Raw genomic sequence first — 57,135 nt, forward strand, 5'->3', positions numbered from 1 at the left:
TGGCGACGAGCGGACGCTTCAGGCGCACCGCCACCCCGTACAGCGCCGGTTCGGAGATGCCCGCCAAAATGGCGGAGGCGGCCGCCGCCAGCGCGGTCTGGCGCAGCTCCGGGTTTTTGGTTTTCCACGCCACCGCCAGCGACGAGCCGCCCAGCGACAGGTTCGCGCCAATCTCGGAGGGCATTACCATCCCCTCTTTGCCGGTTTCGGCGATGGTCTGGATGATAGTCGGCGTAAAGACGCGGTGCATCCCGGTCATTACCAGCAGCGGCCACAGCGCCCCCATAATGGCCACCGACAGCCAGCCGAGATAGCCGTGAATGGTATAGACCAGCGTGGAGATGGCGCTACCGATCCAGATCCCCAGCGGGCCAATCAGCAGGATGGCGAGCGGGGCGGCAATCAGCACGATCAGCATCGGTTTAAGGAAGTTTTTGGTCACCGCTGGGGTAATGCGATCCACCCAGCGCTCGATATAGGAGAGGCACCAGGTCATTACCAGTGCCGGGATCACCGTGTAGGTATATTTCACTGCCGTCACCGGGATCATGGCGAACGTCACCTGCTCCCCCTGCGCCGCTTTCGCCATCAGCTCGATAAAGCCCGGATGGACCAGCACCCCGGCGATGGCAATCGCCAGCGACATGTTGGTTTTGAATTTTACGGCGGCGGAGGCGGCCACCATCAGCGGCAGGAAGAAGAACGCGCCGTCGCCGATCACCGTCAGAATAGTCAGCGTGGGCGCGCCTTTCTCCAGCACGCCGGTCATCTCCAGGATCATCGCCAGCAGTTTAACCATCGATCCGCCGATGATCGCCGGGATCAGCGGCGACATGGTGCCGATCAGCGCGTCAAGGATCCCGCTGCCGATGCGTTTAAACGTCAGCTTTTGCGGCCCTTGGGGGGCAGCGGGCTGCAGCCCGGCAGGAAGCAGGCTCACCACTTCGCGGTAAGCCTGGGAAACGGTGTTGCCGATAATCACCTGGCACTGGTTTTCGCTGCGCACCACGCCGAGTACGCCATTAAGGCGCTTGAGCGTGGCGCTATCGATCAGGCTGTCATCCTGCACCACGAAGCGCAGGCGCGTCATGCAGTGGGTAACGGCGACAATATTCTCTTTACCGCCGAGCGCGCTTATGACCTCTTTTGCCAGCGCTGCGTAGTTTTTGGCCATCGGATCTGTTCCTGTTTTTGTTGTAGGGGACGGATAGGAAACCGGTTTCACAAAAGCATGATGAGTTTCCTTGCGCTAAACAAGAGTGCTTTTTGTACATTTTTTCGATTCGTGATGCAGATCACCAGGCGTGAGGAAAAGCGTGAACGGGACGCTGCGACATTTCTGCGAGGGTGCAGTACACTGCGCCAGAGCGGTTCTGGAGGAATAAAAAAATGACCACGATGCTGGAAGTGGCGAAGCGGGCAGGGGTTTCGAAGGCGACGGTTTCCCGGGTGCTTTCGGGCAATGGCTACGTGAGCCAGGAGACCAAAGATCGCGTATTTCAGGCCATCGCGGAGAGCGGCTACCGCCCCAATCTGCTGGCGCGCAATCTGGCGACAAAACGTACCCAGACCCTCGGGCTGGTGGTGACTAACACCCTCTATCACGGCGTCTATTTTAGCGAGCTGCTGTTTAACGCCGCGCGCATGACCGAAGAGAAGGGGCGTCAGCTGATTCTCGCGGACGGCAAACACAGCGCAGAAGAGGAGCGGGAAGCGATCCAGTATCTGCTGGATATGCGCTGCGACGCGATCATCATCTATCCCCGTTTTTTAAGCGTGGAGGAGATGGATGAGATTATCGACCGGCACGAGCAGCCGATCGTGGTGCTTAACCGCCGCCTGCGCCGCAACGCCAGCCACAGCGTCTGGTCCGATCATAAGGCGTCAAGCCAGGCGGCCGTCAGCCGTTTGATTGAGATGGGCCACCGGGAGATCGCCTTTATCACCGGTTCGCTCGATTCGCCCACCGGCGGCGAGCGGCTTTCCGGCTATCGGGCCGCCCTCGCGCAACATAATATTCCCCTGCGCGATGAGTTCGTGGTGGAAGGGCGCTGGACGCCCGCCAGCGGCGCGGCGGCAGTCTCGACGTTACTGACGCGGCAGGTCACCTTCAGCGCGCTGGTCGCCAGTAATGACGATATGGCGATAGGGGCGATCAAACAACTTCACGAGAGCAACATCGCCGCGCCGCAGGCGGTGTCGGTGATCGGCTTTGACGATGTCGCCATCGCCCCGTTTATTGTTCCCTCGCTCTCCAGCGTGCGCATTCCGGTGACGGAGATGATCCAGGAGACCATCAGCCGCCTCATTTTTATGCTCGACGGCGGCGATTTTACCTTCCGGCAAAGCTTCCCCGGTGAGCTTATTCTGCGCGGCTCGGTCGTCCCTGGCCCTTACGCCTGACGTCGACACCTGTCATCGTCACTTCTGACGATGACAGAGGCGATAGCCTTATAAAATCAATATAAAACAGTAAGATGTAAAACTGGCACGGTTTGTGAATGCTTCGGCGCACCTGATTATGCTGGAGAAGCAGATGAACCGTTTTATTATGGCGGATGCCAGTAAATGTATTGGCTGCCGTACCTGCGAAGTCGCTTGTGTGGTATCGCACCAGGCGCAGCAGGATTGCGCCTCTCTTACCCCCGATACCTTCCTGCCGCGCATTCACGTGATCAAAGGGGTGGATATCTCCACCGCCGCGATCTGTCGCCAGTGTGAAGATGCCCCCTGCGCCCGCGTCTGCCCGAACGGCGCCATCAGCCGTGACAAAGGCTTTGTTCACGTTATGCAGGAGCGCTGCATTGGCTGTAAAACCTGCGTGGTCGCCTGTCCGTATGGCGCCATGGAGGTGGTGGTAAGGCCAGTGGTGCGCAACAGCGGCGCGGGTCTGAGCGTGCGCGCCGATAAAGCCGAAGCGAACAAATGCGATCTCTGTCATCACCGCGCCGCAGGTCCGGCCTGCATCGAGGCGTGCCCCACCCACGCGCTGGTCTGCATCGATCGCGACAGGCTGGAGCAGATGAGCGCTGAAAAGCGCCGCCGCGCCGCGTTCGACACCTCCGCCTCCCTGCTCTCCTGAGGCGATAATGGGTAACGGTGGCGTACAAATCCGGGTACGGGGCAAAGTGCAGGGGGTCGGTTTTCGCCCCTTCGTCTGGCAGCTGGCTCACCAGCTCCAGCTGCGCGGCGACGTCTGTAACGACGGCGCGGGGGTGCTGGTGCGCCTGACGGGGGAGGCGCAGGCGTTCACCGACGCGCTGTTGCGCCACTGCCCGCCGCTGGCGAGAATCGACGAGGTACAGACGCACCCTTTTGAATGGGCGCAGCCACCGGCTGACTTCACCATTCGCCAAAGCGCGGGCGGAACGATGGCGACGCAGATTGTGCCGGATGCCGCCACCTGTCCCGCCTGCCTGGCGGAGATGCGCGATCCGCAGGAGCGCCGTTACCGTTACCCCTTTATCAACTGCACCCACTGCGGCCCGCGTTTTACCATTATTCGCGCCATGCCCTACGATCGTCCGGCCACCTCGATGGCCGGTTTTCCCCTCTGCGCCCCCTGCGAGGCGGAGTACCGCAACCCGGCGGATCGCCGCTTCCACGCCCAGCCGGTGGCCTGTCCGGCTTGCGGGCCGCAGCTTTCATGGTATACGCCGGAAAATCATGCCACCCGGGAGCAGGCGCTGGCGGCGGCGGTAAGCGTGCTGAAAGAGGGCGGTATCGTCGCGGTAAAAGGGCTGGGCGGCTTTCATCTGGCCTGCGACGCGCAAAACCCGCAGACGGTGGCGCGCCTGCGCGCCCGCAAGCAGCGCCCCGCGAAACCGCTGGCGGTAATGCTCCCGGACGATAGCGGCCTGCCGCAGGCGGCCCGCGAGCGGCTAAGCTCGGCGGCGGCCCGCAGGCGGCCCGCGAGCGGCTAAGCTCGGCGGCGGCGCCCATCGTGCTGGTGGCCAAACGCCACCTGCCGCCGCTGGCGGAAGGGATCGCGCCGGGACTTAATGCGGCGGGCGTTATGCTGCCTGCCAGCCCGCTTCAGCATCTCCTGAGCCAGGACTGCGGGCGTCCGCTGGTGATGACCTCCGGCAACCTCAGCGGCAGGCCTCCCGCGCTTGATAACAACCAGGCGCGGGAGGATCTACGGGAGATTGCCGACGGTTTTTTGCTGCACGACCGCGACATCCTTCAGCGGATGGACGACTCGGTGGTGGACGAAGAGGGGGCGATGCTGCGCCGGGCACGCGGCTATGTACCGGACTCGCTTCCGCTTCCGGCGGGCTTCCACGACGTGGAGCCAATGCTCTGCCTGGGGGCGGAGATGAAAAATACCTTCTGTCTGGTGCGTGGCGACGGAGCGGTGGTGAGCCAGCACTTCGGCGATCTCAGCGACGACGGCGTGGAGCGGCAGTGGCGCGAGGCGCTGGCGATGATGCAGCAGATCTACAACTTCCGGGCGCAGCGGGTGGTGTGCGACGCCCATCCGGGCTACCGGTCGGCGCAGTGGGCCGACGCGCTGGGGCTGCCCAAAGAGACGGTCCTGCACCATCATGCCCACGCTGCCGCCTGCATGGCTGAAAACGGCTGGCCGCTGGAGGGCGGTGACCTTATCGCCCTTACGCTGGACGGTATCGGCATGGGCGAAGCAGGGGCGCTGTGGGGCGGCGAGTGCCTGCGGGTGAACTATCGCGAATGCGAGCACCTGGGCGGGCTGCCCGCGGTGGCGCTTCCCGGCGGCGATCTGGCGGCGGTGCAGCCGTGGCGCAACCTGCTGGCCCACTGCCTGGCCTTTGTTCCCGACTGGCTCTCCCGCCCGGAAACGCATCAGGTGCAACAGCAAAACTGGCCGCTGCTGGCGGCGGCCATCGGTCGCGGGATTAACGCGCCGCGCGCCTCCTCCTGCGGACGGCTTTTCGATGCGGTGGCCTGCGCGCTGGGCATTGCGCCGCAGGTGCAGAGCTACGAAGGGGAGGCCGCCTGCCTGCTGGAGGCGCTGGCCGCGCGCTGCGCAGGGGTGGAACACCCCGTCACGCTGCCTCTGGTTGAAGGCGTGCCGGACATGGCGGCCTTCTGGCGCGGCTGGCTCGACTGGCAGGCAGCGCCGCAGGAGCGGGCGTGGGCTTTTCATGACGCCCTGGCGAAGGGGCTGGCGGCGCTGATGCGCCATCACGCCCGCCGGCTCAACCTTTCGACCCTCTGCTTTAGCGGCGGGGTGCTGCATAACCGCCTGCTGCGCGCGCGCCTGCGGGCTGCGCTCTCCGATTTTACGCTTCTTTTTCCCTCTCGCCTGCCTGCAGGCGACGGAGCGATCTCTTTCGGGCAGGCGGTGGTCGCCGCCGCCCGTTTATCTTCACAAAGGATTTAATATGTTACGACTTTTACGCAATCAACCTCGTGCGGCGCTGCTGATAGTGGCGCTGGTCGCCGCTAATCTGCTGGCCTGGGGCTGGGCATGGCGGGCATTCAGCGGCAGTACGGCGCTGATGGCGGCCAGCCTGCTGGCCTGGTGCTATGGCCTGCGTCACGCGGTGGATGCGGACCATATCGCCGCCATTGATACCGTGACGCGTAAGATGATGCAGCAGGGCAAACGTCCGGCTGGGGTGGGGGCGTGGTTCTCCCTCGGCCACTCCACCATTGTGGTGCTGGCCTCCATCGCCATTGCCGCCACCGCCACCGCGTTTCAGAAAAATATGGCCTGGTTCCATGAGACTGGCGGGCTGATTGGCACCGCCGTCTCCGCCACCTTCCTGCTGGCGATGGCGCTGGTCAATATGGTGATCCTGCGCGGCGTCTGGCGCAGCTTCCGTGCGCTTAAGCAGGGGCGCGCCACCCGCCTGGATGTCGAGCTGCCCTCTGCCGGGGGGCTGATGAGCAAACTCTTTGGCGCCACCTTCCGTCTGGTGAATAAGAGCTGGCAGATGTACCTGGTCGGATTTTTGTTTGGCCTTGGCTTTGATACCGCCACTGAGATTGGCGTACTTGGCATCTCCGCCGCCAGCGCCTCCAGCGGGATGTCGGTCTGGTCGATTATGGTCTTTCCGGCGCTGTTCGCCAGCGGCATGGCGCTGGTGGATACGCTCGATAATCTGCTGATGGTCGGCGCTTACGGCTGGGCCTTTAATAAGCCGCAGCGCAAGCTCTATTACAACATGACGATCACCGGCACCTCCGTGGTGGTGGCGCTCTTTATCGGCGGTCTGGAAGCGCTGGGCCTGCTGATGGATAAGTTCGACCTGCACGGCGGCCTCTGGGACGCGGTGGCGGCGGTGAACGATAATCTCGGCGATGCGGGGTTTGTGGTGGTGGGGCTGTTTGCCGCTTGCTGGCTTATCTCCATGGTCAACTACCGCTGGCGGGGCTACGACGCGCTGGTGGTGCGATCCTGAACCACTCAGCCCTGTTTTTGCCCGGCGGCGCTACGCTTGCGCGGGCCTACAAGGTTTGCCGTTATGGTGTTTAGTAAGCCGGGTAAGCGGAGCGCCGCCCGACATTACGAGGGTTAAGTACTGTAGGCCGGGTAAGCGAAGCGTCACCCGGCATTACGAGGGTTAAGTACTGTAGGCCGGGTAAGCGAAGCGCCACCCGGCATTACGAGGGTTAAGCAGGTAACGATTTCAGCAGCGCGAAGGCCTCCTTCATTCTGTCTTCGCTGACCACAAAGGCGCGCATCTGGCCGTCAGTATCGGTACCGCGCGCCACCATCCCCTGAGGCGAAAGGGCAATCTCCCAGTTCAGATCCTGACGCTGCGTTTCGCCTGCGAGATGTAGCGGCAGTTCTGGCGTTTTTACTTTCACCAGCATGGCGGGTAATTTCACCGGGGCGCTGCCGCCAAGCAGGTTTTTCGCAAGGAACATGGCGCTTAACTGAATTGGTTGCAGGAACGGCAGCATCTGGCCGTTAATTTCCGCGCAATCCCCCAGGGCATAAATGTCCGGCTGCGTGGTTTGCAGGTAGCTGTCTACCTTCACGCCGCGGTTTATTTCGGCGCCTGCGCGGTGCGCCAGCGCGGTTTCCGGGCGCAAACCTGTCGCCGCGATCGCCACATCCACGTCGACACTGCGGTTGCGGTCGAGCGTCGCACGAATGCCGTTTTCGGTTCTGCTCAGGCTCTGCAACTGCGATTTCAGCAACAGATGCACGCCCATGTCGGTCAGACGATGCTGTAAGCGACTGCTTACTTCCGCCGGCATCAGCGCTGACAGAATGCTGGCCGCGTGGTCAACCAGAGTGACGGATTTGCCCGCCCGACAGAAATCCATCGCCAGTTCGGTGCCAATCAGCCCGCCGCCGACAATCATTACGCGTTGCGCGTCACGCAGCAGCGTTTCGCTGGCCCGATACTCCTGCTGGCTATTGAGCGTGACCATCAGCTCGCGGCCCTCAACCGGCGGTACAAAGGCAGATGCCCCCGTCGCCAGCACCAGCTTGTCGTAGTGCCAGGTTTTATCTTTCGCTTTCACCACGTGGGCGTCGGCGTCGATATCTGTGACCCAAGTGTACGGAAACAGACGCAGGTTAAACTGTTCGGCAAACTCCCCCGCCGTCTGGCGGGTGAGATCGTCGGCGCGCTGATTCTGGCTAATGACATGGCTTAAATCAGGCTTGTTGTACTCATCCATGCTGTCGGCGGCAATCACCGTCAACGGCACGTTAGCATCCTGTTTGCGGATATTTTTCACCAGCTGGCGGGCGGCAAAGCCCGAGCCGATGATGACGATACCGTGGCTCATTTTGCCTCCGTCGCCAGTTCATCAAAGACATCTTTCCCGAGGGAACATTCCGGGCAGAGGAAGTTGTCCGGGACCTCGCTCCACGGCGTACCCGGCGCGACATCCTGCAACGGCTCGCCCAGTTCAGGGTCGTAAATCCACTGGCAGACGCTGCACTGCATGCAAGGGCCGAGGTCGGCAGTGGCAGGGGCGGCTTCTGCTACGGTTTCCTGCGCAACCGTCGCGACGGGGGCGGTTTCCGGCAGCGGTGCGAGCGCCCACTGACGTGCAATGTCACGTCCGTGCTGACGGCAGAGTTCCAGCGCGTCCAGATCCGGACGCCATTTCGCCTTCAGGCTCAGGGACATCTCAAAGCCGGCGTCCTGCAGGCGGGTAGAGAGGCGATCCACCGCGCCGCCGCTCCAGCCGTGGGAGCCGAAGGCGCTGGCGCGTTTGTTGCGAAAACGCAGGCCGGTCATCTCTTCCACCAGGCCGGCGATTTTCGGCATCATCACATTATTCATGGTGGAGGTGCCGACAAGCACCCCTTTGGAGCGGAAGACGTTGGTCAGGATCTCGTTTTTATCACTGCGGGCGACGTTAAAGATTTTCACCGCCACGTTCGGGTCAACTTCGTTGATGCCCTGGGCAATCGCATCCGCCATCATGCGGGTATTGTTGGACATGGTGTCATAGAAGATGGTGATCCGGTCTTCCTGATAGTCCGCCGCCCACTTCAGGTAGAGCTCGACAATCTGCGTCGGGTTGTCGCGCCAGACCACGCCGTGGGAAGTGGCGATCATATCCACCGGCAGGTTAAAGCCGAGAATTTCATTAATTTTCGGCGTCACCAGACGGCTGAACGGCGTCAGAATGTTGGCGTAGTAGCGCTGGCATTGCTCGAACAGCTCGGTCTGATCCACTTCATCGTTAAAGAGACGTTCGTCGCAGTAGTGCTGGCCGAAGGCGTCGTTACTGAACAGCACCGCGTCGCCGGTCATGTAGGTCATCATACTGTCCGGCCAGTGCAGCATCGGGGTTTCAACGAAAATCAGCTGCTTGCCGTTGCCGATATCCAGCGTGTCGCCGGTTTTCACCACGTTAAAGTTCCATTCCGGATGGTGGTGGTGGCCGGTAATCGAGTCGATAGCGTTGGCGGTGCAGTAGATCGGCGTGTCCGGGATCTGGGTCATCAGCTCGGTCAGCGCGCCAGCGTGATCCTCTTCGGCATGGTTGATGATGATATAGTCGATATCCGCCAGATCGATCTCGTTGCGCAGGTTCTGCACGAACTCACGGCTGAACTTATGATCGACGGTGTCGATCAGCACATTTTTTTCTTCACGGATGAGATAGCTGTTGTAGCTGCTGCCGCGCAGCGTTTTATATTCGGTGCCGTGGAAATCACGGACTTCCCAGTCACGTTGGCCAACCCAATGAATGTTATTTTTAACCAGAATAGACATAGCAACCTCAATTAAATACCACGTTTAAATACGATGGTTTAGCTATATCAATTAGCGTGCCAATTTTTTAATGTGCTGTTTTTAAATGATTTTTATTGATTTTCACCTTGCCTTGATTGTCAAAATGACAGTACGTAGAATAGTCATTATGACAATACAAATAGTCAAAATGACAACGAGGTGCCAATGAGCTTTTCCGTAGATGTGCTGGCGAAGATCGCCATTGAGCTACAGACCGGTATCGGCCATCAGGACCGCTTTCAGCGGCTCATCTCTACTCTGCGTCACGTGCTGGCGTGCGATGCCTCGGCGCTGCTGCGCTACGAGGGGCGGCAGTTTATTCCCCTGGCTATCGACGGGCTGGCGCAGGATGTCCTCGGGCGGCGGTTTACCCTGGAGGGGCACCCGCGCCTGGAGACCATCGCCCGTGCGGGGGATGTGGTGCGTTTTCCCGCCGACAGCGATCTGCCCGATCCCTACGACGGGCTGATCCCCGGTCAGGAGAGCCTGAAGGTGCACGCCTGCATCGGCCTGCCGCTTTTTGCCGGACAGCGCCTTATTGGCGCGCTGACCCTCGACGGCATGTCGCCGGATCGGTTCGATAACTTCAGCGATGAAGAGCTACGGCTAATCGCCGCGCTGGCGGCGGGTGCGCTCAACAATGCTTTGCTGATTGAGCAGCTGGAGCGCCAGAACATCCTGCCGGGCAGCCCGGCACCGTTTGAGCAGGTGCGCCATACCGGGATGATCGGCCTTTCGCCGGGCATGGTGCAGCTTAAAAAAGAGATTGAGATTGTCGCGGCCTCCGATCTTAACGTACTGATTAGCGGCGAAACGGGAACCGGGAAGGAGCTGGTGGCGAAGGCGATCCACGAGGCGTCGCCGCGCGCCGTCAATCCGCTGGTCTACCTTAACTGCGCCGCGCTGCCGGAGAGCGTGGCGGAGAGCGAGCTGTTCGGCCACGTCAAAGGCGCTTTTACCGGCGCCATCAGCAACCGCAGCGGCAAGTTTGAGATGGCCGATAACGGCACGCTGTTTCTGGATGAGATTGGCGAACTCTCGCTGGCGCTGCAGGCCAAGCTGCTGCGCGTGCTGCAGTATGGGGATATTCAGCGCGTCGGCGACGATCGCAGCCTGCGGGTGGATGTGCGGGTTCTGGCGGCCACCAACCGCGATCTGCGCGAGGAGGTGCTGGCCGGAAACTTTCGCGCCGATCTCTTTCACCGCCTGAGCGTCTTTCCGCTCCAGGTGCCGCCGCTGCGCGAGCGCGGCGAGGATGTAGTGCTGCTGGCAGGCTATTTCTGCGAGCAGTGCCGCCTGCGGATGGGGCTTTCCCGGGTGGTGTTAAGCCCTGACGCGCGCCGCTATCTGCTGAGCTACAGCTGGCCGGGTAACGTGCGCGAACTGGAACACGCCATTCACCGCGCGGTGGTACTGGCGCGGGCGACGCGATCCGATGACGAGGTGGTGCTGCACGCCAGCCATTTCACCCGGCACGATGAGAGCATGCCGGTGACGGCTCCGGAAAAACCGCTCGCCCCCCGTCTGAACCTGCGTGAGGCGACGGAGACATTTCAGCGGGAGACCATTGCCCGCACGCTGGAACAGAACAACCATAGCTGGGCGGCCTGCGCGCGGGCGCTGGAGATGGACGTCGCCAACCTGCACCGGCTGGCGAAGCGTCTCGGGTTGAAGGGCTAGATAATGCCCGCCTGATAGAAATCCTGCAGGTTGATGGCACCGCACAGCTTACCGTCGCCATCCACCACCGGGGCGGCGGTGATTTTGCGCTTCATCAACACCTCTTTAGCTTCGACGGCGCGGCTGTCGGCATTAAGCGTCAGCCCGCCTTTAGTCATCGCTTGTGAAACCGGCGACTCCAGCGTGCCGCCGCCCACCAGCCAGCGGCGCAGGTCGCCGTCGGTAAAGACGCCCTGAACAAGGCTGTTAGTGTCGCACACCGCCACCAGCCCAAGCCCCGTGCGGCTGAGCTCCAGCATCGCATCCATGACGCTGGTATCCAGGATGACCTGCGGAACGGCATCGTCGGTGCGCATCAGGTGATGAACCTTGTTGAGCAGGCGTGCGCCGAGCGCCCCCGCCGGATGGGAACGGGCAAAATCCTCTTCGTTAAAGCCGCGCGCCTGCATTACCGCCATCGCCAGCGCGTCGCCCATCATCAGGGTGTTGACCGTGCTGGAGGTCGGAGCCAGATGCATCGGGCAGGCTTCGCGCTCCACGGAAATATCCAGCACCGCTTTTGCCGCCAGCCCCAGCGGGGAGCGGGGTTTGCCGGTCATCGCCAGCAGCGCCACCGACTTCTCCTGCAGGCGGGGAATAATCAGATCCAGCTCTTTCGCCGAGCCGGAGTAGGAGATAAAGAGCAGCACGTCGCGGCTCTCAATCATCCCCAGATCGCCATGCAGCGCCTCCGCCGGATGGACAAAGAAGGCGGGGGTGCCGGTGCTGGCGAGGGTGGCGGCAATCTTCCTGCCGATATGGCCCGATTTGCCGATGCCGGAGACAATCACTTTACCTTCGCACTGGATAACCACGTTCGCCGCGCGCACGAAATCATCGCCAAGGCGGTCGGGCAGGCGGCTTGCCTCCTGCATTTCGAGCATCAGAGCCTGACGCCCGGCGTTTAACAGAAAATCACTCATTTCTCTCTCCGGTGACAATCACGTCGATCCCTTTCGCTTCCAGCGCCTTTCTGAACGCCGGGTCGATACCGGCGTCGGTGATGAGTTTATCGACGCTTTCAAGCGTGCAGACAATGTTAGGGCTTTTGCGGCCAAACTTCGAGGAGTCAGCCATCAGAATCACCTCCCGCGCGGCGTTGCACATCGCTTTACTGACGCTGAACACCTCGTTAAAGGTGGTCACCCCCGCGTTGAGGTCGATGCCGTCGGTGCCCATAAAGAGTTTGTCGAAGCTGAAATGGTCGAAGGCGTTTTCAGCAAGCTGGCCGTGGAACGAGGCTGACTTTTTGCGAAAAGTACCGCCTGGCATCAGGATGGTCTGCTCGTTATCAAACTCGGAGAGGGCGTTGACGATATGCAGGCTGTTGGTCATCACCGTGATGTTATTAAAGCGGCTTAAGAGCGGCACCATCTGCAACACCGTACTGCCCGCATCCAGAATGATGGAGTCGCCGTCGTGGATCAATTTCACCGCCGCCTCGGCGATTTTCGCCTTCTGATGGGTGTTGATCAGCGTTTTATGATCGATAGGCGGATCGGCCTCATCTTTATTGAGCATCACGCCGCCATAGGTGCGTATTACCGCGCCGGCGTTTTCCAGCAGCACCAGATCCTTACGTATCGTGGTGCCGGTGGTCTTAAAGTGCAGGGCCAGTTCTTCAACCGCGCATTTTCCCTGCTTTTGCAGATATTCGAGAATGGCCGCCTGTCGCTGACGTGGTTTCATAGGCGTTAACTTCCTTAGTTGCGAAATGATAATTTCGCAAGCTTATAACGTTCACAACGAAATTATCCATGTTTCAGTTTAAGCGCTAATGATAGTGCATTCTGACAGAGCGGATCATGGGGGAAGATCACATCAGGCTGTAATTCCAGAAGATGTTTACCCTGCATGGCGGGAATTTTTTGGGGGCTGGCGAATACCGTAAGCCCTTTCATAAAGAGCGTATCGGTAACCCGCTGATCTTCATCAAGCGCGACGGCGACCACCACGCGGGGCTTAAAACGTCCGCCGGAACGCCCCACACCGACCCGCCCCTGCAGGCAGAGCTGATCAAAGGCGCGGTTAAAGCGGGAGATCTGCCAGCCGCCCAGCGCCAGTTGGGCGCACCAGGCGATAACGGCGACGGTGATAAGTGCGGAAACCATATTTTGCTCCTTGAGTTTGTGCCGGGGCACGCGGCATGCCGGGATGTAAATGCCGGATGGCGGCTGCGCCTTATCCGGCCCGTCTGGCGCTGCCCGAAAATGTAGGCCCGGTAAGCGCAGCGCCACCGGGCAGTAACAACCTCAGAACATCACCTGCCCGCCGGTCACATTAATCGACTGTCCGGTGCAATACGAGGCTTTCGGGCTGGCGTAAAACAGCAGCATGTTCAGCACGTCCTGATAGTCGCAGCCGCGCTTCAGCGGCACTTTATCGATGTAATACTGCTCCACCTCTTCCGGCTTAATGCCAAGCTTGGTGGCGTACTGCGGCAGCAGGGACTGGAACATCGGTGACTTCAGCAGGTTGCCGAGCATCAGCGAGTGGACGGTGATGCCATATTCCGCCAGATCCAGCGCCAGCGACTGGGTCAGCCCCACGCCGCCGAACTTCGCCGCGCTGTAGCCGGAGTTGTGCTTGCTGCCCACCTTGCCCGATTTGGAGTTGATCTGAATGATACGACCCCGGACATTGTCGCGGATCATCAGGCGGGAGAACTCCCGGGCGCAGAGGAAATAGCCCACCAGGTTCACCTGCAAAGAGCGGTCGAAATCGCCCAGCTCAAAATCGCTGATAAAAGCCGCTTTGGCGATCCCGGCGCTGTAGACCAGCAGGTCGGTGCGCCCGAAGATCTCATCCACGCCGCGGGAGAGGGCGATAACGCTCTGCTCGCTGGTGGCGTCGGCGCCAAAGCCGTAGGCCGTCCCTTCGCCATGCTCCTGATTAATCTCTGCGGCGACTTTCGCCGCCTTTTCACTCTGGATATCGACAACCGCCACGCGGTAGCCTTCTGCGGCCAGCCCACGGCAGAGAAACTCCCCTAAGGTTTGTCCCCCACCAATGACAACGGCAACCTGATTCATATTTTTCTCCTTATTAAGCGACAAATTTTAAAACGCAGCCGGTATGAATCGCCTGCGGCACGGGGCCGGCGACATGCACGGTGCCGGGATATTCCGCCGCCTGCTGACCGTCAAAACGCAGGGTGATATGCCCCAGTTCGCGCAGGTTTTGTTCCGCGACATCGCCAACGGCGGTGACGGGATAGCTGGCTTCCCCCAGCGTCAGCTGGCTGCCCGGGCGCAGCGAGCCGTTCAGCTCCCCGTGGCAGTGGATGAAACAGAACGCTTCGATATCCGCCGGCGCCCCTTCGCGGAAGGTAATCAGCATAGAATCGCTAAGGGCCTCGGCGGCGCTCTCGCCGATGCGGGTGATAGTGGTCTGGTAAATCACGGTCATAGCAAAAACCTCTTATTGATAGATAAAGCCGGAGACAAACCAGGCGATCAGCACCGTCGGCGCGCCGGTCAGGAAGCGGCTCACCAGCACGGAGGGCACGCCGACGCGCACCGTCTCCTGCCGCGCCTCGGCAAGAGAAAGCCCCACGGGGATAAAGTCGCACGCCGCCTGAGCGTTGATAGCGAACAGGGCGGGGAGGGCGAGATGGGGAGGAATATTGCCAAGGCCAATCTGCACGCCAATCAGGACGCCAATCACCTGCGCGATGACCGCGCCGGGGCCGAGAAAGGGGGAGAGCAGCGGGAAGGAGCAGATCAGCGCCAGCGTCACCAGTCCCAGCGGATGGCTGGCCAGCGGCGCCAGGCCATGCGCGATCCAGTCGCCAAGCCCGGAGGCCATAATGATGCCGATGAGCGCCGAGACGAAGGCCATAAACGGCAGAATGGTTTTCAGCACCGTGTCGATGGTGTCGCGCCCGGACTGGAACAGCACGGCGACGGCGGAGCCCATCCCCATACCGACCTTCGCCAGCAGTCCGTCGCTCTGTTCGGTGATCTTTTTGCTGGTGTCGTAATCACGCGAGGGAGCCTTTTGTGCCGATGGTGCTGGCGCCGCGTTACCCTCCGCGAGGCGGATATTCTCCTCTTTCACGCCGGAAACGTAGATATCCTCCACGATATACTGCGCCAGCGGGCCCGATTTGCCGGTCGCGTGGATATTGATCGTCGGAATGCGCCGCTTGGGGTAGATGCCGCAGCGCAGAGTGCCGCCGCAGTCGATCACCGCCACGCCAATCTCCTCTTCTGGAGGTTCGCCCTCTTTAAAGCCATCCACCGCCTCCCAGCCGGTTAACACGCGCAGCCTGTCGACAATCGCCGGGCGGGTGCCTGCGGTGATATAGACGATCTTTTTGCCGTCGATAACGTCGAGCTCCAGCGGGCCGCCCCAGCCGCCGGTGCCTTTTTCAATACGGATACGGTTCATGCTGCGGCTCCTGAAAGGTGAACTTTCTGTTCAAGCTGGATACCCATCTTCTTCTCGAAAATGGCGGTGGTGAGGTCGGTAACCCAGCCGCGGAAGAAATTGGTGACCAGACCGACCAGCAGATAGCTGACGGCCAGCGGCCCCAGCGGCAGGCCAAGCGTGGTGAGGCCGCTGGCGATGCCGAGGTAAACAAACAGCTCCCCCGGGTTGATATGCGGGAACAGCCCGTTCATGGAGTGGCAGCTGTAAGAGGCGGCGGCGTAGTAGCTCGGCTTATACTTCTCCGGCATGAAGCGGCCCAGGCTTAAGGTCATGGGATTACAGAATACAAAGGTGCCGATGCAGGGCAGCAGCAGGTAACGGGATACGGGATTCCCGGCGCAGCGCTGGGCGAAACGTTCGATCCGCTGCTGGCCGATAAAGTTAATCAGCGCGTTCATGATCACCAGCAGGCTAATCAGCAGCGGCAGGATACCGGTCACCATGCCGGTAAAGACTTCTCCGCCTTTCTGAAACAGCCCGATGAACCACTCGGCGCCATGGGTGATGGTCTCTATCATTCTTCTCTTCTCCTCGGGTCTCTTTATGATCTAACCGTGACTAATAATAATCACTTTGAAAGGTTTTAAAGCGTTAACTGGATCTCACAATGAAAGAAAAAATGATCATTATGAAAGAAAAGTGGCGAGGTGAACCTTTTAACCCCTCCGGCAGAGGCTAAAAAAGTAGGGTGGCCGAAAGATTTTTTGACGAATCGCGTGTGCCGCTTCCTTGAGGCATTGCGGATGCTTTACCATAATTGCCTCTTCCCGAATTGTTAAATGGATGTCCCATGTTCAAGCGTCGTTATGCAGCTCTATTACCTGCGCTGATCCTGCTCTCCGCCTGTAGCAGCAAACCGAAAACCGATACCGCTCCCCAAGTCGCAGGCGCCCCCTCTGGCGGCCTTCTGCTGGAGCCGCAGCACAATGTGATGCTGATGGGGGGCGACTTCGCCAATAACCCGGCGGCGGAACAGTTCGTCGACATGATGGTGAGCAAGCATGGCTTCGACAAACAGCAGCTGCAGGAGATCCTCTCTCAGGCGAAACGGCTGGATTACGTGCTGCGTCTGATGGATCGCCAGGCGCCGACGACGCAGCCCCCTGCGGGGCCAAACGGCGCATGGCTGCGCTATCGCAAGCAGTTCATTACGCCTGATAACGTGCAAAACGGGGTGGTGTTCTGGAATCAGTACGAAGATGCGCTCAACCGCGCGTGGCAGGTGTACGGCGTGCCGCCGGAAATTATCGTCGGCATTATCGGCGTGGAGACCCGCTGGGGCCGCGTGATGGGGAAAACCCGCATTCTCGACGCGCTGGCGACCCTCTCCTTTAACTACCCGCGCCGCGCCAAATACTTCTCATCCGAGCTGGAAACCTTTCTGCTGATGGCGCGCAATGAGCAGGACGATCCGCTCGATCTGAAAGGCTCCTTTGCCGGGGCGATGGGCTACGGTCAGTTCATGCCATCCTCTTATAAAGAATATGCCGTGGACTTCAACGGCGACGGCCACATCAACCTGTGGGATCCGGTCGATGCCATCGGCAGCGTGGCGAATTACTTCCAGGCTCACGGCTGGGTGAAAGGCGATCCGGTGGCGGTACAGGCTAACGGCCAGGCGCCCGGGCTGGAGAACGGCTTCAAAACCAATTACAGCGTCTCGCAGCTGGCGGCGGCGGGCTTAACGCCCATGCAGTCGCTGGGCGATCACCAGCAGGCGAGCCTGCTGCGGCTGGATATCGGGACGGGATATCAATACTGGTACGGCCTGCCGAACTTCTACACCATCACCCGCTACAACCACAGCACCCATTACGCGATGGCGGTATGGCAGCTGGGGCAGGCGGTGGCGCTGGCGCGCGTGCCGGCAGCCTCGCCGTTTAGCCAGTAACTCTCTTTCCACTTCACGCCGGGCGACAGGTTTCGCCGCCCGGCGCTCTGCTTTTTTTCTGAAGCCTCCTCGTAAAATCGCCACCTCGTCCCCATATCCCCTGAGAAAGTGCTATCTTGTCCTGCATCTTTTCAGGAGCCAAAGCGATGATAACTGACCATGAATTAATGCAGTTGAGCGAGGTGGTGGGGCTGGCGTTAAAACAGCGCGGAGCGACCCTTACTACGGCGGAATCCTGCACCGGCGGCTGGGTGGCAAAAGTGATAACCGATATTCCCGGCAGCTCCGCCTGGTTTGAGCGCGGTTTTGTGACCTACAGTAACGAAGCGAAGGCGCAGATGATTGGCGTGCGTGAACCGACGCTGGAGCAGCACGGCGCCGTCAGCGAACCGGTGGTGGTGGAGATGGCGATTGGCGCGCTGCGTGCGGCCCGCGCCGACTATGCGATCGCGATCAGCGGCATTGCCGGGCCGGAAGGCGGCAGCGATCTTAAGCCCGTCGGCACCGTCTGGTTTGGCTTCGCCACCGCCCGGGGAGAGGGGATAACCCGCCGGGAATGCTTCAGCGGAGACCGCGAAAGCGTGCGCCGTCAGGCAACGGAATATGCGTTAAAAACGCTCTGGCAACATTTTCTACAAAAGGCTTGATACTGTATGACTATACAGTATAATTGCACCAACAGAACAGAAATCCATGGTGAGGCGCAGTTGCTTCTCCAGGCACGTCAGGAGTAAAAATGGCTATCGACGAAAACAAACAGAAAGCGTTGGCGGCAGCACTGGGCCAGATCGAAAAGCAATTCGGTAAAGGTTCCATTATGCGCCTGGGTGAAGACCGTACCATGGATGTTGAAACGATCTCCACCGGCTCGCTTTCTCTGGATATCGCACTGGGCGCGGGCGGTCTGCCGATGGGGCGTATCGTAGAAATCTACGGTCCGGAATCCTCCGGTAAAACCACCCTGACGCTGCAGGTTATTGCCGCCGCGCAGCGCGAAGGTAAAACCTGTGCGTTTATCGACGCCGAACACGCGCTGGACCCGGTCTATGCGCGCAAGCTGGGTGTTGATATCGACAACCTGCTCTGCTCTCAGCCAGATACCGGTGAGCAGGCGCTGGAAATTTGTGACGCCTTGGCGCGCTCCGGTGCGGTAGACGTGCTCGTTGTCGACTCCGTTGCGGCGCTGACGCCGAAAGCGGAAATCGAAGGCGAAATCGGCGACTCTCACATGGGCCTTGCGGCTCGTATGATGAGCCAGGCGATGCGTAAGCTGGCGGGTAACCTGAAGCAGTCCAACACTCTGCTGATCTTTATCAACCAGATCCGTATGAAAATCGGTGTGATGTTCGGTAACCCGGAAACCACCACCGGCGGTAACGCCCTGAAATTCTACGCTTCCGTCCGTCTGGATATCCGCCGTATCGGCGCGGTGAAAGAGGGTGATAACGTGATAGGTAGCGAAACCCGCGTGAAGGTGGTGAAGAACAAAATCGCGGCGCCGTTTAAACAGGCTGAGTTCCAGATCCTCTACGGTGAAGGTATCAACTTCTACGGCGAACTGGTTGATCTGGGCGTGAAAGAGAAGCTGATCGAAAAAGCGGGCGCCTGGTACAGCTACAACGGTGACAAGATTGGTCAGGGTAAAGCGAACGCGATTGCCTGGCTGAAAGAGAACCCGGCTGCGGCGAAAGAGATTGAGAAGAAGGTGCGTGAACTCCTTCTCAACAACCAGGACTCTAAACCGGACTTCGCGGTTGATAGCGAAGGTGCGGAAGAAACCAACGAAGATTTCTGATAACACGCTTTATCAGACAAGGGTCGCTTAATGCGGCCCTTTTGCTTTTGGCGTTCAGGAGGTGAGTTATGAATGAATCCACATCGCGCCGTCCGGCCTATGCCCGCCTGCTCGATCGGGCCGTACGTATTCTTGCCGCGCGCGACCATAGCGAACAGGAGCTGCGGCGCAAGCTCAGCGCGCCGGTCATGACCAAAAACGGCCCGCAGGCGCCGGAAGGAACGGAAGAGGATATCGACCGGGTGATCGCCTGGTGTCATGAACAGCACTACCTTGACGACTCCCGTTTTGTGGCGCGCTTTATCGCCGGGCGCAGCCGTAAAGGCTACGGTCCGGCGCGTATTCGTCAGGAGCTGAATCAAAAAGGCATTGCCCGGGAGAGCATCGAAAAAGCGATGCGCGAATGCGATATCGACTGGGCTGCGCTGGCGCGGGAGCAGGCCATTCGTAAGTATGGCGAACCGCTGGCGAAGGAATTTTCGGAAAAAGTCAAAATCCAGCGTTTCTTACTCTATCGCGGCTTTCTGATGGAGGATATTCAGGATATCTGGCGCAATTTTACCGATTGAACGCATGCGGGATTTTACTTCCGTTCCAGGAAAACTTATCTTATTCCCACTTTTTCAGTAGCTGGCCCCGCTTACCCGAAACGGGTGTCGGCTGGCTACGACATTTCGTTAGCTTGATTTCAGGATAATTATGAGCAAGAGCACCGCTGAGATCCGTCAGGCGTTTCTCGATTTTTTCCATAGTAAGGGCCACCAGGTTGTTGCCAGCAGCTCCCTGGTGCCAAATAACGATCCGACTCTGCTGTTTACCAACGCCGGGATGAACCAGTTCAAGGATGTATTCCTTGGGCTCGACAAGCGTAATTATTCCCGCGCGACCACCTCGCAGCGCTGCGTGCGTGCGGGCGGTAAACATAACGATCTGGAAAACGTCGGTTACACTGCGCGTCACCACACCTTCTTTGAAATGCTGGGCAACTTTAGCTTCGGCGATTACTTCAAACACGACGCTATTCAGTACGCATGGGAACTGCTGACCGGTGAAAACTGGTTTAACCTGCCGAAAGAGCGTCTGTGGGTTACCGTCTATGAAACCGACGACGAAGCTTACGAAATCTGGGAAAAAGAGGTTGGCATCCCGCGTGAGCGTATTATTCGTATCGGTGACAACAAAGGCGCGCCTTACGCCTCCGATAACTTCTGGCAGATGGGCGATACCGGCCCTTGCGGTCCGTGCACCGAGATCTTCTACGATCACGGCGACCACATCTGGGGCGGCCCTCCGGGAAGCGCAGAAGAGGATGGCGATCGCTACATTGAGATCTGGAACATCGTCTTTATGCAGTTCAACCGTCAGGCTGACGGGACCATGGAGCCGCTGCCGAAACCGTCCGTCGATACCGGGATGGGGCTGGAGCGTATCGCTGCCGTTCTGCAGCATGTGAACTCCAACTACGAAATCGATCTGTTCAGCACGCTGATCAAGGCGGTTGCGAAGGTTACCGGCGCGACCGATCTGAGCAACAAGTCGCTGCGCGTGATTGCCGACCACATCCGTTCCTGCGCCTTCCTGATCGCAGATGGCGTAATGCCCTCTAACGAGAACCGCGGCTACGTGCTGCGCCGCATTATTCGTCGTGCGGTGCGTCATGGCAACATGCTCGGCGCGAAGGAGACCTTCTTCTATAAGCTGGTTGGTCCGCTGATTGAGGTAATGGGTTCGGCTGGCGAAGAGCTGCAACGTCAGCAGGCTCAGGTTGAGCTGGTGCTGAAAACGGAAGAAGAGCAGTTCGCCCGTACGCTGGAGCGCGGTCTGGCGCTGCTGGATGAAGAGCTGGCGAAACTCTCCGGCGACACGCTGGATGGTGAAACCGCCTTCCGTCTGTATGACACCTATGGCTTCCCGGTTGACCTGACGGCTGACGTTTGCCGTGAGCGCAACATTAAAGTGGATGAAGAAGGCTTTGAAGCCGCGATGGAAGAACAGCGCCGCCGCGCGCGCGAATCCAGCGGTTTTGGTGCGGACTATAACGCGATGATCCGCGTTGACAGCGCCTCCGAGTTCGAGGGCTACGATCGCCTGGAGCTGAACGGCCGTGTTACCGCGCTGTTTGTTGACGGCAAGGCGGTAGAGAGCATCGGCGCGGGTCAGGATGCGGTTGTCGTTCTGGATAAAACGCCATTCTATGCCGAATCGGGCGGTCAGGTAGGCGATAAAGGCGAGCTGAAAGGCAACGGCTTTAGCTTCACCGTTAACGACACCCAGAAATATGGCCAGGCGATCGGTCACAGTGGTAAGCTGGCCTCCGGCTCGCTGAAAGTGGGCGATGGCGTTCAGGCACAGGTTGATGAAGCGCGCCGCGCGCGTATTCGTCTCAACCACTCCGCCACGCACCTGATGCACGCCGCCCTGCGCGACGTTCTCGGTACGCATGTGGCTCAGAAAGGCTCTCTGGTTAACGATAAAGCGCTGCGCTTTGACTTCTCCCACTTTGAAGCGATGAAGCCTGCTGAAATTCGCGCGGTGGAAGATCTGGTGAACGCGCAGATTCGTCGCAACCTGCCGATCGAGACCCATATCATGGAGCTTGAAGAGGCGAAGGCGAAAGGTGCCATGGCGCTGTTTGGCGAGAAATATGACGATCGCGTTCGTGTGCTGAGCATGGGTGATTTCTCCACCGAGCTGTGCGGTGGTACGCACGCTTCTCGCACCGGCGATATCGGTCTGTTCCGCATCGTCTCTGAGTCAGGCACCGCGGCGGGCGTACGTCGTATTGAAGCGGTGACGGGGGAGGGGGCGATTGCCAGCCTGCACGCGCAGAGCGATCAGCTGCAGGATATTGCCCAGCTGCTGAAAGGCGACAGCCAGAACCTGGGCGACAAGGTGCGCAGCACCCTGGAGCGTACCCGTCAGCTTGAAAAAGAGCTGCAGCAGCTGAAAGAGCAGGCGGCAGCGCAGGAGAGTGCGAATCTCTCCAGCAAAGCGGTGGAGATTAACGGGGTGAAACTGCTGGTGAGCGAACTGGCAGGCGTCGAACCGAAGATGCTTCGCACGATGGTCGACGATCTGAAGAACCAGTTAGGTTCGGCAGTAATCGTTCTGGCGACCGTCGCAGAAGGTAAGGTTTCTCTGATTGCGGGGGTATCGAAAGATGTGACCGACCGCGTAAAAGCAGGGGAGCTGATTGGTATGGTCGCTTCGCAAGTCGGCGGCAAAGGTGGCGGTCGTCCGGATATGGCGCAAGCCGGTGGTACAGATGCGGCGGCGCTTCCTGCGGCTTTAGCCAGCGTTGAGAGCTGGGTAAGCGCGAAACTGTAATAACGACAAAGCGTAAACAGGCGCCATAACCTCACCGTTATGGCGTTCTGTTCACTACGCTATTGATAACGATAAAGTCAGGTTGTGTTTGTGTATATCGGCTAAACTTACGTTTAACTGAATGTGATGCCGTGACTGCTTACACTTAACGTGTTTGTCATCGCTTACTTTTTGGCGTTATATGATGGATAATGCCGGGATACAAGAGACCCGACTCTTTTAATCTTTCAAGGAGCAAAGAATGCTGATTCTGACTCGTCGAGTTGGTGAGACCCTCATGATTGGGGATGAGGTCACCGTGACAGTTTTAGGGGTTAAGGGCAACCAGGTACGAATTGGTGTTAACGCCCCTAAAGAAGTCTCTGTCCATCGTGAAGAGATCTACCAGCGTATCCAGGCTGAAAAGTCCCAGCAATCCAGTTACTGATATTACCGCGTCTCGCCGTCCGGCGAGACGCAACACCTTCCTGCGTTTCTCAAAATTCACTGTTTGATTCTGTTTGCTCACTTTTTCGCCTTTCGCGAGACCTTATCTTGTCAGTAACGGGCCCTGATGCGTGCCGAATCCTTTGCAGAAGCCAGCAAAATACGCTTATAAAACACTCCCTTTGCGGGTTTTACAGGCGAATTGCCTGCGATTTGTGCAAACGATTAAAGCTTATGGAAAATTGTTTGACTTATAAGTCGGGGAAAGTAATATATGCGCCACGCAGCGACGAAGAGCTTTCAACGAGTTCTTCGAAGCACTCGAAAGAGGCGTTGAGTGGTGAGGTGGCCGAGAGGCTGAAGGCGCTCCCCTGCTAAGGGAGTATGCGGTCAAAAGCTGCATCCGGGGTTCGAATCCCCGCCTCACCGCCATTTTGCATCCGTAGCTCAGCTGGATAGAGTACTCGGCTACGAACCGAGCGGTCGGAGGTTCGAATCCTCCCGGATGCACCATCCTCTTTGAAATAATAGCGATGCTGTTGTTTCAGGGACTCGCGAATTAATCGCGAGCACCAGGGAGGATAACGTTGCGACAGCAACGGCCCGTAGGGCGAGGCGCAGCCGAGTAATCCTCCCGGATGCACCATATTTTGGTTATCGCTTTTGAAGTGAGACCAGATATCAGCAGTAACAGCAGTAATTCCCGATGCATCCGTAGCTCAGCTGGATAGAGTACTCGGCTACGAACCGAGCGGTCGGAGGTTCGAATCCTCCCGGATGCACCATCTATTACTCAGTATGGCTTAAAGCGATACCTGATATCAGCAGTAACAGTAGTAAATCCCGATGCATCCGTAGCTCAGCTGGATAGAGTACTCGGCTACGAACCGAGCGGTCGGAGGTTCGAATCCTCCCGGATGCACCATCTTTACTATTTATCAAAGCAGTATCCCGATGCATCCGTAGCTCAGCTGGATAGAGTACTCGGCTACGAACCGAGCGGTCGGAGGTTCGAATCCTCCCGGATGCACCATCTTCTCCGAAATAACAGCGACGCAGTTGTTTCAGCAACGGCCCGCAGGGCGAGGCGCAGCCGAGTCATCCTCCCGGATGCACCATCTTCTTCTCTTCTTTTTTCTTCTCTGTTTATTCCTTCATCGTTCTGACAGTAATCCTTATCTCCATCAGCGACAAAAAAGACCATTTGCGATACAGTATTAACCTTGTTAATCGTTTTGCGAGAGCACGATGTACGCACAGTATGACGGTCTGATTTTTGATATGGATGGCACTATCCTCGATACGGAGCCAACGCACCGTAAGGCGTGGGATGAGGTGCTTGGCCGCTACGGTATGCGCTTCGACCTTGAAGCGATGATTGGCCTCAACGGATCCCCCACCTGGCGTATTGCACAGGCCGTGATTGAACTGAATCAGGCCGATCTCGACCCGCACCAGCTCGCGCGTGAAAAAACCGACGCGGTAAAAGCGATACTGTTAGATACCGTACAACCTTTACCGCTCGTTGAGGTGGTGAAAGAGTGGTACGGGCGTCGTCCTATGTCAGTCGGGACGGGCAGCGAAAGCGCGATTGCCGAAGCGCTGCTCAACCATCTTGACCTGCGCCGCTATTTCACTGCTGTCGTTGCCGCCGATCATGTTAAAAATCACAAGCCCGCCCCGGACACCTTCCTGCTTTGTGCAGAGTTAATGGGTGTACCTCCTGCAAAATGTGTCGTGTTTGAGGATGCTGATTTTGGTATTCAGGCCGCGCGTGATGCCGGAATGGCGGCGGTGGACGTTCGCCTGCTGTGAGTGACCTGCTGTCACTCGCTTCACTTTTCGCCGGCAGCTTTCTGAGCGCCACACTACTTCCGGGCAATTCCGAAGTTGTGCTGGTTGCCATGCTGCTGTCGGGCTTAAGTCAGCCGTGGTTGCTGGTCTTAACCGCAACAATGGGTAATAGCCTTGGAGGGCTGACTAACGTTATCCTTGGGCGTTTCTTTCCGTTACGTGAAAAATCACGCTGGCAGGAAAGGGCAGCAGGCTGGCTTAAACGCTATGGAGCTGCCACGCTTTTACTAAGCTGGATGCCTGTTATGGGCGATTTGCTGTGTCTGCTGGCGGGATGGATGCGTCTCTCCTGGGGACCAGTGCTCTTTTTTTTGTGCCTTGGCAAAGGGGTGCGCTATGTCTTTGTGGCATTCGCGACTTTACAGGGTATGACGTGGTGGCACTAATTGGTGGAATAAATAAGCGACCTTCAATCGTCAACCATTACAATTATGCTAAGTAACTACTCTTTGACAGGCGGGAGGTCAATTTGATCCCGGACGTATCACAGGCGCTGGCCTGGCTGGAAAATCATCCTCAGGCTCTGAAGGGGATCCAGCGCGGTCTTGAGCGCGAAACGCTACGCGTAAACGCAGATGGAAGTTTAGCGACAACGGGACATCCGCAGGCGCTGGGTTCAGCGTTAACGCATAAATGGATCACAACCGATTTTGCCGAAGCGCTGCTGGAATTTATTACCCCGGTAGATGGCGATATCGATCATATGCTCGACGTCATGCGCGACATCCATCGCTATACGGCTCGCCAGCTCGGGGACGAGCGGATGTGGCCGCTGAGCATGCCCTGCTATATTGCGCAGGGACAGGAAATTGAGCTGGCGCAGTATGGCAGCTCTAACATTGGGCGGCTGAAAACCCTCTACCGCGAAGGGCTGAAGAACCGCTACGGCGCGTTGATGCAGACCATCTCCGGCGTGCACTATAACTTCTCCCTGCCGATGGCCTTCTGGGAAGCGAAGTGCGGGGGGACGAGCAAAGAGGCGATTTCGGACGGCTATTTCCGCCTGATCCGTAACTACTATCGCTTCGGCTGGGTTATTCCTTACCTGTTCGGCGCCTCGCCCGCGATTTGCTCCTCGTTCCTCCAGGGCAAGCCCACCGCGCTGCCATTCGAGAAAACCGAATGCGGCATGTACTATCTGCCTTATGCGACTTCCCTGCGTATGAGCGATCTGGGTTATACCAATAAGTCGCAAAGCAATCTCGGTATTACGTTTAACGAATTGCATGAGTATGTGGCAGGATTGAAGCGGGCGATCAAAACGCCGTCGGAAGAGTACGAGAAAATCGGCCTCGAAAAAGAGGGCAAGCGTCTGCAAATCAACAGCAACGTCCTGCAGATTGAAAACGAACTCTATGCGCCGATTCGCCCGAAGCGGGTCACCCGCAACGGGGAAGCGCCCTCGGATGCGCTGGAGCGCGGCGGTATCGAGTATATCGAAGTGCGCTCGCTGGATATCAACCCGTTCTCCCCCATCGGTGTGGACGAGCAGCAGGTGCGTTTCCTGGATCTCTTCATGGTCTGGTGCGCGCTGGCAGAGGCGCCGGAAATGAGCGCCGATGAACTGCTCTGCACCCGCACCAACTGGAACCGCGTGATCCTCGAAGGGCGCAAACCGGGCCTGACGCTCGGCATGGGTTGTGAAACGGCCCAGCATCCGCTGGCGCAGGTGGGTAAAGATCTCTTCCGTGACCTGAAGCGCGTGGCGCAGACCCTGGATCGTATTGATGGTTCAGAGGCGTATCAGAAGGTGGCGGACCAGCTGGTCGCCTGTTTTGACGATCCGGAGCTGACCTTCTCCGCGCGCATTCTGCGCTCGATGATTGAGAAGGGCATTGGCGGCACGGGGCGTGCGCTCTCGGCGCAGTACCGGGAGATGTTGCTCAGTGAGCCGCTGACGGTTATCAGCGAAGAGGCCTTTATCGCCGAGCGGGACGCGTCGGTAGCGCGGCAGAAAGAGGTGGAAGCGGCAGATACGGAGCCGTTTGACGTTTATCTGGCGAAGCACGCGTAGCAGAGTAGCAGAAAAGAAAAAGGCCACATCTCTGTGGCCAAACTTACATCTCTGAAGAACAGGGATGATGATAACAAATGCGCGTCTTTCATATACTCAGACGCGCAGGCGAGCAAAGAGTTCAGTTTATTTTAAAAAAATCACTATCGGAGGTGACGTATGCCGTTATTAGATAGCTTTACTGTCGACCATACCCGTATGGAAGCGCCTGCCGTGCGCGTAGCCAAGACCATGCACACCCCACACGGGGACACTATCACCGTATTCGATCTGCGCTTCTGCGTGCCGAATAAAGAGGTGATGCCGGAGAAAGGGATCCACACCCTGGAGCACCTCTTTGCCGGTTTCATGCGCGATCACCTGAACGGCAACGGCGTGGAAATCATCGATATCTCCCCGATGGGCTGCCGTACCGGTTTCTATATGAGCCTGATCGGTACGCCGGAGGAGTCCCGCGTTGCTGAAGCCTGGAAAGCGGCGATGGCCGACGTGCTGAAGGTGCAGGATCAGAACCAGATCCCGGAGCTGAATGTTTATCAGTGCGGAACTTACCAGATGCACTCTCTGGAAGAGGCGCAGGAGATTGCCCGTCATATCATTGAGCGCGACGTGCGCGTCAACAGTAATGACGAGCTGGCTTTACCGAAAGAGAAATTGCAGGAACTGCATATCTAGCCCTGTGCCGGTGCAGGCCCGATGCTTATCGGGCCTGCATCTCCCTTGTCGGCCCGATAAGAAATAACATCAGTGCGCGCCGCCGCCGCCCCCGCCGGCACCAAACGGTGGACGAGCAAACCACACCAGTCCCAGCAGGACCAGGAAGATCCCCGCCGATATCCAGAAAATCTCGTTAGCAGAGATAATCAGCCCCTGGTTGGTGATCTGCTGTGCCAGCCAGCCGGACGCCTGCTGCTGCGTCATTCCCATTCCCTGAAGCTGGTTATACATCGCCTGGGCGTTGGGGTTGTACGGATTGACATATTCCGTCAGCTGGGCGTGGTGCATTGACTCGCGGTTGGTCCACAGCGTGGTGGTAATGGAGGTGCCGATCGAGCCCGCCAGCGTTCGCGTGAAGTTCGACAGGCTCGATGCCGCCGCCAGACGTTCCGGCGGCAGGCCGGAGAGCGTGATGGTGGTAAGCGGCATAAAGAAGCAGGCCACCGCAAAGCCCTGGATAAACTGCGGCCAGGCCGAGGCGCCAAAGTTCATTCCCGGCTCAAAGGTCCAGGCGCGCCAGTAGAAGCAGACCGCATACATGATAAAGCTGAAGGTGACCAGCCGGCGCATGTCGAGCTTATGGGCGAAGCGGCCAATTATCGGCGACAGGATCACCGGTATCACCCCCACCGGTGCGGAAGCCAGCCCTGCCCAGGTGGCGGTATAGCCATAGACCTCCTGCAAGAGCTGCGGCAGCAAGACGATAGCGCCGAAGTAGAGCATATAGGCAAGGCTGATACAGAGGCAGCCGATGGTGAAGTTTCGCGACTTAAAGAGCGAAAGATCAACTATCGGGTTATCGTCCGTCAGCTCCCAGACAATCAGGAAGCTTATCGCCACCACCGCCACGATGGTCAGAATGACGATCTCCTGCGAGGAGAACCAGTCCAGCTCCTTACCCCGGTCCAGCATAATCTGCAGGCTACCGATGCCTATCACCAGCAGCGCAAGGCCAACGGCGTCAATCCGCCGCTGTTCGGTGCGTGTTTCACGTCCGCGCAGGGTCTGCAGGGTCATCAGCACCACGGCTACGCCAATCGGCACGTTGATGAAGAAGATCCAGCCCCAGTGGTAATTATCGCTGATATAGCCGCCAAGGATCGGGCCGCATATCGGCGCCACAATCACCGTCATTGACCAGAGCGCCAGCGCTATCGAGCGTTTGGCGGGCGGATAGTTGCTCAGCAGCAGGCTCTGCGAGAGCGGAATCAGCGGCCCGGCGACAATCCCCTGAATAACGCGAAAGAAGATCAGCATGGTCAGGCTGCTGGAGACGCCGCAGGCCCAGGAAGCGATGGCGAAAGCGATTGTTGACCAGACGAAGAGCTTCACTTCGCCGACGCGCTTTGCCAGCCAGCCGGTGATAGGGATGGAGATGGCGTTCGCCACCCCGAAGGAGGTGATAACCCATGTCCCCTGGCTCAGCGAGGAGCCAAGGTTACCGGCAATGGTCGGGATCGCCACGTTGGCGATGGTCGAATCCAGCACCTGCATGAAGGTCGCCAGGGAGAGCGCAATGGTCATGATGACCAGCTGCGCCCCCTCCAGCGGTTTTTGTGGTTTTTGCTGTTGCATAGCGCTCACCCTCGGATTAACCGGCGTTCGCTTTCACGATGTCATCGATAAGCTTATTCACCGGATCAAGGCTGATTTCGCGGGCGTTACTCTCCAGCGCAGGCGTATTACGCACCTGGTTGGCCAGCATCTGGCCGCCGCGGTTGGAGGTATCAACGGTAACCAGCGTCGACAGGCCGATACGCAGCGGATGGTTAGCAAGCTGTTTGGTATCCAGCTCGATACGCACCGGCAGACGCTGAACCACTTTGATCCAGTTACCGGTGGCGTTCTGGGCGGGCAGCAGAGAGAAGGCGCTGCCGGTCCCCATATCGAGCCCGACCACTTTACCGGTGTATTTCACCTCGTCGCCGTAGATATCGCTGACCACGGTAGCCGTCTGGCCGATACGCATATGGGCAAGCTGCGTCTCTTTAAAGTTCGCATCCACCCACAGGTTGGTGGCCGGCACCACCGCCATCAGCGGCGTGGTCGGGCTAATTTGCGCGCCGGGCTGAACGGAACGACGGGAGACGTAGCCGGTCATCGGGCTGACAATTTTGGTACGCTGCAGGGCAAGCCAGGCGTTACGCACTTCTGTCGCCGCCTGTTGCACCGCCGGCTGGTTTTCCAGGCGTGTATTCAGGATCATCGCCTGGTTCGCGTTGTACTGCTGGATAGCGACGTCAAGCTGCGCCTGGGCGCTGGCGACGGCGTCACGGGCGTGTTGCAGCTCCTCGCGGCCAATCAGGTTCGCGGAGCCAAGCGGCACGCGGCGGTTGAGGTCGCTCTGCGCCTGCGCAAGGGCGGTTTTTTGCACCTCGACGTTGGCCTGAAGCTGTTTACTGTTGATCATCTGCTGACGCGTCTGACGCACGCTGGCGGCCAGCTGGGTCTGCGCTTTTTCAAAGGCCTGCTGCGCATCGGTCGGATCGAGCGTGACCAGCACATCCCCTTTTTGCACATAGTCGGTATTATCAGCCCAGACTTTCGTCACGCTGCCCGACACCTGCGCCATAATCTGTACCTGATTCCCTGCGACGTACGCATCATCCGTCTCTTCAAAATGACGCAGTACTAAAAACCAATAGATCCCATATGCCACTGCAAGAATGATAAAGAGCAAAGTCAGCAGAAGAAGGGCGCGTTTGCGTTTCCCTTTTTTGCTGGCCGGTTGCTGCGGGTTAATGTTCTCCGCATTTGCGCTCATTGTTGTTCTCCACGATCTTCTTATTGTCACCGCGGCTGTGCCGGGCAGTTGTCAGAAAGGCCAGCAGTATGAGTGCTGGCCTGTCGGTTTTCTTGAAATCTGGATCGGTGAGCGGGTCCTTCGCGTTAACGCAGCACCTCAAGGACGGTGCCTTCTTCTTCCATTTGATCCAGGCGGGCGAGAAGCTTACGGGTAATGTGCTCCAGCTGGTCGCGTTCGGAGGTGCTGAGCGCGGACCAGAGCTGGTGCAGACAGTTATGCTGCGGCGGCAGCACTTCGCGCAGGAACTGGTGACCTTTATCGGTCAGTTGCAGATGCAGGCAGCGGCGATCGTTATCGCTCTCGCGGCGCTCAATCCAGCCGCGCTTTTCCAGCTCATCAGCGATACGAGTAGCGTTAGTGCGGGAAGAGCCCAGCGCACAGCTCAGTTCAGAAGGCTGAATGCTGTGGTTTTCCTGAGACTCCAGCGTAATCAACGCCATAAATAACGTCTCGTTAATCCCTTGAGCTTTCAGCATCTTATTACGGTTGTCCAGCAGCTTGCCCTGCATATGCATGCAAAGACGGGTTAACAGGATCTCCTGGTATGGAAAATCCTCATGGCGACTGGCGCGAAATTTAAGCATTTGTTCAATGGGCGTAAACGAACTATCCATTTGGGCATAACCTCATTAATTACAGCCGATATAGTAACGACAGTGACAAATAATGTAAATGAATTATTTTTGCGAATTAAATACGCATAGCTGATATCACTGTCATCGAGTGCCGGGTAATTCCGTGACCCGGTGAGCACAGAAGCGGAAGGGCGTGGGGCCCTGGAGGAGAAGGAGAAAAAACGGGGGCGATTAACCAGTCTAAATTATTCATGACACTAATTAATGTGTCCCCCGACATCATTATCTCTTAAAAAGGATGATATTAACCTTATCAGACTAAGGGGATGCTTAACACCCTAAGCTCCCCTTCAGCATTGTAAACGTTAGTGAATTGGCGCCTGGCGGTGGTAGCCGCGCCACCAGATCAGCAGGTTGATCGCGGCGCAAATGGCACCGATTGCGCAAACGCCGGACCAGCCTGCATGTTGCCAGGCGGAGGCGGAAAGCAGCGAACCCGCCGCGCCACCCACGAAATAGCTGGTCATGTAGCCAGCGGTAAGGCGGTTACGCGCGTCGGGCTTCACGCGATAGATCACGGTCTGGTTGGTGATATGGACCCCCTGTACCGTGAGATCGAGCACAAGAATCCCAATGATAAGCGCGAGCACGGAGAGATGGCCGTACCAGATGGCGACCCACGAGAGCAGCAACAGCAGCAGCCCGACAGTGGTGGTGAGGTGCGCTTTACCCTTATCGGCCAGGCCGCCCGCCGGACGTGCGCCCAGCGCGCCTGCGGCGCCTGCCAGCCCGAACAGGCCGATCACCCCTTCGGAATAGTTAAAGGGCGGCGCCGCCAGCAGAAAGGCCATGGAGGTCCAGAGGATGCTGAAGTTAGCGAAGGTGAAGCAGCCCAGCAGGGCGCGGGTGCGCAGCAGCTTATCCTGGGTGAAAAGCTGGAAAACGGAGCCGAGAAGCTGCGGGTAGTTAAGGTGGTTTTCCTGTTTAACCCGGGGCAGGCCGCGCCACAGGGCGAGGGCCATAAGTACCATCAGAACGGTCGCCACCCAGTAGACGGTGCGCCAGCCGCCAAGCGTCGCCAGCAGCTCCGCCACGGTGCGGGCCAGTAAAATACCCAGCAGCAGCCCGCTCATAATGGTCCCCACCACTTTGCCACGTTTTTCCGGCGAAGCGAGGGTGGCCGCCAGCGGCACCAGAATTTGCGCGACCACCGAGAAAAGGCCGGTGAGGGCGGTGCCGAGGATCATCATCCCAAGCGACTGGCTGGTGGCGGTTATCAGCATGCCGCCAGCGGAGAGCAAGGTCATGGTGACGATAAGCGTGCGGCGCTCAAACATATCCCCCAGCGGGACCAGAAAGAGCAGCCCCGCCGCGTAACCAAGCTGTGCGGCGGTCACAATAAATCCGGCAGAGCTGGCGGAGAGGGAGAAGGCGTTGGCAATCGTATCCAGCAGCGGCTGCGCGTAATAGTTACTGGCGACGGCGAGGCCGGTGGCCACCGACATCAAAAGGATCAGCGCCGGGCTGAGCCCGTGGGAAGGTTTCGTCATGTCAGAGATCGTGAGTTAAGGGATTATTTTATGGGTGTTCATCATAGCGGAAGCGCGAAGGGGATGGGGGATTTGTCAGGTGGTGAATCGTGCGGTTCAGGCCGCGTGGCCTCTCACCCCGGCCTTCTTCCGGGAGGAAAGAGAGGGGGAAATTAAGCTGGTGGAGTGAGGGCAAGGAGATAAAAATCGCACCGGACGGTCCCCTCTCCCCTTTGGGGAGAGGGTTAGAGTGAGGGGAGCGTCTTACACCCCGGCCTTCTTCCGGGAGGGAAGAGAGGGGGAAAATTAATCTGGTGGAGTGAGGGCAAGGAGATAAAAACCGCACCGGACGGTCCCCTCTCCCCTTTGGGGAGAGGGTTAGGGTGAGGGGAGCGTCTTACACCCCGGCCTTCTTCCAGGAGGAAAGAGAGGGGGGGAAATTAAGCTGGTGGAGTGAGGGCAAGCAGATAAAAACCACACCGGACGGTCCCCTCTCCCCTTTGGGGAGAGGGTTAGGGTGAGGGGAGCGTCTTACTTCTGCGTCTTCAGCGCTTCATTCACCCAGCCGTCAAACTGCTGCTGGTGGGCCTTGATCCAGCCGTCAACGTGACCCTGAATATCCGCCTCGGAGGCTTTACCGTCATGCATCATCGCGTTCTGCGCGTTGATGTCCGCCAGCGGCAGTTTCATCAGCGAGAAGAGCTTCGCCGCCGCCGGGTTTTTCTCCGCCCAGGCTTTATTCGCCACGATATGCATGGTGTTCACCGGGAAGCCGTAGTTCATGCCGTTCGGCAGCTTCGTGTCGATATCCTTCTGTTTGCCAGGCATGGAGGAGAAAGGTACCTGCATCCACACCACATCTTTACCCGGCTTCAGCACGTCGCTGACCCAGTACGGGGTCCAGGTAAAGTAGAGAACCGGCTTGCCTTCCTTAAAACGGGTGATGGTATCCGCCATCATCGCCGCATAGTTACCCTGGTTATGTTCAACGGTTTTGCCCAGTCCGTAGGCGTCAATCTGGTGGTTAATTACCGCTTCGCAGCCCCAGCCCGGCGTACAGCCGGTCAGATCGGCTTTGCCGTCGCCGTTGGTATCAAACAGCTTCGCGATTTTCGGATCTTTCAGCTGCTCAATATTGGTGATGTGGTACTGCTCAGCCGTTTTTTTGTCGATCAGGTAGCCCTGTGCCGCGCCGGAGACAAAGGTCCCTTCGCGGTAAAATTTCTTATCGCCGCCCGCCGCGTCGTACATATCGTTATGCAGCGGTTGCCAGTTCACGGCGGTAAAGGTGGCGTCGCCGGAGGCGATGGAGGTGTAGCCAACGTTGTAATCCACTTCGCTCGGCTTACTGACGGTATAGCCAAGTTTTTCCAGCGCGCGGCTGACCAGCAGAGTCTGGAACGTCTCTTCAGAGATAGTGCTCTGCACCGGCTGAACGGTAATGCCTTTGCCTGGCAGATCGGCAGCGAATACGCTGGTGGAGACAAGGGTGGCAAACGCTGTGGCAAAAAGTGTGTAATGTCGCATCGTTGTTCCTTCATTATGGGAGGGAGATCGGAGTTCAAACCCGGCAGCGCAACGCTACCGGGTAAAGGGGAATTACTTAACGAACGGGCGGGTGATAAGCCCCACCGGGCCGGTGGTATACCAGCGGCGGTTGCCGCGGCTGCGGGAGTCGCGGCCGACAGCCTGGGTCAGGCGGTCGAGGATAATGGCGAGGATGACGATACCGACGCCGCCGACGGTCGCCAGCCCCATATCGAGACGGCCAATTCCGCGCAGCACCATCTGACCCAGCCCACCCACGGCGATCATCGAGGCGATCACCACCATGGAGAGCGCCAGCATCAGCGTCTGGTTAACCCCCGCCATAATGGTTGGCATCGCCAGCGGCAGCTGCACCTTGAAGAGCATCTGGCGCGGGCTGGCGCCAAACGAACGCGAAGCCTCGATCAGATCGGCAGGCACCTGGTTGATACCAAGGATGGTCAGGCGAATAATCGGCGGCAGGGCGAAAATAATGGTCACCACCACGCCCGGCACGTTGCCGATCCCGAACAGCATCACGATCGGCACCAGATAAACAAATGCCGGCGTGGTCTGCATGGCGTCCAGCAGCGGACGGATTACCTTCGCCGCGCGCGGGCTGCGCGCCAGCCAGATCCCCATCGGCAGGCCGATTGCCAGGCAGAAGAGCAGGGCGGTCAGCACCAGCGCCAGGGTCACCATCGCCTGCGACCATGCGCCGATGGCGCCAATCAGGATCAGGGATACCAGCGTGGCGATGCCCATTCCCGCGCTGCCGAACTGCCAGGCGATCAGCGTAAAGATTGCGATCGCCAGCGGCGCGGGCATCCCCAGCATCAGCTGCTGGAAAGCGTTCAGGATGTAATCCACCGGTACGCGGATGCCCTGGAAAACGGGGCGGAAGTGGGTCACGACCCAGTCGATCCCCTCGGTCACCCAGCCGTCCAGCGGGATCAGCGTCTTGTGGAACGGATCCATGATGTTGAAATGTTCCGGCGCGGGCGCCGGGGCGCTGTTGAGCCAGTCTGCGCCGCCGCCGTCAGCCGGTGCGGGAGTGGTTCCCCATGCGTCGGTGGACTGCGCGCTATTTTGCGCCGCGTCGGCGGTTGCCCACGGATTTTGATCAGCCATTGTTAGCCCCCTCGCGATCTAAAGCCTGTAACAGCATACGTTTTGAGATAATGCCCACGTACTGTTGCTCCTCACCCACCACCGGCACGGCGCAGGGCGCCTGGCCCACGTGGGAGAGCAGCTCGCTGAGGGGCGTTTCGGCCTCTACGGCCAGCGGCGCGTCGAGCAGCGCGGCGTCAATATCCTGTCCCTCGCTAAGGGCGGTTTTCAGGGAGTCGATGGAGACCACGCCGACAAATTTATTGCCGCGCTCCACCAGATAGCCATACTCCCGATCCTCATCCTGCAATAATTTCAGCGCGGAACGCGGACCAAAGCCGGGGGTTTTACGGATAATGCCGTTCGGCGTGCGGCGGGCGATATCTTTCGCGCTAAATACCTGACTTATATCGACCCCGCGGAAGAAGGTCCGCACATAATCATTTGCCGGGTTATTCAGAATTTCATCCGGCGTACCGACCTGCACCACTTCGCCATTTTGCATAATGGCAATGCGATCGCCGATACGCATCGCTTCATCCAGATCGTGAGAAATAAAGACAATGGTGCGCTGATGTTTCGCCTGCAGTTTTACCAGTTCATCCTGCATTTCCGTACGAATTAAAGGGTCGAGCGCCGAAAAGGCCTCGTCCATTAATAAAATATCAGGATTAATCGCTAATGCGCGGGCTAAACCGACGCGCTGGCGCATACCACCGGAAAGTTCATCAGGCCAGGCGTGGGCATAATTTTCCAGGCCAACCTGACGCAGGGCATCCCGCGCTTTTTCCTGACGTTCCTGCGCGCTTATTCCCGCTAATTCCATACCAAATGCGGTATTATCCAGCACCGTCATATGCGGCATAAGCGCAAATGACTGGAATACCATGGCTATCTTTTTCCTGCGCACCTCGCGAAGCTCGGCGTCAGATATTCTGGCGATATCAACGCCGTCTATCAGTACCTGGCCGCGGGTGGGTTCAATCAGGCGATTGAGAAGGCGAACCATAGTGGATTTACCCGAGCCGGATAACCCCATGATGACAAAAATCTCGCCTTCTTCAATGGCCAGACTGGCGTCTTTAACGCCGAGTGAAAGTCCGGTTTTTTCCAGAATTTGTTCTTTTGAAAGTCCTTTTTCAATATATTTGAAGGCGCGCTGTGGATGCTCTCCAAATACCTTATAAAGATTTTTTACTTCTAATTTAATTGCCATGCAATAGCGTGTTTCCCGTTATTTATTTATGCCAATAAGATTACCAGTGTAAATATTTGCGAGGGCATACCCTAACATACTCAGAATCTGAGGCAACCCTGCATGGCGAAATGGCGGCGGCGCGAGCGGCGATGAACAGGCTGAATTTCCCATGAGATAAGGGCTGAGGGCGGTTTGAATTTTTATGAATTTTTTGCTGCTGCATCGGGAAATTCCTCCTGAACCGGCGTGATTCAGGAGAATATGAGGTGGAAAATACAGTATAGTCCCCGGAGAAATATTCGGGCGGAAATGATGCGCTTTATATTAAATTAATGAACGTTATTTCCTTTCCCCTCACCCCGGCCCTCTCCCCAAAGGGGAGAGGGGGAAAAGCCTGATAAACGTGGCTGTGGAGTCAGCCCCTCACCCCGGCCCTCTCCCCAAAGGGGAGAGGGTCTCCCCAAAGGGGAGAGGGGGAAAAGCCTGATAAACGTGGGTGTGGAGTCGGCCCCTCACCCCGGCCCTCTCCCCAAAGGGGAGAGGGGGAAAAGCCTGATAAACGTGGCTGTGGAGTCAGCCCCTCCCCCCGGCCCTCTCCCCGGGGGGAGAGCGGGAAAAGCCTGATAAACGTGGCTGTGGAGTCGGCCCCTCACCCCGGCCCTCTCCCCGGAGGGGAGAGGGGGAAAAGCCTGATAAACGTGGCTGTGGAGTCGAACCCTCACCCCGTCCTCTCCGGGAGATGAAAACCGCACCGGACGGTTCCCTCTCCCCTTTGGGGAGAGGGTTAGGGTGAGGGGAAAAAGAGAGGAGGATATTCAAAAATCCCAGTCCTCATCCTCGGTAACCACCGCTTTACCCATCACATACGAGGAGCCAGAGCCGGAGAAAAAGTCGTGGTTTTCATCGGCGCCCGGCGACAGCGCCGCGAGGATAGCCGGGTTAACCTCCGCCATTTCAGGGGGGAAGAGCGCCTCGTAGCCCAGATTCATCAGCGCCTTGTTGGCGTTGTAGCAGAGGAACGCCTTCACATCTTCGCTCCAGCCGGTGGCACCGTAGAGTTCATCGGTGTAGGCCAGCTCGTTATCATAGAGATCCATCAGCAAATCGAGGGCAAAATCTTTCAGCGCCTGGCGCTGCGTCTCCCCGAGTTTCTGCAATCCTTTCTGGAACTTATAGCCAATATAATAGCCATGCACCGCTTCGTCGCGGATGATCAGGCGAATCAGGTCGGCGGTATTGGTGAGCTTACCGCGACTCGACCAGTACATCGGCAGCCAGAAGCCGGAATAGAAGAGAAACGACTCCAGGAACACGCTGGCGATCTTTTTCTTCAGCGGATCGTCGGCCCGGTAATGGCGCAGGATAATCCCGGCCTTGCGCTGCAGCGACTCGCTCTCTTCGCTCCAGGCGTAGGCGGCATCCACCTCTTTGCTCTGACAGAGGGTGGAGAAAATCGAACTGTAGGAGCGGGCGTGCACCGCCTCCATAAAGCTGATATTGGACATGACCGCCTCTTCGTGCGGGGTTACAGCGTCGGCCATCAGCGCCGGCGCGCCCACGCCGTTCTGCACCGTGTCCAGCAGCGTCAGGCCGGTAAAGACGCGGATCGTCAGCCGCTGCTCGTCAGGGCTCAGCGTCTGCCAGGCCGGAATATCGTTCGACAGCGGCACCTTCTCGGGCAGCCAGAAATTGCTGGTCAGCCGGTTCCACACCTCAAGATCTTTCTCGTCCTGAATGGCGTTCCAGTTTACGGCGCTAACCCGTGTCAGTTTCATTCTCTCTCCTTATAGCGCGCAGGACACGCAGCCTTCGATTTCGGTGCCTTCCAGCGCAAGCTGGCGCAGGCGAATGTAGTAGAGCGTTTTGATGCCTCTCTTCCAGGCGTAAATCTGCGCCTTGTTGATATCCCGCGTGGTGGCGGTATCCGGGAAGAAGAGGGTCAGCGACAGCCCCTGATCCACATGTTTTGTCGCCTCGGCGTAGGTATCGATGATCTTCTGCGGGCCAATCTCGTAGGCATCCTGGTAAAGCGCCAGATTCACGTTAGTCATAAACGGCGCCGGATAGTAGACGCGGCCCAGTTTGCCCTCCTTGCGGATCTCAATCTTCGACGCCACAGGGTGAATGCTGGAGGTGGCGTGGTTAATGTAGGAGATAGAGCCGGTGGGCGGCACCGCCTGCAGATTCTGGTTATAGATGCCGTAGCGCATCACCTCCTCGCGCAGCTGGCGCCACATCTCCCGCGTCGGTATAACGATCCCGGCCTGGGCGAAGAGCGCCCGCACCTTCTCCGTTTTCGGCTGCCAGTCGCCCTCCAGATAGCGGGTAAAATAGTCTCCGCTGGCGTAGCGGGAGTGTTCAAAACCGGCAAAGCGCTGGTTACGCTCCCGCGCCAGCATCATGGAGGTGTGCAGGGCGTGCCAGGTGACGGTGTAAAAGTAGATGTTTGTAAAATCGAGCCCTTCGGGGCTGCCGTAGGCGATCCCCTCCCGCGCCAGATAGCCGTGCAGGTTCATCTGCCCGAGGCCGATAGCGTGTGAGGCGGCGTTGCCCGCCGCCACGGAAGGTACGCTACGGATATGGCTCATATCAGAGACCGCCGTCAGCCCGCGTACGGCGGTTTCGACGGTGCGGCCAAAGTCGGGGGAGTCCATGGTATGGGCAATATTGAGCGAGCCGAGATTGCAGGAGATATCCCTGCCGGTGGTGGCGTAGTCGAGATTCTCATCAAAGGTGGAGGCGCTGTTTACCTGCAAAATCTCTGAGCAGAGATTGCTCATGTTGATCCACCCGGCTATCGGGTTCGCGCGGTTCACCGTGTCCTCGAACATGATATAGGGGTAGCCGGACTCAAACTGGATTTCGGCCAGCGTCTGGAAGAAGTCGCGGGCGTTAATATAGGTTTTGCGGATGCGATCGTCCGCGACCCACTCCTCGTACCGCTCGCTCACCGCCATATCGGCAAAGGGTTTACCGTAGATCCTCTCCACGTCGTAGGGGGAGAAAAGCGCCATCTCCCGGTTCTCTTTGGCAAGCTGAAAGGTAATGTCCGGGATCACCACGCCGAGGGAGAGCGTTTTGATGCGAATTTTTTCGTCGGCATTTTCCCGTTTGGTATCGAGAAAGCGCAGGATATCGGGGTGGTGCGCATGGAGATAAACCGCCCCGGCTCCCTGACGCGCGCCGAGCTGGTTGGCGTAGGAGAAGGCATCCTCCAGCAGCTTCATCACCGGGATCACGCCGGAGGACTGATTTTCAATCCGTTTGATGGGCGCGCCCGCTTCGCGCAGGCAGGAGAGGAGCAGCGCCACGCCGCCGCCGCGCCGGGAGAGCTGCAGCGCCGAGTTAATCGCCCGGCCAATCGACTCCATATTATCCTCGATGCGCAGCAGGAAGCAGGAGACCAGCTCCCCGCGCTGGGCTTTTCCGGCGTTGAGGAAGGTGGGGGTGGCGGGCTGAAAACGGCCGGAAAGCATCTCTTCTGTTAGCTGGCGGGCCAGATTTTCATCCCCCTGCGCCAGGGTCAGCGCCACCATCACCGCCCGATCCTCAAAGCTTTCAAGGTAGCGCTTACCGTCGAAGGTCTTTAGCGCATAGCTGGTGTAAAACTTCCAGGCGCCGAGGAAGGTCTGAAAGTGAAAGCCCCGGGCGTGGGCAGAGCCGAAAAGGTCACTGACAAAGTGGCGTGAGTAGCGTGTAAGCACCGCCTCTTCGTAATAGCCTTCCTGCACCAGCCAGTCGAGCCGCTCCTGCTGGCTGGCGAAACGCACGCTGTTGGGGTGAACGTGGGTGGTGAAAAACGTTGCCACCGCCTCGCGATCTTTCTCAAACTGAATACGCCCCTCGCGGTCATAAAGATTCAGCATCGCGTTCAGGGCATGGAAGTCGGGCGTCGCCTGGGCTACACGTTCTGCGGTTGTCGTTGCCAAAATTCGGTTACTCCTTTACGCACGTTTTCGACGTCCGCCTGCGTTCCCATCAGCTCGAAGCGATAGAGATACGGCACGCCGCATTTTTGAGAGATTACTTCCCCGGCGCGGCAGAAGGCCTCGCCAAAGTTACGGTTGCCGGCGGCGATGACGCCGCGGATCAGCGCCCGGTTATGGGGATTATTGAGAAAGCGGATCGCCTGGCGCGGCACCGCGCCCGCCGTACCACCGCCGCCGTAGCTGGGCACCACCAGAATATAAGGTTCATCTACCTGCAGGCGTTCCCGGTCGTTAAGCGGGATACGCACCGCGGGCAGCCCGACGCGCTCGATAAAGCGCCGCGTGTTTTCCGAGCTGCTGGAGAAGTAGACGAGCAGGCTCATGCGCGGGTTGCCTGGGCCTGGAGGCGGTTGATCATATCCGGGCGAAAGCCGGACCAGCGCATCTCCCCGGCAATCACCACCGGCAGCTGGCGGAATCCCTGGGCGCGCAGCGTGTCTGCCGCCTCCGGCACCGTATCCACATTGACCATCTCAAACGCGACGCCGCGGCTCTCCAGCGCGCGTCGGGTCGCGTGGCACTGGACACAGTCATTACGAGTGTAAATAATAATGCTCATGATTCGTATTCCCATTTAACGATAAGAAATGGCGCGGTCAATCGCGTCGGTCATCTCGGTGTTGTTAGTTGAAATACTAGATGTAGTTTCATTTGGTTTCAACCACACAAGATATGGGAAATTTCGATAAGTGGAAGGTGATAGATGAGCGCAGCAGGAATGGCGTGGCGGGCAGGCAGGGAAGGGCAGAAAAGAAAACGCCCCCGTCCGCACGGGGCGAACGGGGGCGTCAGCTGTTGGCTCAGGCGCGCGTAATTATTTACGCATGCTCAGCAGGGCGCCGATAAAAATCCCCACGGCGGCAACGGTGCCGACGGCGCACAGCGGTTTTTCACGAATAAAGGTATTAGCGCAGCTAACCGCATCGCAGGCGGCCTGCGAAGTACGGGAACGACCCTGCATGCGGGCGCGGGTTTCGCGAAGCAGAGATTTGGCCTGTTTACGGGCATTTTCTGCTTCATCTTTCGCATCTGAGCCCCAGGATTTAAGTACGGATTCCAGCGTGTCGGCTAACTGGTTGACATCGTTACGGATATCATGGGCATCATCCTGCACGTCATTTCGGTTCGGTCGGTTAAACATACGATCCTCCATAATTTTTGTTCCCGATCAGTTTAGCTCAGGTTGGGACTCTCTGAGGCGTATCACGACATATTGGGCCGTTTATGGAATATTCTGAAGGTATTACGAAGAGTGATTATTGTAAGGTTGCCCCGCAGGAAAAGATGACGAGGATAAAATATGTATTTAAGACCCGATGAAGTGGCGCGCGTTCTTGAAAAAGCGGGTTTCACCATGGATACCGTGACCCAAAAAACGTACGGTTATCGCCGTGGCGACAACTATGTGTACGTTAATCGCGAAGCCCGGATGGGGCGCACCGCCCTTATCATTCATCCGACCCTGAAAGAGAGAAGTCTGACCTTCGCTGAGCCCGCCTCAGACATCAAAACCTGCGATCACTATCAGCAGTTTCCCCTCTGGTTAGGCGGGGAGGCGCATGAACATTATGGTATTCCGCACGGCTTTAGCTCCCGCATGGCGCTGGAGCGCTTTTTACAGGGGCTGTTTGGCGACCCGCAGTAACGCCGCGACTGGCGCCCGCCAGTCGCATCGCTTATGCCTTCGCCTGGTGGTAGTGGCTGACCCTGAAGAGGCGGCGGCAGAAATCGAGAAAATAGCCGTACACGGCGCCCATCAGCATCGAAACCACAATATTAGAACTGACCGCCGCGGCAATCTGATGCCAGTCTGCGCCCACGGTAAGCAGAATCACCACGTAAACCGGCGACTGGAAGGTGACATAGGCCAGCACGTCCGCCAGGTTCTTCATCCAGCCTGACGGGCTGACGCGCCGCGCCAGACGCATGATCGCATCGCGATAAAAACCGTACGGCCATGCGATAATTACGTTTACCGGGATCGCCACCAGACGAGAAGAAAGGGACTGTTCAAAGGTCATTCCGGAGAGAAATATCTCGATCAGCATGTTCACAACAGAACAGTAGACAACCATCGCAAACGTGTCTGCCATCATGTGACGCAGGCGAGACTGCGGAGAGAACATGTCCGAACTCCTTGAAAAGCTATATTAGTCAGGGGAACCGATTCGGCAAGCGAATCAGGTTGGTTTATTGAGCATGCATAGAGTATATCTCTGGATTCAAAGAGACAATTAGTGTTAAATTTTTATTTAATGCGCTTTTGTCGATGAAATTCTCTAAAAAATCATTTTGGTCCAGCAGTTCATTATATTCTGTTCTTCTTCGGTAAAAATAGTTAAAAATTAATGAGTTGTGTGATTTATGCGTTAAAGGCGGGAGGGGGCTGAGCGTTTTTTCAGCATGCCATGCTTGTGACGGGGATCAAAAAATATTCTGCAGGTGTTTTATTCGCAATAAAAAGAGTAAATAGAGAAATATTCTGTCAAAATGCGTGAATGTTTATTGTCTCATAATGACTTGTTATGCACTTCAGGAGAGGGCGGTGAAACACCGCCCCTACCGTCAGCAGACGCCAAAGTCGCCCTCTTCCTTATAGAGCGCCACGTCCGCCGCTTTCAGGGTAAATTTCTCCCCCTGCTCATTGCCCGTCTGGACTGCTACGATCTGATCGTCGTGAACTTCCACCACTTTCATTTTCGGACCGCCCATACGCGGTTGCACGATATCGCCGACAGAAAACATACTTTCTCCTCCTTATTGTTGTCGTGTTGTTAAATTTAGCCTGGCGACGGCGCGGGGTACAGATGAATCGGCATGACTACTCCGTAAGCGTTAACCTCAGGGCGCGTAAAGAGCGTAAAAGAGCGTAAAAGGAGACGTCGGGGATGGCGTGACGCGATAAACTCGCTACGCTTAAAGATAAAATCTCTTTCTTTACAATTACCTGTTAGCTTGTATGGAGTACCTATGGGTTTCTGGCGTATCGTTATTACTATTCTTCTGCCGCCGCTGGGCGTGTTGCTCGGCAAGGGCATTGGCTGGGCGTTTATACTCAATATCCTGTTAACGCTGCTGGGCTATATTCCGGGCCTGATTCACGCGTTCTGGGTGCAGAGCCGTTCATAAGAGAATAAAAAGAGGGACAGCATGGTCTGTCCCTTTTACGTTATTTACGGATATGATCGACGCGTACCACCGGCGGGGTCATCTTTTTATCCAGGCTGCCGTTAATACTAATCATCTGATCGGGCTCTACCGTGCGGCCATCAAATACCGCCTTGGGAATAATGGTATCAATTTTCCCGGTCTTGTCGCGGAAAACATATTTATCATTTCCCTGATCGTCAATTAAATTACCGCGCAGCGAGATGGTCGCGCCGTCGTGCATCTCTTTCGCCTGTTTAATGGTCATTATGCGCGCATCTTCCGCACCGCGATAGCCATCATCCAGCGCGTGCGGCGGCGGTGGTGCAGCATCTTTTTTCAGCCCGCCATTATCATCGGCATACGCCGCCGGAATTAACAGACAACAAATTAATGGCGCAACGGATAATTTCATACTGCCTCCCTAATGTTATCAACTTGACATATTAAGTCTGGTTGCTATTCCTTAAACTGGCAAACGAGATGAGTCTTAAATGTCCTTGCCTTTATAAAACAAGCGATTAGGAAAAATAAGCGAAACGGCTGGAGTGAAACATGGACAAGCTGGATGACAGTGTTGAGACGCTACCTGGCGTAAAAGAGAGCCGACGTGCGCTCAATTTTGAGAGCGGATGTCGTCAAGTGGGGCTGGTGCTTTTACTGATTATCGTTATTTCTGCAGTACTGGGATTTTTTTCTGATGGCTATTTTAGCTCTGCACAAAAAACAAATTCTGTACGCACTTTAAATGTGGATTATGAACGCTTCGGGCGTTTACAGATGGAATTTAAATATCACTTCAAAATTCACTCTCCCGATACCGATAATTATACCTTAAGTCTTGGCGGCGCATTTACCGAGGATTTTCAGCCGGGAAATATTTCGCCGCAGCCTGATAAAATGTATAGCCAGGGAGAGAGGCTCTATCTGGTTTATGAGAATGTGAAAACAAAAGGAGATTTTTCTGTCTGGATGTACGCGACCCCCACAAGACCGGGGAAACTGGTCACGGCAGTCCAGGTGAATAACGAGCCGGAACTGCATTTTTGGCAGTTTATCTACCCCTAGGAGGTAAAAGATGGAAATGGTATTCCGGGCGTTAGCCATTTATCTGGTTTTGCTGGTGGTCTTTAAGATTGCCGGACGCCGTGCTTTGTTACAGATGACAAGCTTTGATCTGATCTTGCTGCTGATTATCAGTGAGGCGACGCAGCAGGCGCTGCTGGGCAATGACTTTTCAGTCACCGGCGCGACGTTAACCATTATCACTCTGGTGGTGGTGGATGTCCTTTTTGGCCTGATTAAGAAATATATTTCAGGCGCGGAATCCATTCTGGATGGCACCCCCGTCATTCTGGTGGAAAACGGCGTGCCGTTAATAGATAAGCTCAAAAAAGTGGATGTCTCCTGCGACGATATTCTGGTCGCAGCGCGGCAAAACCAGGGGATCACGGAATTAAGCAAAATTAAATATGCCATTCTGGAGCGCAACGGACATATCTCTGTCATTCCAGAAGAAAATTAAAGGAGCTAATAATGAGCGATACAACCTATAACGAAGCCAAAACCACAAATGAACTGACCCGCCAGGTATCTGAAGTATTAACCGATCTGGGATTGTATCTGACCACCGCTGAATCCTGTACTGGCGGCAACCTGGCGTCGGCGCTGTGCGCGGAGAAAGGCACCGCCGCGTTCTATGATATCGGGCTGGTTACCTTTAGCGACGAGGCTAAACAGAAGCTGCTGGGCGTGCAGGCCAGCACGCTGGAGAAATATACCGCCGTCAGCGAGCAGACGGTGAAAGAGATGTCAGCAGGGGCGCTGGAGCGCGCCGGGGCGGATGTCAGCATCGCCATCAGCGGCTATGCCGGCCCTGACGGGGGCGAGGATGGCACGCCGGCAGGCACCGTCTGGTTTGCCTGGAACTATCGCGGCAAGGTGGAAACCAGCAAAGCGCTCTTCTCCGGTGAGTGCGAGGATGTGATTGAGAAAGCGGTGCGTTATTCGCTGGCGGAGCTGATTACAAAGCTCTCTGAATGGAAGAAAGGGTAAAGAAGAGTGCAGGGTGCCCCCTCCTGTGAGGGGGCAAAAACAAACTTAGTGATATCCTTCCGTTCCCGAGACTTTCCCGCGGAACACGTAGTAACTCCACGCGGTATAGACCAGAATCACCGGAATAATCAGCAGCGTCCCGACCAGCATAAAGAGCTGGCTGGCGGGGGGCGCCGCCGCATCCCAGATGGTGATATCAGGCGGAATAATATGCGGCCACAGGCTGATGCCAAGCCCGCTGAAGCCCAGAAAGACCAGCCCCAGCGTCAGAATAAACGGGCGCGTGTGGCTGTCGGGGTTGCTGGTCAGGCGCCAGATCCACAGACCAAAAATCAGCACCAGTACCGGCACCGGCAGGAAGTAGAAGAAGCTAGGCAAGGTGAACCAGCGTTCAGAGACATAGCCCCATCCCAGCGGCGTCCAGATGCTTACCACGGCGATGACCACCATCAGCGCCAGCAGGACGCGGCGGGTGAGCTGGCGCATCTGCTGCTGCAGCGAACCTTCACTCTTCATAATAAGCCAGGTGGTGCCGAGCAGCGCATAGGCCACAATCAGCCCCAGGCCGCAGAAGAGGTTAAAAGGGGTAAGCCAGTCGAGCGCCGATCCGGCAAAACGCCGCCCTTCCACCGGGAAGCCGTTTATCATCGCCCCTACCACAATTCCCTGGCTGAAGGTGGCCAGCAGGGAGCCGCCTGCGAACGAGTAGTCCCAGAACTGCCGGTGCGACGGGGTCGCCTTGAAGCGGAACTCGAAGGCCACGCCGCGAAAGATAAGGCCAATGAGCATGGCGGTGAGCGGGATGGTCAGGGCATCCACCACCACCGCGTAGGCGAGCGGGAAGGCGCCAAACAGCCCGGCGCCCCCCAGTACCAGCCAGGTTTCGTTGCCGTCCCAGACCGGGGCGACGCTGTTGACCATCACGTCACGCTCTTTGGGATCGCGCACAAAGTTAAACAGGATACCGATGCCCAGATCGAAGCCATCCATGATGATATACATCAGGGTGGCAAAGACGATAATCGCAAACCAGATAACCGAAATATCGACGCCCATCAGTGTTTCTCCTGTTCCGGTACGGATTCAGCGGCGGACAGCGGTCGGGCAGGGGTGCCTGCGGTATGCGAGCTGAGCGAGGCTGTCGGCTGCGGCCCTTTCTTGATAAGCCGAACCAGATAGACATATCCCACGCCAAAGACCGAGCAGTAGACGACGATAAACGCCAGCAGGCTGATGCTCATCTGTAGCGTACTGTGCAGGGAGACCGCGTCCCGGGTTCGCAGCAATCCATAGACTACCCAGGGCTGACGCCCGACTTCGGTGGTGACCCATCCGGCGAGGATGGCGACCAGTCCGGCGGGGCCCATCGCCAGCGCGAACCACTGGAAAGGCCGCGACTGGTAAAGCCGTCCCCGGTAGCGCAGCCACAGGCTGATAAGCCCGAGGCCGATCATCAGCACGCCAAGGCCAACCATTACACGGAACGACCAGAAGATAATCGGTGAGTCAGGTCGATCTTCCTTCGGAAAATCTTTCAGCGCCGGAACCTGTTTATCCAGGCTGTGGGTCAGGATCAGGCTTCCTAGGGCGGGGATCTCCAGCCCGTATTTGGTGCGCTCCTCTTCCATATCCGGCAGGCCAAACAGCAGCAGCGGCGTCGCTTCTCCCGGACGATTTTCCCAGTGGCCTTCGATCGCGGCGATTTTAGCGGGCTGATGCTCCAGCGTGTTAAGGCCGTGCATATCACCAACCATCGCCTGAATGGGAGCTACCAGCAGCGCCATCCATAAGGACATGGAGAACATTTTGCGCACCGCGGGCGTGTCGTTGCCGCGTAGCAGATGCCATGCTCCCGACGCGCCGACAAAAAGCGCGCTGCTCAGGAAAGCCGCAATGGACATATGGAACAGGCGGTAGGGGAAAGAGGGGTTAAAGATAATGGCGAACCAGTCCTCGGGAATAACCTGACCGTTGGCGACGCTAAAGCCCTGCGGCGTCTGCATCCAGCTGTTAGAGGCGAGGATCCAGAAGGTGGACATCAGCGTACCCAGCGCAACCATGCAGGTGGCGAAGAAGTGCAGCCCGGGGCCGACTTTGTTCCAGCCGAAGAGCATAACGCCGAGAAAGCCAGCTTCAAGGAAAAATGCGGTGAGGACTTCGTAGGTGAGTAGAGGACCGGTAATGCTACCGGCGAATTGAGAAAATCCGCTCCAGTTGGTGCCAAACTGATAGGCCATCACCAGCCCGGAAACGACTCCCATCCCAAAATTTACAGCGAAGATTTTTAACCAGAAGTGGTACAGCGAACGCCAGACATCTTTTTTCGTTTTCAGCCACATCCCTTCCAGTACGACCAGATAGCTGGCAAGACCGATGGTCAGCGCGGGGAAGATAATATGGAAGGAGACGGTAAAGGCGAACTGTATCCTGGCTAAGTGAAACGCATCAAGCTCGAACATGCTCCGTTCCCTCAGGACATTGACGCATATTGCCCGGCAACGTGAGGTTACCGGGCAGACCCTTTATGGCTTTTTCTTGCCTGCGCCCAGCTCAGCACCCGTAAGCGGATCGACCTCCTGGTCGGACTCGGTGCGTTTCGCCATGGCTTTCAGCAGCGTGGCCTGTTCCGGGGTGAGGGTCACCTCCGCGCCACCGTCGCCGCCATCCACAGCAGGCTGTGGATCTTTCACATAGTCGAAGTGTTTGTCGCTGTTCCAGCTACCGCGCACTTCACCACCCTCAGACATATTATAGTACTTGTCTGTGTACTCCTCGATCGGCGGCAGTTTGCCCGGCGGGAAGTTGTTGCGAATGGAGTAGAGCGCTTTTTCAAACGAGAGCTGGTGCGCCACTTCACGGGTCATCAGAAACGCCAGCGCATCTTTTACGCCCGGATCGTCGGTGACGTTAATCAGGCGTTCATAAATGATTTTCGCTCGCGCTTCTGCCGCGATATTTGAGCGCAGATCCGCCGTCACTTCGCCAATGGTATCCACGTAGGCCGCGGTCCACGGCACGCCGCCGGAGTTGGTCAACGCAGGGCCGCCGCCGTAGAGCAGGGAGGTAACGTGGCTGTCGTTGCCGTTAGCGGTCAGGGAACGATAGAGTTCAGCCTCATTTTCGGTCCCTTCCGCCAGCTCGCCTTTAGCTCCCTTGTTCAGCATGCCAACCAGCGTGCCGATAATTTCCAGGTGGCTCAGCTCTTCGGTAGCAATATCCAGCAGCATATCCTTACGGCCAGGATCTTCATCGCCTAAGCCCTGAGTAAAGTAGCGGCAGGCTGCCGCCAGTTCGCCCTGCGGGCCGCCAAATTGCTCCAGTAAAAGGTTAGCGAGGCCAGGATTAGGCTCGGCAACGCGAACGGTATATTGCAGTTGTTTCACATGTCGGAACATGATCTGCTCTCCTTATTTTATTTTTTTGCTTCAACGCCGTCGGCATCAGACCGCAGCAAGAATTGTTCCGTCGTATCAGGGATATGGCGAATCAGCCAGTCGGCCATCTGTTGCTCTTCGGCCAGGATAGATTCAATCGCCGGAATGGAGGCGGTATCGCCCGCTTTTTTCGCTGCGGCGAGCAGGGAGGTGTAACAGGCGATCTCGAACTGTTCGAAAACGTAGCCGCTGATAGAGCCTTTTACGATCTCATCGGAGGGGAACATGCCGCCAATGGACTGCCCCAGTGCCGCCATTTTGCTCATCGAGTCTTTTAAAACCGAACGGGAAATATCATTGCGATCGAGGATCTCTTCCAGCAACGCAATCTGGTGTTTTGTTTCGGAAACGTGCTGTTCGATACGTGCGCGCACGTCAGGATAGTTATCGATGCGGCTGGCCATGGATTCCAGCATAGACTCGGCTTGCTTTTCCATCGCGTGGGCATCGCGTAGCCAGTCATGGTAATGTTCTACGTGATTCATAATGGCGTCCTCTGGTTGCGTCTGTCAGGCCTGGGCTTTCTGATTGATATTTCCCACCGCTAAATCGGTGAGTTTCAGATCGGTTGATTTCTCTTCTTCCAGCGTTTCGGCTAACAGCTTGACGGCTTTTTTATAGCCCAGCTGTTCCGCGAGCGTGGCGAGCGTGCCATAGCTGGCGATTTCATAATGTTCAACTTTCTGTGCCGCAGCGATTAATGCCGCGTCACGGACTTCATTTTTTTCGGTGCTTTCGATCACTTCGTTGGCTTCTTCAATTAATCCTTCCATCGCCACACATTTCATACGTTTGATTTTGATAGCCGGGTCGGATTCAACGATTTGATCAATACGTTCGATTTGCCCCTGGGTTTCTTCCAGGTGAGCTTTAAAAGCGGCGCTCAGTTTTTCACTGGAGGCTTCGCGCGCTAATTTAGAGAGCGCCCGGGTAAGCTGTTTTTCCGCGCTGTAGGTATCTGATAGCAAGTGAATAAAAACATCCTGGATGCTCTTCATATTCATAGATTTTCCTCACGAGACAGAAATACTGCGAGCCCTCAGGCCCGCAGAGTCATCTTTAAATCACAATCTGTGAAAAAGAGAGTGTTGAATCAGGAGTTATCAGACTTGCGGCCACCGCCGTGGCTGTTCTGACCCCCTTTCTTCCCTGCTTCGGATGCACGTTGCGGATCGTTTTTGAAGTTACCGCCGCTGTGCTGTCCGCCTTTTTTCCCTGCTTCAGATGCTTTTTCACGATCTTCAGCGAAATTACCGGAACCACCACGATGCTCTGCCATATATCAACCCTCATGTTGTGTTTATGTCAGTAAATACGAAATCATTCGTATCAGTTGCCGTTCAGGAATTAAAGTTAGTCGCTATTCCGGAAGAGTCAAATGGGGTGTTTGTTAATTATTTGCGCAAATCTTTGTTTTAGATCAAATATAGCGCTTCGCTTAACGGAGAAATATTGTGGGGTAACGCCATAGTTTCTATAGAAAGATCCAATGCTGTGCGATAACTTAGCGTCACTGCCGCTTCGTTTATACGAAGGACATCAGGTGTGGCGGGTCTCTTTACGTATCTTTACATTATTGCCGATACGCATAGATGAATTTATAAAATCGATATTCTGGAATATTCCTAAATTAAAGAGGCATGCTTTATACAGGTGAGGGAATGGCCCGGTGAGCCGCATCAATATTAATGAAAGCGTTATTAGTAAAAAAATATTATTTCCTGCCCGCAGGAGAATGCACATACTTATTTTTCCGGATGTATTCTATTTTCTTTGAATAAAAAATAACCAATCGCGCGGTCACGCACAGAACGGTGTAAAAGGGATGACCAGGCGGCAGACCTGTGTTACTAAATTGTTTCTACTAAAAGCACAGACAGGATCTTAAACATGTCACACCATAAGCTCGCCGCCAGCGTGCAGGGGCTGCAGTCCTCCGCGATTCGTGAACTCTTAAAACAGAGCAAAATGGCGGGGGTCATTTCGCTCGGGGGCGGTATTCCTGACCCGACGCTCTTCGATCGGGAGGGGCTACAGATGGCGGCTGACGCGGTACTTTCCACTTACTCTGGCGAAGCGTTCCAGTATGGCCTGAGCGAAGGTTATCCGGCGTTGCGCGAGGCGATTGCGCAGCTCTGTCTCGGACGGGGCATCGAGAGCCAGCCAGACGACGTGGTGATCACCTCCGGCTCCCAGCAGTCGCTGGATATTCTGGCGCGCGCGCTGATTAACCCGGGCGACACGGTGGTGGTGGAGCGTCCCACCTACCTGGCGGCGCTCCAGGTCTTTGGTCTGGCGCAGGCGCGCTTTGAATCGGTAGGTACCGACGGCGACGGCATGCGGGTTGATGAGCTGGAAGCGCTGGTGGCCGAAAAAACCATCAAAGCGGTCTATATAGTACCGACCTTCGGCAACCCCGGCGGCGTGACCCTCTCTGATGAGCGTCGCAAAAAGCTGGTGGCGCTCTCGAAGCGCTATGACTTTGTCATTATTGAAGACGACCCCTACAGCGAACTGAGCTATACCGACGAGGTGTTCCGCCCGCTGCTGGCCCATGCGAAAGCGATCGGCAACGAACAGAACGTGGTCTATACCTCAACCTTCTCTAAAATTCTCGCCCCCGGCACGCGCGTTGGCTGGCTGATTGTTCCCGAATGGCTGAAGAGAGCGGTGGTTAATCTGAAGCAGACTACCGATCTGCATACCAGCATGCTGTCGCAGCTGATGACCTGTGAGTACCTTAAGACGGGCAGACTGCCGGGGCAGATCGCGTTGATTCGCGAGGCCTACCGGCATAAATACGCGCTTTTCGCCCAGGCGCTTGAAGCGGATCTGGGGGATGTGCTGACTTTTCATAAGCCGAAAGGGGGGATGTTCCTGTGGGCCCGCTTTAATAACGGTCTTAACACCACCCGCTGGCGGGAAAAGACCCTCAGCAACGGCGTCGTCTATGTGCCCGGCGAGTTCTTCTACTGCAGCGAGCCGGACTGCTCCACGTTACGCGTCTCCTTCGTCACCGCGACGGACGATGAACTGCAAGAGGCGGTCCGCCGCCTGAAGGTATCGCTGTAAAAAGCGGGGGTATCCGCCTTCGCGGATGCCCCGGCCAGGAGATAGCGCCGTCATTTAACGGTGCTGTTTCGCAAAAAAAGAATTAAACATTAATGATTTACTATCAGGCAATAACTTTCACTTCTTCTTAACCTGTCCCTTTTTTCGCTCTTAAGAATATTCTTACAATTTATGCCTATATTCCTAATTGCATTCATCACGAAAATATCTGAATAATGAATTGCTGGAATAAGCTCAACGATTGAAGGTACTCGCGGCGAAAGGTGACATCATCGCCAAATCATGCAGCCTGTTCCTGACTGTTATACATGGAACAGTATAAGGTTACGGAAGATGATTATTTGTGTGTCAGACAATGCCTGGTTCCGACTGGGCATTAGTGAGTTAGTGCAACGCTACGCTAAAAATGACGAAGAGCTGTTCTTTTTAACCTTTGAAAAAGTGAAAGATACGCCCCGCGATATGGCACTGGATATGCCTGTTACGGTTATTGTCGATTATACCGTGGCCGATCCCGCCTCGCTTTTAACGCTTTTGCAATTAAAACGCCAGAAAGGTTGCCTGACGCTGCTGGCGGTGACCAGCAGTGAGCGTATTCAGGAGATCACGGAAAATATTTTGCTCGACTCGGTGGCGGATTGTTTAATCGACAGCCATGAGGCGCGTGAAAAAATGATCGATTTCCTGACGAAAGGCAGTATTGGTCAGGTGGTATCAAAGTCCATCACCAGCCGGACCTGGGCGATGATCAAGAAAAACGCCTGCCTGACGCACCGGGAAATTGATCTCATCCCCTATATTATCTCCGGTAAAGGGAATAAGGAGATCTCCCGGCAGGTTGAGATCAGCCAAAAAATGGTGAGTATTCACCGACGCAACATTTACTCCAAACTGCAGGTAGGCAACCTGACGGGGCTCTACAAGTACCTCACCGCCAGCGCGTCATCAGGCTGACAAACTTAATTGCTACGCTTTCAGGCGGGAAGCCATTTCCCGCCGAATGAAACTCCCTGTGCTCTATAAGAGCCTGCCACAACCCGGCCCTGATACTTCAACTCTCCTTAATATCATCCGGTGACGAATCCGGTCAGTTTTTAGCCGTTGCGCAATCCTCTTCACATCTTCTCATTTTTATATAAAATAGCCGGCTTGTTATATATGGCTTCGCTTTTACCCGCTTAAAAATATAGGACTTTTAATGAGAGTCTGGATTTCTCTTATTTAATTCACTTCGGTGTTTTCAAAATGATAAAGAATAATCTTATTAGGATTTTTCATTTATTATTCGCGTGCTCCTATAAAGAAAAGTAAAGAACGGCTCTTTCTTTGTGCTGCGTCAAATAAAATTGCGGTGGCTGTTTTACCCATTTTTTAAATGTGACTATATGTAACTACTGAATACCATGGGTTTCATTAGGTAAACATCTGCGGATCGTGACAGCCGTTTTTACATAGCGCATCTTTTGCGATGTCCCGCTGCCCCTTTCATAAAAAAAGGTGCGGACATCTGCGCCTGGAAAAGAGCCGCACAGAAAAGGAGTCTTTATGAACACTATCTATTGCATCGTCTGGAACGCAGCGCGGGGCACGTGGGTTGTTGCATCAGAGCTTGCCAGGAAGGGCAAAAAAACCAAATCGAAAACCCGGCGCGGACTGGTACTGGCAAGCCTGGTGATGTTGCCGATGGGGGCCTGGGGGGGGATGTGTGGTAGTTCGTCAACAGATCCAACATTCGACATTGTTTGTACAACCAACGACAATAATTTAGATTATGCTTTAGGCAGAAGTCGTGCTGGTAACGATAGTGGAACTACTCAATATTTTTTAGCCGATATCACCAAAGTTAAAATAGCTGAGGGGGTGTCGATTACGCGCTACGGTGGACCTGTCATCTCTTTGTATAACGGCAACTACGGGACAAAAGATTATTCTATTTACCGTGGCATTGGAGAAATGGATTACTCAAACACTGATTTATGGAAGTCGAGGGCCGATGTATTAATCTCCGATGGCGCAACCGTACAAACCATACATAGAACTAGTAACGAAAATATCCATGGCGCTGGCCCTAATACAATTGAAACGGCTAATGACACGCTAATTTTTATTGATAAGAATGCCAGGATTATTTCTTCCAGACAATCACTATCCAGCGGATCATCCAGTGCCGAAGCCATTAACGTAATGGGCTTTAATAATCTGATTATTAACTATGGTTCTATTTTCAGTGACGGAACCAACGCCGCGCTCTGGTTTGAAGATCAGACCAGGCATATGACAGGTACAGGAACAGGTACACAGTTGCCTTATTATGCCCGTAATACACAGGGGACTATTCCTGATTTACGTAACCAAACATATAACTATGGTTATCTAGGTGTTATTCCTCCAGAATTGTTGCAACGAGATAGCAAGGGACGTGTGATCGCAGATGAAATTGGTAATGTGCAATTCATCACAGACACGGCAAAAATCAACCAATTAGGCTATCAGGTAATCAATGGTAAACTTTCAAAATTAGGAAGCACCACAACAATCGACCTAAAGCAAGATGTCTTTGGTAGTCAGGGAGAAAACGGTGCTGAAGGTATTATCGTTGGTAACTATAGCGATATTGTCGGGTCGCTGAATTTTGGTGCAGGGGATGATACACTAGAAATGTTCTCTGGCTCTAAAATCTATGGAAATATTACTGCGCAAGGAGACAACAACAACCTCGGCCTGCGTGGCGATGGGAAAGACTCCTTTAGCGGTAGTATTAATGGTTTCCAATATATAACAAAAGCAGATTCGGGAACCTGGGAAATTACCGGTGAGATGACAGGCGTTAAAAAAGTCAACGTTGATCAAGGCACGCTGGTCCTTACCGGGGATAACTCAGAATACAATGGTGTTATGTTGATTAATGCCAATGATGATTTCAGCGTAAAAAAAGAGGGGATAGATGCAACTGTTGTGGCCCACTCCTCAAGCCTGCCGCAAAACACTGATGATGCCACGCGTATTTATAATAATGGTAAGCTCGTGTTTAATCAGAATATAAAGGATAAAACCGATGAAGATAATACCTATAGCGGCAAAATTATCGGTGAAGGCAGCGTAGAGAAAACAGGCGATCAGATCCTGATTCTGACTGGCGATAGCGAATATTACGGCGGTACTACTATTAGCGCAGGCGATTTACAGTTGGGTAATGGCGGTGACACAGGCAAGTTATTCGGCGATATCGACATTGTTAACGCTGCCTCCTCATTAATCTTTAACCATAGCAGTGAACAAACATCAGAGAATGATATCTCTGGGGCTGGTGGTGTGGTTAAAAACGGCTCAGGGGAGCTTACCCTTGAAGGGGATAATAGCTATGAAGGCGGTACGACGATTAATGCCGGGACACTTTCTGTTGCTTCTGATAGCAAGCTCGGCGCAACCTCGGGCCCGCTGACGTTTGATGGCGGTACGCTGAAATTCGGGGATAACTTCGACGGAATTCACAAAGATCGCACTATCACCCTGAATGAGGGTGGTGGCACCATCCATACCAGCGGGAATAACTCCACCATAAATCAGGCGATGACAGGCGATGGCGCCTTTACCAAAGCGGGCGAAGGAACCCTTACTCTGGTTGGTGAAAATGACTACAAAGGGATTACCACGCTGACTGGCGGGAATCTGGAGCTGAAAAAGACAGGTTCCGTGGCAGGAGATATTGCTCTCGCCAACGAAACGTCAACGTTAATCTTTGACAATGAAAATACCACCACCTTCAGCGGCATTATCTCCGGCGCGGGTATGTTGACGAAAAATGGTGCAAATATCCTCATACTCGAAAAGGACAACACCTGGACCGGAAACACCACGGTCAACAAAGGTATGCTTATCGTTAATGGCGACCAGTCACTGGCCGATGGTGAACAGCCAAACGATCCGAACCATAACTCAAAAGTTATGACCACCATCGTGAACTCGGGCGCAACCTTGGGTGGTTATGGCACCGTGGGCGGCGATGTGGTGATCAAAGAGGACGCTACCCTCAACCCGGGCGATTATGACGTTGAGAATAAAGTTAGCAAAGCCGAAGGCAAATTCACCATTGATGGCGACCTTACCCTGGAGAAAGGTTCCACCTCTCACTTCCAGCTTGGGCAGTCACATGTGCCGGGCGGTGACTTTAACGATCTGGTAGACGTCAAGGGAGACCTGACGCTGGCCGGTACGCTGGATGTTTCCAAACCTGACGATGGCACCTTCGGGCCGGGGGTCTACCGCCTCTTTAACTATGGCGGAACGCTTTATAACGCTGAAGGGGAAGTGTACACCCTTGCCGGTGAGCCTGTAGAAAATACCCTCAACTTCGGTACCTTCCCTAAAGGAAGCAATAAAGACGATTTCTATTTGCAAACCGTTCTTGAAAATCAGGTTAACCTGATTAATGCCAGCGGCCTCAAACTGACATTCTGGGATGGAGATGCTCACGAAGAAGGCCAGCATGGCGACAATAAGATAAGCGGCAACGGAAAAATCGAAGGTGGAGACGGCGTCTGGACCTCATCAATTCGTACCACCGAAGCGAATAAATGGACTGCCTATAACGGGGACAATAATGCGCCCTGGGATCAAAAAGAGTTCGCGGTCTTTGCCGGTGAAAAAGGCCGTGTTGAAGTCTTTAGTGACGTTGAGAATGGTGTGGAAAAACAGGCAGTGGAAGTCAGCGGTATGCAATTCCTCACCGATGGCTATGAAATTGTAAACGGAACAGGTGAAAATAACACCATTCAGGCCCATTACACCGTTCTCGTTCCAGACCTGGAAGGGGGCTTTACCGAGAACACCGATCAGGAGTTCTGGATCCGCGTCGGGGCCGATGATTCCGACACCGGTATCACCGCCACCCTCAACGTACCCCTTGTCCAGGCGGATAAGAGCGATCAGATGGATCTGGTGAAAATGGATGGTGGTCGTTTGATCCTCAATGGCGTGAACGATTACAACGGCGAAACCCACGTTCGCGGCGGCACTTTGCAGATTAGCGATGAGGCTGCGCTTGGTAATGAACGCGTGGTAATGTCCGATGCCACCACCCTTCAGGCCGGGGCTGATTTCACCCTCAACCATGAAGTAAACCTTGAAGATGGTACCGGTACGCTGGATCTCAACAACCACGCTCTGACGATGGAAGGTATCATCAGCGGTATTGGCAGCCTGGCTGTCATGAGCTCTCCTAATGAAAGCGACAGTACGCTGTTAAAGGCTCTGGCTGACGACTATGGCGACAGCACCCTTGAACTGAAACAAGCGAACACCTATACAGGCAGCACCACT

53 protein-coding genes, 5 tRNA genes and 2 pseudogenes (2 of these 60 running past the window's edge) are annotated in these 57,135 nt (G+C 56.3%); 29 read left to right on the forward strand and 31 right to left on the reverse strand.

The window, feature by feature from the left end:
• Positions 1-1,174, reverse strand: partial view of a PTS cellobiose/arbutin/salicin transporter subunit IIBC gene (gene ascF / locus BN3796_RS05670; protein WP_061707404.1) — the 5' portion only. Its footprint begins 272 nt before the window's first position; the window shows 1,174 of its 1,446 coding nt (coding positions 1-1,174); the start codon lies at positions 1,172-1,174; the stop codon falls past the left edge of the window.
• A gap of 173 nt (positions 1,175-1,347) precedes the next feature.
• Between ascF and BN3796_RS05675 the strand changes: the two genes are divergently transcribed.
• From BN3796_RS05675 to BN3796_RS05690, 4 genes and pseudogenes are all read left to right on the forward strand, one after another.
• Entirely contained in the window at positions 1,348-2,403 is a 1,056-nt protein-coding gene (locus tag BN3796_RS05675; RefSeq protein ID WP_262360312.1) for a LacI family DNA-binding transcriptional regulator, read from the forward strand.
• A gap of 133 nt (positions 2,404-2,536) precedes the next feature.
• Positions 2,537-3,082: an electron transport protein HydN gene (hydN, locus tag BN3796_RS05680; RefSeq protein ID WP_061707557.1), complete on the forward strand. Its 546-nt coding sequence runs from the start codon at positions 2,537-2,539 to the stop codon at positions 3,080-3,082.
• 7 nt (positions 3,083-3,089) lie between these two features.
• Positions 3,090-5,362, forward strand: a pseudogene (hypF, locus tag BN3796_RS05685) (carbamoyltransferase HypF).
• A gap of 1 nt (position 5,363) precedes the next feature.
• Positions 5,364-6,386, forward strand: coding sequence for a HoxN/HupN/NixA family nickel/cobalt transporter (locus BN3796_RS05690; protein ID WP_061707406.1), 1,023 nt, complete (start codon positions 5,364-5,366; stop codon positions 6,384-6,386).
• Positions 6,387-6,597: 211 nt separating this feature from the next.
• Here the strand turns inward: BN3796_RS05690 and norW are convergent, their stop codons facing one another.
• Together norW and norV are read right to left on the reverse strand one after the other, a co-directional pair.
• On the reverse strand, positions 6,598-7,731 hold the full coding sequence (gene norW, locus BN3796_RS05695; RefSeq protein WP_061707407.1) for an NADH:flavorubredoxin reductase NorW: 1,134 nt from the start codon (positions 7,729-7,731) through the stop codon (positions 6,598-6,600).
• Complete coding sequence (norV, locus tag BN3796_RS05700; RefSeq protein WP_061707408.1) at positions 7,728-9,176, reverse strand: anaerobic nitric oxide reductase flavorubredoxin; 1,449 nt, start codon at positions 9,174-9,176, stop codon at positions 7,728-7,730. Before norV ends, norW begins: the two co-directional genes overlap by 4 nt.
• Before the next feature lie 186 nt (positions 9,177-9,362).
• Between norV and norR the strand changes: the two genes are divergently transcribed.
• Entirely contained in the window at positions 9,363-10,877 is a 1,515-nt protein-coding gene (norR, locus tag BN3796_RS05705; protein WP_061707409.1) for a nitric oxide reductase transcriptional regulator NorR, read from the forward strand.
• Here the strand turns inward: norR and gutQ are convergent.
• The 7 genes from gutQ to srlA form a co-directional block, all read right to left on the reverse strand.
• On the reverse strand, positions 10,874-11,839 hold the full coding sequence (gene gutQ / locus BN3796_RS05710; protein WP_061707410.1) for an arabinose-5-phosphate isomerase GutQ: 966 nt from the start codon (positions 11,837-11,839) through the stop codon (positions 10,874-10,876). The genes norR and gutQ overlap by 4 nt on opposite strands.
• Complete coding sequence (gene srlR, locus BN3796_RS05715; RefSeq protein WP_061707411.1) at positions 11,832-12,605, reverse strand: glucitol operon DNA-binding transcriptional repressor SrlR; 774 nt, start codon at positions 12,603-12,605, stop codon at positions 11,832-11,834. Before srlR ends, gutQ begins: the two co-directional genes overlap by 8 nt.
• 62 nt (positions 12,606-12,667) lie before the next feature.
• A complete protein-coding gene (gene gutM, locus BN3796_RS05720; protein WP_061707412.1) occupies positions 12,668-13,027 on the reverse strand; it encodes a transcriptional regulator GutM in 360 nt (119 codons plus the stop codon).
• Between the two features lie 141 nt (positions 13,028-13,168).
• Positions 13,169-13,948, reverse strand: coding sequence for a sorbitol-6-phosphate dehydrogenase (gene srlD / locus BN3796_RS05725; protein WP_061707413.1), 780 nt, complete (start codon positions 13,946-13,948; stop codon positions 13,169-13,171).
• A 13-nt stretch (positions 13,949-13,961) separates the two neighbouring features.
• Entirely contained in the window at positions 13,962-14,324 is a 363-nt protein-coding gene (gene srlB / locus BN3796_RS05730; RefSeq protein WP_061707414.1) for a PTS glucitol/sorbitol transporter subunit IIA, read from the reverse strand.
• 12 nt (positions 14,325-14,336) lie between these two features.
• Positions 14,337-15,308 carry a PTS glucitol/sorbitol transporter subunit IIB gene (srlE, locus tag BN3796_RS05735; RefSeq protein WP_061707415.1) on the reverse strand — a complete coding sequence of 324 codons (972 nt, stop codon included), beginning with the start codon at positions 15,306-15,308 and terminating at the stop codon, positions 14,337-14,339.
• Entirely contained in the window at positions 15,305-15,868 is a 564-nt protein-coding gene (gene srlA, locus BN3796_RS05740; protein ID WP_061707416.1) for a PTS glucitol/sorbitol transporter subunit IIC, read from the reverse strand. The genes srlE and srlA overlap by 4 nt, the downstream gene beginning before the upstream one ends.
• Positions 15,869-16,140: 272 nt before the next feature.
• Between srlA and mltB the strand changes: the two genes are divergently transcribed.
• The 15 genes from mltB (at position 16,141) to luxS (ending at position 27,332) form a co-directional block, all read left to right on the forward strand.
• Positions 16,141-17,241 (forward strand): lytic murein transglycosylase B, encoded by a 1,101-nt coding sequence (gene mltB, locus BN3796_RS05745; protein ID WP_061707417.1) that lies wholly within the window; start codon positions 16,141-16,143, stop codon positions 17,239-17,241.
• 149 nt (positions 17,242-17,390) lie between these two features.
• Complete coding sequence (gene pncC / locus BN3796_RS05750) at positions 17,391-17,888, forward strand: nicotinamide-nucleotide amidase (protein ID WP_061707558.1); 498 nt, start codon at positions 17,391-17,393, stop codon at positions 17,886-17,888.
• Positions 17,889-17,977: 89 nt separating this feature from the next.
• Positions 17,978-19,036 (forward strand): recombinase RecA, encoded by a 1,059-nt coding sequence (gene recA, locus BN3796_RS05755; RefSeq protein ID WP_061707418.1) that lies wholly within the window; start codon positions 17,978-17,980, stop codon positions 19,034-19,036.
• 68 nt (positions 19,037-19,104) lie between these two features.
• Positions 19,105-19,605 carry a recombination regulator RecX gene (gene recX / locus BN3796_RS05760; protein WP_061707419.1) on the forward strand — a complete coding sequence of 167 codons (501 nt, stop codon included), beginning with the start codon at positions 19,105-19,107 and terminating at the stop codon, positions 19,603-19,605.
• Between the two features lie 130 nt (positions 19,606-19,735).
• Positions 19,736-22,363, forward strand: coding sequence for an alanine--tRNA ligase (gene alaS / locus BN3796_RS05765; RefSeq protein WP_061707420.1), 2,628 nt, complete (start codon positions 19,736-19,738; stop codon positions 22,361-22,363).
• 241 nt (positions 22,364-22,604) lie between these two features.
• Positions 22,605-22,790 (forward strand): carbon storage regulator CsrA, encoded by a 186-nt coding sequence (gene csrA / locus BN3796_RS05770; RefSeq protein WP_000906486.1) that lies wholly within the window; start codon positions 22,605-22,607, stop codon positions 22,788-22,790.
• 338 nt (positions 22,791-23,128) lie between these two features.
• Positions 23,129-23,221: transfer RNA gene (locus BN3796_RS05775), tRNA-Ser, on the forward strand.
• Positions 23,222-23,225: 4 nt separating this feature from the next.
• Positions 23,226-23,302: transfer RNA gene (locus tag BN3796_RS05780), tRNA-Arg, on the forward strand.
• Positions 23,303-23,497: 195 nt separating this feature from the next.
• Positions 23,498-23,574: transfer RNA gene (locus tag BN3796_RS05785), tRNA-Arg, on the forward strand.
• 63 nt (positions 23,575-23,637) lie between these two features.
• Positions 23,638-23,714 (forward strand) — tRNA-Arg (locus BN3796_RS05790).
• Positions 23,715-23,745: 31 nt separating this feature from the next.
• Positions 23,746-23,822 (forward strand) — tRNA-Arg (locus BN3796_RS05795).
• Positions 23,823-24,037: 215 nt separating this feature from the next.
• Positions 24,038-24,604: a fructose-1-phosphate/6-phosphogluconate phosphatase gene (gene yqaB / locus BN3796_RS05800; RefSeq protein ID WP_061707421.1), complete on the forward strand. Its 567-nt coding sequence runs from the start codon at positions 24,038-24,040 to the stop codon at positions 24,602-24,604.
• Entirely contained in the window at positions 24,601-25,029 is a 429-nt protein-coding gene (locus tag BN3796_RS05805; protein ID WP_061707422.1) for a YqaA family protein, read from the forward strand. Before yqaB ends, BN3796_RS05805 begins: the two co-directional genes overlap by 4 nt.
• An 83-nt stretch (positions 25,030-25,112) precedes the next feature.
• Complete coding sequence (gshA, locus tag BN3796_RS05810; RefSeq protein WP_061707423.1) at positions 25,113-26,657, forward strand: glutamate--cysteine ligase; 1,545 nt, start codon at positions 25,113-25,115, stop codon at positions 26,655-26,657.
• A 159-nt stretch (positions 26,658-26,816) separates the two neighbouring features.
• Positions 26,817-27,332 carry an S-ribosylhomocysteine lyase gene (luxS, locus tag BN3796_RS05815; protein ID WP_061707424.1) on the forward strand — a complete coding sequence of 172 codons (516 nt, stop codon included), beginning with the start codon at positions 26,817-26,819 and terminating at the stop codon, positions 27,330-27,332.
• A gap of 69 nt (positions 27,333-27,401) precedes the next feature.
• Here luxS and emrB read toward each other — a convergent pair whose 3' ends face one another.
• From emrB to BN3796_RS05875, 12 genes are all read right to left on the reverse strand, one after another.
• On the reverse strand, positions 27,402-28,949 hold the full coding sequence (gene emrB / locus BN3796_RS05820; RefSeq protein WP_061707425.1) for a multidrug efflux MFS transporter permease subunit EmrB: 1,548 nt from the start codon (positions 28,947-28,949) through the stop codon (positions 27,402-27,404).
• A gap of 16 nt (positions 28,950-28,965) precedes the next feature.
• Positions 28,966-30,138, reverse strand: coding sequence for a multidrug efflux MFS transporter periplasmic adaptor subunit EmrA (emrA, locus tag BN3796_RS05825; RefSeq protein WP_061707426.1), 1,173 nt, complete (start codon positions 30,136-30,138; stop codon positions 28,966-28,968).
• Between the two features lie 125 nt (positions 30,139-30,263).
• The gene (mprA, locus tag BN3796_RS05830; protein ID WP_061707427.1) at positions 30,264-30,794 is read right to left on the reverse strand and encodes a transcriptional repressor MprA; all 531 of its coding nucleotides are present in this window, start codon (positions 30,792-30,794) and stop codon (positions 30,264-30,266) included.
• A 326-nt stretch (positions 30,795-31,120) separates the two neighbouring features.
• Positions 31,121-32,305 (reverse strand): MFS transporter, encoded by a 1,185-nt coding sequence (locus BN3796_RS05835; protein WP_061707428.1) that lies wholly within the window; start codon positions 32,303-32,305, stop codon positions 31,121-31,123.
• Positions 32,306-32,815: 510 nt separating this feature from the next.
• Positions 32,816-33,811: a glycine betaine/L-proline ABC transporter substrate-binding protein ProX gene (proX, locus tag BN3796_RS05840; protein WP_061707429.1), complete on the reverse strand. Its 996-nt coding sequence runs from the start codon at positions 33,809-33,811 to the stop codon at positions 32,816-32,818.
• A 72-nt stretch (positions 33,812-33,883) separates the two neighbouring features.
• Positions 33,884-34,942: a glycine betaine/L-proline ABC transporter permease ProW gene (gene proW / locus BN3796_RS05845; RefSeq protein WP_061707430.1), complete on the reverse strand. Its 1,059-nt coding sequence runs from the start codon at positions 34,940-34,942 to the stop codon at positions 33,884-33,886.
• Positions 34,935-36,137: a glycine betaine/L-proline ABC transporter ATP-binding protein ProV gene (gene proV / locus BN3796_RS05850; protein WP_061707431.1), complete on the reverse strand. Its 1,203-nt coding sequence runs from the start codon at positions 36,135-36,137 to the stop codon at positions 34,935-34,937. The genes proW and proV overlap by 8 nt, the downstream gene beginning before the upstream one ends.
• Before the next feature lie 797 nt (positions 36,138-36,934).
• A complete protein-coding gene (nrdF, locus tag BN3796_RS05855) occupies positions 36,935-37,894 on the reverse strand; it encodes a class 1b ribonucleoside-diphosphate reductase subunit beta (RefSeq protein WP_061707432.1) in 960 nt (319 codons plus the stop codon).
• Positions 37,895-37,903: 9 nt separating this feature from the next.
• Positions 37,904-40,048, reverse strand: a complete 2,145-nt coding sequence (nrdE, locus tag BN3796_RS05860) for a class 1b ribonucleoside-diphosphate reductase subunit alpha (protein ID WP_061707433.1) — start codon at positions 40,046-40,048, stop codon at positions 37,904-37,906.
• Complete coding sequence (gene nrdI, locus BN3796_RS05865) at positions 40,021-40,431, reverse strand: class Ib ribonucleoside-diphosphate reductase assembly flavoprotein NrdI (protein WP_061707434.1); 411 nt, start codon at positions 40,429-40,431, stop codon at positions 40,021-40,023. Before nrdI ends, nrdE begins: the two co-directional genes overlap by 28 nt.
• Positions 40,428-40,667 (reverse strand): glutaredoxin-like protein NrdH, encoded by a 240-nt coding sequence (gene nrdH / locus BN3796_RS05870; protein WP_061707435.1) that lies wholly within the window; start codon positions 40,665-40,667, stop codon positions 40,428-40,430. The genes nrdI and nrdH overlap by 4 nt, the downstream gene beginning before the upstream one ends.
• A gap of 255 nt (positions 40,668-40,922) precedes the next feature.
• Positions 40,923-41,249 carry a DUF883 domain-containing protein gene (locus BN3796_RS05875; protein WP_061707436.1) on the reverse strand — a complete coding sequence of 109 codons (327 nt, stop codon included), beginning with the start codon at positions 41,247-41,249 and terminating at the stop codon, positions 40,923-40,925.
• A 159-nt stretch (positions 41,250-41,408) separates the two neighbouring features.
• Here BN3796_RS05875 and BN3796_RS05880 point away from each other — a divergent pair, with 159 nt between their 5' ends.
• Positions 41,409-41,753, forward strand: a complete 345-nt coding sequence (locus tag BN3796_RS05880) for a DUF2002 family protein (RefSeq protein ID WP_061707437.1) — start codon at positions 41,409-41,411, stop codon at positions 41,751-41,753.
• A 31-nt stretch (positions 41,754-41,784) separates the two neighbouring features.
• On the opposite strand, the gene alaE is transcribed toward BN3796_RS05880, so the two are convergent.
• Both alaE and BN3796_RS05890 read right to left on the reverse strand, forming a co-directional pair.
• Positions 41,785-42,234, reverse strand: a complete 450-nt coding sequence (alaE, locus tag BN3796_RS05885) for an L-alanine exporter AlaE (protein WP_061707438.1) — start codon at positions 42,232-42,234, stop codon at positions 41,785-41,787.
• Positions 42,235-42,673: 439 nt separating this feature from the next.
• Positions 42,674-42,853, reverse strand: coding sequence for a hypothetical protein (locus BN3796_RS05890; RefSeq protein ID WP_061707439.1), 180 nt, complete (start codon positions 42,851-42,853; stop codon positions 42,674-42,676).
• A gap of 225 nt (positions 42,854-43,078) precedes the next feature.
• Here BN3796_RS05890 and BN3796_RS05895 point away from each other — a divergent pair, with 225 nt between their 5' ends.
• Positions 43,079-43,237 (forward strand): YqaE/Pmp3 family membrane protein, encoded by a 159-nt coding sequence (locus BN3796_RS05895; RefSeq protein ID WP_061707440.1) that lies wholly within the window; start codon positions 43,079-43,081, stop codon positions 43,235-43,237.
• A gap of 40 nt (positions 43,238-43,277) precedes the next feature.
• Here BN3796_RS05895 and BN3796_RS05900 read toward each other — a convergent pair whose 3' ends face one another.
• Positions 43,278-43,670: a YdeI family stress tolerance OB fold protein gene (locus BN3796_RS05900; RefSeq protein WP_061707441.1), complete on the reverse strand. Its 393-nt coding sequence runs from the start codon at positions 43,668-43,670 to the stop codon at positions 43,278-43,280.
• 140 nt (positions 43,671-43,810) lie between these two features.
• Between BN3796_RS05900 and BN3796_RS05905 the strand changes: the two genes are divergently transcribed.
• The 3 genes from BN3796_RS05905 to BN3796_RS05915 are packed head-to-tail and all read left to right on the forward strand — an operon-like array spanning position 43,811 to position 45,310.
• Positions 43,811-44,323 (forward strand): hypothetical protein, encoded by a 513-nt coding sequence (locus BN3796_RS05905; RefSeq protein WP_061707442.1) that lies wholly within the window; start codon positions 43,811-43,813, stop codon positions 44,321-44,323.
• 10 nt (positions 44,324-44,333) lie between these two features.
• A complete protein-coding gene (locus BN3796_RS05910; RefSeq protein ID WP_061707443.1) occupies positions 44,334-44,780 on the forward strand; it encodes a DUF421 domain-containing protein in 447 nt (148 codons plus the stop codon).
• 11 nt (positions 44,781-44,791) lie between these two features.
• Complete coding sequence (locus BN3796_RS05915; RefSeq protein WP_061707444.1) at positions 44,792-45,310, forward strand: 2-oxo-tetronate isomerase; 519 nt, start codon at positions 44,792-44,794, stop codon at positions 45,308-45,310.
• A gap of 45 nt (positions 45,311-45,355) precedes the next feature.
• Here the strand turns inward: BN3796_RS05915 and cydB are convergent, their stop codons facing one another.
• From cydB to BN3796_RS05945, 6 genes are all read right to left on the reverse strand, one after another.
• Positions 45,356-46,366, reverse strand: a complete 1,011-nt coding sequence (gene cydB, locus BN3796_RS05920; protein WP_061707445.1) for a cytochrome d ubiquinol oxidase subunit II — start codon at positions 46,364-46,366, stop codon at positions 45,356-45,358.
• Positions 46,366-47,769 carry a cytochrome ubiquinol oxidase subunit I gene (locus BN3796_RS05925; RefSeq protein ID WP_061707446.1) on the reverse strand — a complete coding sequence of 468 codons (1,404 nt, stop codon included), beginning with the start codon at positions 47,767-47,769 and terminating at the stop codon, positions 46,366-46,368. Before BN3796_RS05925 ends, cydB begins: the two co-directional genes overlap by 1 nt.
• Before the next feature lie 63 nt (positions 47,770-47,832).
• On the reverse strand, positions 47,833-48,705 hold the full coding sequence (locus tag BN3796_RS05930; RefSeq protein WP_061707447.1) for a manganese catalase family protein: 873 nt from the start codon (positions 48,703-48,705) through the stop codon (positions 47,833-47,835).
• A gap of 17 nt (positions 48,706-48,722) precedes the next feature.
• Positions 48,723-49,229 (reverse strand): ferritin-like domain-containing protein, encoded by a 507-nt coding sequence (locus tag BN3796_RS05935; protein WP_061707448.1) that lies wholly within the window; start codon positions 49,227-49,229, stop codon positions 48,723-48,725.
• A gap of 24 nt (positions 49,230-49,253) precedes the next feature.
• Positions 49,254-49,748: a YciE/YciF ferroxidase family protein gene (locus BN3796_RS05940; RefSeq protein WP_061707449.1), complete on the reverse strand. Its 495-nt coding sequence runs from the start codon at positions 49,746-49,748 to the stop codon at positions 49,254-49,256.
• A gap of 89 nt (positions 49,749-49,837) precedes the next feature.
• Positions 49,838-50,023: a con-10 family general stress protein gene (locus BN3796_RS05945; protein ID WP_061707450.1), complete on the reverse strand. Its 186-nt coding sequence runs from the start codon at positions 50,021-50,023 to the stop codon at positions 49,838-49,840.
• 611 nt (positions 50,024-50,634) lie between these two features.
• Here BN3796_RS05945 and BN3796_RS05950 point away from each other — a divergent pair.
• The 4 genes and pseudogenes from BN3796_RS05950 to BN3796_RS05960 all read left to right on the forward strand — a co-directional run.
• Positions 50,635-51,816, forward strand: a complete 1,182-nt coding sequence (locus tag BN3796_RS05950; protein WP_061707451.1) for an aminotransferase-like domain-containing protein — start codon at positions 50,635-50,637, stop codon at positions 51,814-51,816.
• Between the two features lie 333 nt (positions 51,817-52,149).
• Positions 52,150-52,770 carry a LuxR C-terminal-related transcriptional regulator gene (locus BN3796_RS05955; protein WP_061707452.1) on the forward strand — a complete coding sequence of 207 codons (621 nt, stop codon included), beginning with the start codon at positions 52,150-52,152 and terminating at the stop codon, positions 52,768-52,770.
• A gap of 591 nt (positions 52,771-53,361) precedes the next feature.
• Positions 53,362-53,484: pseudogene (locus tag BN3796_RS21155) on the forward strand (ESPR domain-containing protein); the annotation flags it as partial.
• Positions 53,485-54,840: 1,356 nt separating this feature from the next.
• Positions 54,841-57,135, forward strand: partial view of an autotransporter-associated beta strand repeat-containing protein gene (locus tag BN3796_RS05960; RefSeq protein WP_238379217.1) — the 5' end (the start) only. 3,681 nt of this gene lie beyond the right edge of the window; only the first 2,295 of its 5,976 coding nucleotides appear in the window; the start codon lies at positions 54,841-54,843; the stop codon falls past the right edge of the window.

Source organism: Pseudenterobacter timonensis (assembly GCF_900021175.1).
Classification (GTDB): Bacteria; Pseudomonadota; Gammaproteobacteria; order Enterobacterales; family Enterobacteriaceae; genus Enterobacter; species Enterobacter timonensis.

Excerpts from the sequence above, each read along its gene's own strand:
- srlR (WP_061707411.1), bottom strand. The coding sequence starts at position 12,605 with ATGAAACCACGTCAGCGACAGGCGGCCATTCTCGAATATCTGCAAAAG.
- BN3796_RS05925 (WP_061707446.1), bottom strand. The coding sequence starts at position 47,769 with ATGTTCGAGCTTGATGCGTTTCACTTAGCCAGGATACAGTTCGCCTTT.
- yqaB (WP_061707421.1), top strand. The coding sequence starts at position 24,038 with ATGTACGCACAGTATGACGGTCTGATTTTTGATATGGATGGCACTATC.
- proV (WP_061707431.1), bottom strand. The coding sequence starts at position 36,137 with ATGGCAATTAAATTAGAAGTAAAAAATCTTTATAAGGTATTTGGAGAG.
- nrdF (WP_061707432.1), bottom strand. The coding sequence starts at position 37,894 with ATGAAACTGACACGGGTTAGCGCCGTAAACTGGAACGCCATTCAGGAC.
- BN3796_RS05900 (WP_061707441.1), bottom strand. The coding sequence starts at position 43,670 with ATGAAATTATCCGTTGCGCCATTAATTTGTTGTCTGTTAATTCCGGCG.
- emrA (WP_061707426.1), bottom strand. The coding sequence starts at position 30,138 with ATGAGCGCAAATGCGGAGAACATTAACCCGCAGCAACCGGCCAGCAAA.
- BN3796_RS05880 (WP_061707437.1), top strand. The coding sequence starts at position 41,409 with ATGTATTTAAGACCCGATGAAGTGGCGCGCGTTCTTGAAAAAGCGGGT.
- mltB (WP_061707417.1), top strand. The coding sequence starts at position 16,141 with ATGTTCAAGCGTCGTTATGCAGCTCTATTACCTGCGCTGATCCTGCTC.
- mprA (WP_061707427.1), bottom strand. The coding sequence starts at position 30,794 with ATGGATAGTTCGTTTACGCCCATTGAACAAATGCTTAAATTTCGCGCC.
- BN3796_RS05935 (WP_061707448.1), bottom strand. The coding sequence starts at position 49,229 with ATGAATCACGTAGAACATTACCATGACTGGCTACGCGATGCCCACGCG.
- proW (WP_061707430.1), bottom strand. The coding sequence starts at position 34,942 with ATGGCTGATCAAAATCCGTGGGCAACCGCCGACGCGGCGCAAAATAGC.
- BN3796_RS05915 (WP_061707444.1), top strand. The coding sequence starts at position 44,792 with ATGAGCGATACAACCTATAACGAAGCCAAAACCACAAATGAACTGACC.
- hydN (WP_061707557.1), top strand. The coding sequence starts at position 2,537 with ATGAACCGTTTTATTATGGCGGATGCCAGTAAATGTATTGGCTGCCGT.
- BN3796_RS05945 (WP_061707450.1), bottom strand. The coding sequence starts at position 50,023 with ATGGCAGAGCATCGTGGTGGTTCCGGTAATTTCGCTGAAGATCGTGAA.
- BN3796_RS05875 (WP_061707436.1), bottom strand. The coding sequence starts at position 41,249 with ATGTTTAACCGACCGAACCGAAATGACGTGCAGGATGATGCCCATGAT.
- emrB (WP_061707425.1), bottom strand. The coding sequence starts at position 28,949 with ATGCAACAGCAAAAACCACAAAAACCGCTGGAGGGGGCGCAGCTGGTC.
- BN3796_RS05690 (WP_061707406.1), top strand. The coding sequence starts at position 5,364 with ATGTTACGACTTTTACGCAATCAACCTCGTGCGGCGCTGCTGATAGTG.
- srlD (WP_061707413.1), bottom strand. The coding sequence starts at position 13,948 with ATGAATCAGGTTGCCGTTGTCATTGGTGGGGGACAAACCTTAGGGGAG.
- srlA (WP_061707416.1), bottom strand. The coding sequence starts at position 15,868 with ATGATAGAGACCATCACCCATGGCGCCGAGTGGTTCATCGGGCTGTTT.
- srlE (WP_061707415.1), bottom strand. The coding sequence starts at position 15,308 with ATGAACCGTATCCGTATTGAAAAAGGCACCGGCGGCTGGGGCGGCCCG.
- BN3796_RS05895 (WP_061707440.1), top strand. The coding sequence starts at position 43,079 with ATGGGTTTCTGGCGTATCGTTATTACTATTCTTCTGCCGCCGCTGGGC.
- luxS (WP_061707424.1), top strand. The coding sequence starts at position 26,817 with ATGCCGTTATTAGATAGCTTTACTGTCGACCATACCCGTATGGAAGCG.
- recA (WP_061707418.1), top strand. The coding sequence starts at position 17,978 with ATGGCTATCGACGAAAACAAACAGAAAGCGTTGGCGGCAGCACTGGGC.
- gutQ (WP_061707410.1), bottom strand. The coding sequence starts at position 11,839 with ATGAGTGATTTTCTGTTAAACGCCGGGCGTCAGGCTCTGATGCTCGAA.
- BN3796_RS05905 (WP_061707442.1), top strand. The coding sequence starts at position 43,811 with ATGGACAAGCTGGATGACAGTGTTGAGACGCTACCTGGCGTAAAAGAG.
- nrdI (WP_061707434.1), bottom strand. The coding sequence starts at position 40,431 with ATGAGCCTGCTCGTCTACTTCTCCAGCAGCTCGGAAAACACGCGGCGC.
- nrdH (WP_061707435.1), bottom strand. The coding sequence starts at position 40,667 with ATGAGCATTATTATTTACACTCGTAATGACTGTGTCCAGTGCCACGCG.
- norR (WP_061707409.1), top strand. The coding sequence starts at position 9,363 with ATGAGCTTTTCCGTAGATGTGCTGGCGAAGATCGCCATTGAGCTACAG.
- recX (WP_061707419.1), top strand. The coding sequence starts at position 19,105 with ATGAATGAATCCACATCGCGCCGTCCGGCCTATGCCCGCCTGCTCGAT.
- BN3796_RS05890 (WP_061707439.1), bottom strand. The coding sequence starts at position 42,853 with ATGTTTTCTGTCGGCGATATCGTGCAACCGCGTATGGGCGGTCCGAAA.
- srlB (WP_061707414.1), bottom strand. The coding sequence starts at position 14,324 with ATGACCGTGATTTACCAGACCACTATCACCCGCATCGGCGAGAGCGCC.
- BN3796_RS05940 (WP_061707449.1), bottom strand. The coding sequence starts at position 49,748 with ATGAATATGAAGAGCATCCAGGATGTTTTTATTCACTTGCTATCAGAT.
- BN3796_RS05930 (WP_061707447.1), bottom strand. The coding sequence starts at position 48,705 with ATGTTCCGACATGTGAAACAACTGCAATATACCGTTCGCGTTGCCGAG.
- BN3796_RS05955 (WP_061707452.1), top strand. The coding sequence starts at position 52,150 with ATGATTATTTGTGTGTCAGACAATGCCTGGTTCCGACTGGGCATTAGT.
- cydB (WP_061707445.1), bottom strand. The coding sequence starts at position 46,366 with ATGGGCGTCGATATTTCGGTTATCTGGTTTGCGATTATCGTCTTTGCC.
- alaE (WP_061707438.1), bottom strand. The coding sequence starts at position 42,234 with ATGTTCTCTCCGCAGTCTCGCCTGCGTCACATGATGGCAGACACGTTT.
- norV (WP_061707408.1), bottom strand. The coding sequence starts at position 9,176 with ATGTCTATTCTGGTTAAAAATAACATTCATTGGGTTGGCCAACGTGAC.
- csrA (WP_000906486.1), top strand. The coding sequence starts at position 22,605 with ATGCTGATTCTGACTCGTCGAGTTGGTGAGACCCTCATGATTGGGGAT.
- proX (WP_061707429.1), bottom strand. The coding sequence starts at position 33,811 with ATGCGACATTACACACTTTTTGCCACAGCGTTTGCCACCCTTGTCTCC.
- norW (WP_061707407.1), bottom strand. The coding sequence starts at position 7,731 with ATGAGCCACGGTATCGTCATCATCGGCTCGGGCTTTGCCGCCCGCCAG.
- BN3796_RS05910 (WP_061707443.1), top strand. The coding sequence starts at position 44,334 with ATGGAAATGGTATTCCGGGCGTTAGCCATTTATCTGGTTTTGCTGGTG.
- BN3796_RS05835 (WP_061707428.1), bottom strand. The coding sequence starts at position 32,305 with ATGACGAAACCTTCCCACGGGCTCAGCCCGGCGCTGATCCTTTTGATG.
- gutM (WP_061707412.1), bottom strand. The coding sequence starts at position 13,027 with ATGGTTTCCGCACTTATCACCGTCGCCGTTATCGCCTGGTGCGCCCAA.
- BN3796_RS05950 (WP_061707451.1), top strand. The coding sequence starts at position 50,635 with ATGTCACACCATAAGCTCGCCGCCAGCGTGCAGGGGCTGCAGTCCTCC.
- alaS (WP_061707420.1), top strand. The coding sequence starts at position 19,736 with ATGAGCAAGAGCACCGCTGAGATCCGTCAGGCGTTTCTCGATTTTTTC.